We start from the raw sequence: 57,671 nt of genomic DNA on the forward strand, positions 1-57,671 counted from the left end.
GGCTTCGATTGCTGCTCAGGAATGCTACGATGAAGGCATTCATGTAACCTTTTCCCCTATGGTAGATATGGTTAGAGATCCTCGCTGGGGGCGGGTGATGGAATCGCCCGGAGAGGATACATTGTTGGCAAAGAAATATGCCCAGAGCGTAGTTCTGGGAATCCAGGGCAGCAACTTGGAAAGCACAGCCGTGCCAGCCAATAAAATTGCCGCTTGCGTCAAACATTTTGCTGCTTATGGAGCGCCTGTCGCCGGACGTGAATACAATGCCGTGGATCTATCGGAGCATGCATTGCGAGAATATTATTTGCCTGGATATCAAGCTGCAATAGAAGCGGGTGCCAAGCTTGTCATGACGGCTTTTAATACGTTGAATGGTATCCCTGCGACTGGAAACGAGTGGCTTAACCGTGATGTACTAAGACAGGAAATGAATTTTGACGGTGTATTGATCTCGGATTACGCCGCTATTGAAGAGTTAATCATGCATGGTTATGCCGAAGACGAGGCTTCCGCCGCTAGGCTGGCATTGTTGGCAGGTGTAGATGTGGATATGAAGACGGCAGTGTACGCTAATCAATTGAAAGATGTAATATCTGATAATAGCTATATGCTGGAGCTTCTGAATGAAGCTGTATATCGTGTCTTAAAGCTGAAAAATGATTTGGGGCTGTTCGAGGACCCATACCGCGGATTACAGGAAATCGTTAAACGTTCAACAAGCAGTATTCTGTCAGACGAACATAAACAAGCGGCACTGTCCTTGGCAGAAGAATCCGTTGTGCTGCTGAAAAATGAAAATAATGTATTGCCGTTGTCAAAGGAAACGAAGGTAGCTTTAATGGGTCCCTATGCAGAAGAAAATTCTACCTTGGGCATGTGGGCGATTAAGGGAGAGCAGACAGACACTATAAATTTGAAAACAGGGTTGTTACAGCTTGTTGGCTCCGACAATCTCTCGGTATGCAGAGGAAGTTATCTGCTACCTCCTGATGCAAGGGAAACGTTCGATAAATATGCGGACAAGCTGGCTGTTGAAACAGGTTCCGAGGAAGTTCTACTGCAAGAAGCCATTAGGAATGCAAATGAAGCAGAAGTCATAGTCCTTGCCTTGGGAGAAAGTATTTATCAGAGCGGAGAAGGTGGATCACGAACGAATCCGACGCTTCCAGAGCCGCAATTGAGACTACTTCATGAATTAAGCTTATTGGGCAAAAGGATTGTTCTGATCGTATATAGTGGAAGACCTTTGATCCTTACCGATGTTGCTGGAAAAGTGGACGCCATTGTTCAGGCCTGGTATCCGGGAACGATGGGCGGAGAAGCGCTGGCCAATATACTGTATGGGGAAGTAAATCCGTCTGGGAAATTAGCGATGACCTTTCCACGTAGCGTCGGACAAATTCCGGTATACTACAATGAGCTGAATACAGGAAGACCGAATTTAAAGGAAAATGGCTCTTATCGCTTTGCGTCCCGATATATAGATGAAGTGAACGAACCCTTGTATCCGTTTGGCTATGGCCTATCCTATACCTCATTTGAATACAGTCTGTTAACCGTCAGCCAAAAGGAAATGAAAACAAATGAGTCAGTGGATATCCGTATTTCTGTATCCAATACTGGAACGTATGCTGGGAAAGAAACGATTCAATTATATATTCGCGATAAATTTGCAAGTGTTGCAAGACCCGTTAAAGAATTAAAAGACTTTAAAAAAGTATTTTTACAAAGCGGCGAGACTACAATTGTGGAATTTTCAGTGGATGAGGACATGCTTAAATTTTATGGACGTGAAATGGAGTATAAGAGTGAGCCAGGCGAATTTGAGGTTTATATCGGTTCAAGCTCACAAGACATTTTGCTAAGCTTTAGTTTTACTTTGTTACCGGAGGATAAACATGAATAAAAGCGACGCTTATCATCTTAAATATCATATTATTCCTCCTTACGGGCTATTAAATGATCCTAATGGACTTGCCTTTTTCAATCAACAATATCATGTCTTCTATCAGTGGAACCCCCAAGGAACCGAACATCGAAATAAATGCTGGGGCCATGTTGTTTCGAGCGATCTGGTGCATTGGCAAAGAAAAGGTGTAGCACTGGAGCCTTCGGAATGGTATGACAAGGATGGCATTTATTCTGGAGGCGCTATAGTTCATGATGAAAAGCTGTATCTGTTTTACACAGGAAATGTAATCAGAAATGATGGAGTCAAGGAAAGCTATCAATGCGCAGCCATTTCGGAGGATGGGGAGCATTTTCAGAAAATGGGCCCTTTGTTCGAACATCCCAAAGGCTATACCAGACATGTCCGAGATCCGAAAGTATGGAGAGATCGGAACGGGAGCTGGTGGCTGATCTTGGGCGCTCAAAGAGAGGACCTGACTGGAGAAACGCTTATCTACAAATCTGCAGATTTGTCTGATTGGGAATACCAAGGATCATTTTTGGATCATGATCATGAGTTCGGATATATGTGGGAATGTCCTGATCTACTTCAATTTGCGGAAAATGATATTTTTGTCTTCTCTCCTCAGGGTTTACCGGAAGCAGGCGAATATTATAGAAACCCTAACCAATCGGGATATATTGTTGGGAAATTCATGGATACAGGAAAATTTAGCGGGAATCTTGCCCATTTCAAAGAGCTTGATCGGGGGTTTGATTTCTACGCGCCACAATCATTTAAGGTGAATGATAGAACCATTATGTTCGGATGGATGAGTGCCATGAATGAAGAAGCAGAGAGGGCTGTTCCAACCATTCAGGAAGGCTGGATTCATGCGCTGACCCTTCCTAGAGAAATAGTGTTGTCTAACGGTGTGCTATACCAGAAACCATTATCGGAATTACAGTTGTTAAGATTGGATGGTGTGCATTCTAAGGAGAACATTCACAAAAATGGGGTTTGGATGCTGCCTTCCTTGCAGGTGGAATGTATTGTTCATTTTTCGAAGCTTACAGAGAACTTCAAAATGATAGTGAGAAATGCTGTGGAAATTGACTATGATTCAGAAGAAAACAGTTTAACCGTATGGAGAACCAACTGGTTGACGAACCAGAGGGAGTACAGAAAAGCAACATTAGCCAATCAACTTGTAGACATGCAAATATTTATAGAAAGCTCAAGTCTGGAGATTTTTGTGAACGAAGGCGAGGAAGTATTTTCTCTGCGTTATTTCTTGGAAGATACGGAACAGCGCAGTGTGATGCTTGATGCAGGAGATAATGAAGGAGAAATTGAGATTTATCAGCTGCAGGAATGTGGAGCCATAATCAATCATTAAAACGATATTTTTTATCTTTCACCTGCAGAGCTACAAACAGGCAAGGAAAGGCTGTTCATTCTCCGTTTGCGAGAAGAACTGCCTTTTTTTGTCTTAGTCGGCTGAAGAGATTTCAGCTTGTGTAGGCATTTTACTATCGGTATAGTATGAGTATTAGAGTATATGACTGAATATAAATTACTGTTGATTACTCATAGCTGGTTGATGAGGTGTCGTATGAAAAAAATTTATGAACATATTGAAATAGACAGAAGAAAAATGATTAACCTCTTTATGTTTCAATCGACAGATACAGAAAGAGTCATCCCCATGCATTTTCACAGCAATATGGAATTAATCTATTGTACAAGTGGAAGCCTCAAAGTGTGGCATGAAGGAAAGATAACCATTTTGAAGGAAAAGGATGCACTTTTTATTAATAGCAATGTACCGCACTCCACCCAAAGTATTACGGAAAACCAAGTTGTTGTATTGCAATTTCCAGCTACCTTTTTTGCCAATGAACAAGTATTCATCCAATTAAACACGCAAGAGAGACAAGTTGAACATACTATACTTTCTAAATTAAGAGAGTTATTTATGGATATATATAACCTGCATATTTCCAAAGGGAAATATGACTATATTTTAGAGCAAAGCCGAATTATTGAGCTTAAGTATTTGCTCGTTAATCATTTTAGTCAGACAGCAGACATACAGCCAGAGGTATTTAGCGAAAAGCAGCGAAAGATAAAGACGATCATGGATTTTATTAAAGAGCATTACGCCGAAAATATTAGTCTGGCGAAAACAGCCCGAATCTGCGGCTATTCAGAGGCGTATTTGTCGAGAATGTTTCATGAATATACAGGTCAGACGTTTACGGAGTACAAGCAAATTCTTTGTCTGGAAAAAGCAATCGATTTATTGGAAACAACGAATAAGTCACTTACAGAAATTTCTTACGAGGCGGGCTTTCCCAACGAAAAATCGTTTAGAAAAGCTTTTAAGGAAGTTATGGGTAAAACCCCTTATGAATATAAAAAATCAAAATTTGATCTGAGTGTGTAAACGACACAAGCGTAATCCTTTTATGGATGATTTCAACAGACTAGAAAATGGGGGCTGTCCCTGAGTCATTTTATGACCTTTGGGACAGCCCCTTGTTTATTTGTATGCAAGTGCACAGAGAGGATCAGCCTAACGATTATCCACCGTCTCTGGATACATATCATGGTTCATCATACGATGCTCTGCGATTTGCTCATATTTCGTTCCCGGCTTGCCGTAGTTAGTGTACGGGTCGATCGAGATGCCGCCGCGTGGCGTGAACTTGCCCCATACTTCAATGTAGCGAGGGTCCATCAGCTTAATCAAGTCATTCATGATGATATTGACACAGTCTTCATGGAAATCACCGTGGTTGCGGAAGCTGAACAGGTACAGCTTAAGGGACTTGCTTTCAACCATTTTAATATCAGGAATGTAGCTGATGTAGATGGTTGCAAAATCAGGTTGTCCTGTGATCGGGCACAGGCTGGTGAACTCTGGACAATTGAATTTTACAAAATAATCGCGGTACGGGTGTTTATTATCAAAGCTTTCGAGAATGGCGGGATCATAGGCAAAAGTGTATTGTGTGCCTTGATTGCCAAGTAGGGTAACGTCGGTCAGTTCTTCAGGTTTTCTTCCGGTCATGTTGAGTGAGGCTCCTTAAAGTTGGTTTAGTTTGGTAAAAGGGAGAGGGAGTTATGGTGGGGAGGTTCGGTTAGGCGACGCTTCGCGAAGGATTTGAGCTTCCGATCGCTAACGCTTCTCCAGCTTCAAATCCTCCGCTCCGCTGCTGACCGCCGTCAACACCATAAAGTCCCTACCCGTTTACATGTGGGTTGGGCAGAAATGGAATTTCGCTCCTTATATTTAAGGAGCGATATTTTATTGTGAAACCCCGTCCTCGCGGACGAGCGTTTCTCTCTTTTTATATGGCTTTGGGTGTCGAGGGTGCACTTCGACTAATTTGGTGTATCTTGTGTATCACATACAGCTCATACGGAATATATTACATATACGCGTTATACGCCGCGTTTGTTGCCCCATACGAGGGTGTGGAGCTGTGGGAGTACTCTTACATCGTTTAGTCGGGAATCGTCCATGACACGGTCGATAAGCCATTCATAACGATGGAGCAGGGACTCCGCAATCTGTCCGGTGTTCTCCGTGTTCACATCTGGATTACCCGTCTGGAGGAACAACGGTATATGTGGATAGCGCTCGTGAATGGTGCGGGCATAGGCGAGATCGGTGTCATTGAAGATGACAACCTTCAGGCTGCATGCTCCAGCCATCCTTTGGTTTGATAGACGGGTTACGATATCATCCAGCACCTCCCAGTTGGTCGTCATGCCAGAGCTGGGCGGCTTCGGGGATAAGGTCACTTCATCGATATCGTACAGCCATTCCTGCCAACGGGAGCCTTGTGTTTCGACAGCGGTGGCAATGCCTTGACTGCGTAGCAGGGTAATCAGCGCCCCAAGCTGTGGCAGCAGGGCAGGATTGCCTCCGGAAAGGGTCACATGCGAGAACCGTTCGCCGCCGATGGACTTTAGTTCCTGCCAAATATCTGTGGCACTCAGACGTCGAATTTGATCCTTGGCGCTGCCGTCCCAGGTAAAGGCGGAGTCGCACCATGAGCAATGGTAGTCGCAGCCTGCGGTACGAACAAACATCGTTTTACGACCAATGACCATACCTTCGCCCTGAACGGTGGGACCAAACACCTCAAGTACAGGAATAGGGGCTGCTTTAGCCCTATCGAGAGTTGTCGTAGGTTGGTGAGTAGTTACGGTATTAGCATTTACGGTATTACTCATCGAACATCCACTCCCGTCGGAACTCGGCGTAGCTGGTAGGTGTCTCGAACAACCTTACAAATTCGGTACGTCCACCTTCAACACGATTGCAGTATGCATCCGAGGTCAAGGCAGACTCCATTTGTTCAAAGATCCAGACGACCATATTTTCCGCCGTTGTATTCATTGGAGGAAGCGTCTCATTCAAGTAACGGTGATCCAGAAAAGGCTCAATTCGCTCTTTCCAGATTGTTTTGATATCACCAAAATCCAGCGTTAGACCTGTTTCTCCCGGTATTCCGCTTATGCCAAATACGACGATATAAGTATGTCCGTGCAGATTTTTGCATTTGCCTTCGTAACAGTGCAAATGGTGTGCTGCATCGAACGTAAATTGTTTGCTAACAAGTACACGCTTGCGGTGATAACGCAGCTGAGAACGCTCAATGTCTGTCCCGAACTGCTGGAGCTTGTCGACAATGCGAAAGGTACCTGGCTCACGCATGACCTTCAACTCCTTGGGAGGAAGCTCCGCGCACTGCGAGATACTGCTCGAGTCCGGCACGACGGAGATTGCAAGCAGGACATTCGCCACAGCCATCGCCAATGATGCCGTTATAGCACGTTAGTGTACGGGTTCTTACAAATTCAAAAGCTTTCAGCTCATCGGCCATTTGCCAGGTTTCGGCCTTGTTCAACCACATGAGCGGGGTATGAATCACAAAGGGATAGTCCATCGAAAGGTTCAGTGTGACGTTCAGCGATTTAATAAAGGAATCCCGGCAATCGGGATAGCCGCTGAAATCTGTCTCGCAAACGCCTGTAATGATATGGCGCGCTCCTTTTTGCTTGGCGAGAACTGCTGCGAAGCTCAGGAACAATAGATTACGACCGTCAACAAATGTGCTAGGCAGTTCGCCTTCCTCTTGAGTAATGTCAATGTCGGTGCGTGTGAGGGCATTCGGGGCAAGTTGGTTGAGCAGGCTCATATCCAGTACCGTTTGCGGAACACCCAGCTCGCTGGCGATTCCGGCGGCAACTTCGATTTCCTGCTTGTGGCGTTGACCGTAATCGAACGTCACAGTTTCTACTTCGGCAAAATGTTTTTTTGCCCAAAATAAACAGGTTGTACTGTCTTGGCCGCCGCTGAATACGACGACTGCTTTTTCGTTTGTAAACATAAAAAAACCTCTCGATCTTCTTGGAATGGTGTAAGACACAGCGTCTTGTCACGTGGAAGAAAGAGAGTTCTTGAACCGGCTTCAACAAAAAACAGGCCTTGCCCCGCAAGTTCATTTTCAAATGCGGAGGACAAAGCATCGTTAGTTTTTTATAGAGGGAGTTCGCGAACCTCTCCCATGCGTTATGCATGGATTTTCTTCATTAGCATCTGCCACGAGGACAGACAGCTTCATTAATAGCATTGCCATTATAGCATGGCAGGACTATTTGATAAACACTCCACCAAACGGAATGATTTCCCTTAAAAGTCGTTTGATCACGCCATCGTCGTTCATATCCTGCTGAAGCCGCCGATGATGCTCACCGGCATGAAATAATACAGTACCATGTCCAGTCATTTTAAAATGATAGTTCATATGCTGGCTGGCCAGATGGTTACCGTATACGGTTAACTCCAGCTTGGCATTTTCTGGATAGGCTATGACGCTGCTCGCATCGACATAGATCGGCTCTGAGGGATGAAGTTGTTCTTGACATACCAATCCCTGTGTCAAAATACCAATGTAACCTATACCGTCAAATTTCATTTTAATGACATCACGGCTAAACAACATGTTTTTCATGCTTAGTAGCTTGGTACGCATTTGGATGCCGGCGCTGTACCAGAACAGGTTGCGGAAATCGTATAGCAGATCGTCGCTTCCTTCAAGCTTGATCATCTTCAGACTAAAGCCAGGAGGAAGTGCGGCAATTAGTCGGCAAGCCCCTGTGAAATCGGCCTGAATCAGTTTGTGCTTGCGGTACATGCCTTTAATATTCATCAGCTTATCACTACGGCCTGCACTGGGGCCGCGATACGCGATAATTTGCTGCGGATGCAGAACGTGCAGCTTTTCCCCTTCAGTCAGGTCGAGCGTTACGACTGAACCGACGCTTTCATCATGGTGTTGTCCTGCTTGTATGTCCATTCAGACCTTTCATCCTTTCAGGCAGTTAGTATCTTCCCGAACGTCGACGCATCCCGTAACGCAACAGTCGGATACCGATAAAATAACCGGCCAGCAGAATGATAGCCGTGATGATGAGCATTTTATTTCGGTGTGAAGCCTGATCGCGCTGGGTTTGAAGATTTTTTAATTCTGTAACAGTGTCGTTCAGTTTGCGGTTTTGCTCCAGCAGTTGGGCGTTCTGCTTCTGATAGGTTTCAATGCTGGTGCGGGCCTTTTCCAGATCTTCCTGTGTTTGTCGGTAGCTTTCCTTGAGTTGGTACACATCGCCGGGCAACCGCGAAAACTGCTCAAAGCCTTGATATACATCATCCCAATAAGCAGCATGAACTTCGGGTACACGAGTTACCCCAAAAATAAACAAAAGTGCTATAGCAGCGCAGACAATGCGGCGGTACAAAGCCAAGCGACAAGTTGCTCGTGCCAAGAGATGTCCCCCTTTTGATAAACCAAGATGTTAGATGTTACAGATCATTACCCATAACACATGGTTACGTACAATATAATGATTTGGATGCAGGTTTTAGAATATACAGACGACAAATACGGGAAAAGATGATCAAAAAAACTCGATATATTAGTTTAAGTGTACCTTAAAACGGGTATATCAAGGAAGCGGCAACATTCCGGCAGTTTTCCCAACAAACGAGTAAAGAACAACCCGCACCTGATCAGGGCTTGAAGAGGAATATATGAGCTGAAATATATTAAAAATAGATATAGAAGGAGATTTTGAAAGATGAACGACAGAGAGCAAAACTATACCATTTTAAAAATTACTGTTAATGGAAAGCCATTATCAAAGGAGCTCATCGTGGACAGCACTACTTTTGCTCCTATATCCGATGTTTGCACAAAGACGAATGTTTCTTTAACGGAAACTTCAATTTCATAAGTTTAAATATATGAAGTAGACTATCATGTAGCCCGGCATACGCCGGGCTATTTTTGCGTATTTATGCAATTGGAAAGGATTAAATTGTTATTTCGCGAATTAGGTCCCCTTTCATAAAGATTACCATGTATAATTTTCACAATCAAACATATGTTCCCTGACAATATAGTGTCAGATAACACTGTTAATTTAGAGTTACATGTTCTTTTAGGGGGAATTTACCAGTGGTGAAGTCAATGCTCAATGTAACGTACACATGGGACAGAGAGTCTATATCGGCGAATGGGTCCAAACAAGTAAATCTACTGATAGAATGGGGCTATGGAGCTATACGTAAAAGAAAAGGGAACCTAATACCGAAGGCAGCGGGATGTGACCTTCAACTTCAGTTCAATCCAGAAAACGGGGTAAATCTATTAAAAGTTGAAGGGGTGAGACTCGGGTTTAAAGAATCAGAAAACGGTGATTGCATGTTTGTTCACTGTGGTGATGTATGGCGGGGCAAATATAGACAAGCTATTTTGACGTTTTCTATCCCTGCTCACGCGTCCGGAAGACATACGATTGGAATGATCGAGTGGAGCTGGCGCAAGCCATCGCAGGAAAAGCGAACGCTGATCCGGACGGACCAGCTCTATATCCATTACACGCATCATCTTGGTTTGCTGAGCATGCCATCCAACCCGAAGGTGGAAAAATACATAAAGCTGAATGAGACGTCCCCAATTGTGAAAAAGGCATTGCGTATGTACGAGAAAGGGGAGCCTGAGCGAGGAGCGTTCATCCTTACGAGACAAGCAGATGAATTGCTTATATGTGCAGCCAGAAGCGAAGACATGGACTATCTGGAGGAAGCCGAGTTACTTTTGTCCCTACGCAATAAATGGAGTGGGCCTTTTGTATCGTTTAAAGCGTATAGCTCTAAGGTCTTTTTTAATAAGGAAATATCGATAGGAGATGTTCATTTTACGGAGAATGATAGGCTGAGATAGATAATTATGCTAGTTTATTTGAGCAAATTAGTGAGTCTAATTTACTATCTTTTTGTAAAGGAGAGACTTCCTTGACTGATCGGTTGATACGTTTAATGCGGATTATTACTATTGTTCAGGCAAATCCGGGGATATTGGCAAGAGAGCTTGCCGAACGTTGTGAAACATCAGAACGTACCATATACCGAGATATGGAGGCGCTAAGCGCTATGCATATTCCGATCGCGAATATGGGGCATGGCAAGGGGTACATTTTTATTAGCAATTTTGCTTTGTATCCTCTGAATTGGACAGAAGAAGAGGCAGAGGCTTTTACCAAGCTGGGAGAGATGATGGAAACGATAAAGCCTCTTTTACCGCCAGCTTTTGAAAGTGCTTATGAGAAAGTGATGGCCTCTAGTCAGAAAAAAAAGATGGACCAGACGAGCTTCGCGCAGGAAATGAAAAATATCATCCGGCTCGGCTCGACACTTGATCGGGAAAACCAGCCCTATCTGCTCAGGCTGATTGTTTTGGCGAGTCTTACGCAGCAGACAATTGAAGCGGAATACAGCTCGCCTCAAAATGAAGATGTATCATTGGTGCAAGTAGATCCTTATTGTTTGGTTCCTCAAGACCGGCGGTTCTATATGCTTGGTTTTTGTCATAAGCAATCCGCCATGAGAACCTTTCGGATCAGCCGCTTTCGGAATATGAGGATTTTGCCGTATACGTTTCAAAAAAATACATCTGAAATGGAAATGTTTTTTAAAGGTACCTGGTCGGTGACCAAAGGAAATCAAAATATTCGGTTTGTGGTACGTTTTTCTGCCGATTCTGTATATCGGGTCAAAGAAGAGGAACTGTTCATCAAGCCTCTTCTCAAGGATTTGCCGGATGGAAGTTTGTTGTTTGAGGTGACGGTCAATCATGACCGTGAATTTCTGGATTGGCTCACATCCTATGGAGCTGAAGCCGAGATTCTGGAACCTTTACGGTACCGCAAACGTATGCAAGAAATGCTGCGAACCTGGGGGGCGTTTTACTTCGATAAGAAGGCTGGAAATCAAGAATAACAGGGGGGAAGATCCCCCGGGACGGGCCGGGGAGCTATCTGCTTAACGGTCCTTAAACAGGTTGGCGAGATTGCCGAAGGGACTGTACTGCTCCTGTTCTTCTTCTGGCGAAGAGTAGACGAGCTTTGAGCCGCGACTTTCTTCATCATCGGCAGCATTATGAACTAATGTAAGACGATCAAAATGGTGCATGAAAACCTGAGCAGTATTCACGGCATCATCCAGTGCTCGATGCTGTTGACCGTCAAACTCAATGTTGCACAATTCCAACGCCTGAGACAGGCTCAACTGACGATACTTTCCATTGGAACTAAACAGACGGGAAATTTGCTTCTGTATATCATTTGTATTATGAATCCAACCGAGATCTACATGATGAGTACGACAATGGGATACCAGCTTCTGACGGTCATCCGGGCCCCATGCGCATAAATAATAGGTCGAATCCGTGCCTAGCCAGGCAATAAATTGCTTCACAGCTTCAGGAAAGAGTGGAGCGGCATCAATGTCTCGTTGAGTAATACCCGTAAATTGAACAGTATCTGTAGAGATTACAGGCCGATTTGATGGTCTCACAAAACTGTGAAACGTATCCGCCACGAATAGACCATCTTCTCCATGAATAACTTTGACGGCACCGATATCAATGATTTCGGAGGAATATCTGGCGTTACGGCTAACGGTAAATTCAAGATCATAAATAATGTATTGCATTTAAAGGACTCCTTCCACACACATAACTGATCCCGATGGATACCGGGACAAATGTTCTCTGCCCGAATAACTCTTCTCCATCATACCTCTCGGTTCACAACTTGTCAGCGGTTAAAAGGCTTGCTTTCAAAAAAAATATGCGATGTCCAAATGGGCTTGGACTATCGCATATCTAAAAACTCCTAACATATAGCAGCATCCGAAAACACCTGGATTCCGAACGCTGCTGTTGCTAGCTATTGAATTAGGCCGGGAGGTCTAACTTTTGCCCCGGATAAATGCGGTGAGGATTCTTCAACTTATTCAACTGCTGAAGCTGTTGCCAGGTAGTGCCGTGTTTGCGGGAAATGTCATACAGTGTATCCCCAGATTTCACAACATACACATGGCTATTTGCAGCTTGTGCAGTGGTCGATACCTGCTGTGGCTTGCTAGTTTGAGACTTTGCAGGTGCCGGTTTCACAGGTGCTGGTTTCGCAGCCGCTATGGAATCGGATTGCGGTATCTCCTGCAGAGGTGCTGGCGTCGTGGTCGGAGCAGACGGCACAGCTTGTGTGGCAGGGAGAGAAGTTTTTCCGTCTGCCTTGGCTTCTTGAATACGGCCGGCCGCTTGTGCTTGCAGGCTAGCAGAGCCCACTTTTTGCATATAGCGGATTAACGCTTCATCCAGCGATCCGAACATACCTGCCTGTGGGTATTTAGCGAACATCGTATATTGGTCACCGCCTACAGCAGTAAAATCATTGGTAGCCAGTGTGTATGTTGCCTCAGGATCAAGGGCCTTTCCACCAATCAGGATGGAGTGAACACGGCTGCCTTTGGCTGCTGAGGTGTCTATTTTGAACGAGATGCCGGATACTTGTGGGAAGCCCCCGCTCGGTTCCGGGTATGAGGCTGCGCCATTTTCCAGTGCGGCCTGAAGGTCAGAGCCTTTCACTTTCAGGGTAACGATTTGGTTGCCGAAAGGCAGTACGGTGATGATGTCTCCCTTGGTAACCGTGCCTGCTTTGATGGAAGCACGGATGCCGCCACCGTTTGTTAAAGCCACGTCTGCTCCCGAAACGTCACGCATAGCATCGGTGAGCAGGTCGCCGAGATTGGTTTCACCCGCACGTACCTTTTCGCGCGCTCCTTCCAGATCTACACTTGTTTGTGCTACAACCTCTTTAAGAATAGGTTCTTGTTCTTTCTGAATGGAGGTGATTAATGCAGCAATTTCAGCGTTGGGCTGAACGTCAGCAGCTTGAGTCGAATCGATCAGCTTCGCTTGCTTTTGGACAACCTTACCGCCGTCTACCCATAGATCCACTACACCCAGATACTTGGTGTATTCACCTGCACTAGCGATCAACGTGCCATTGTCACCGAACAAGCCTTTTTCCAGCACGGTATGGCTGTGTCCGTCGATGAAAATATCAATGCCAGGCACTTCCTTCACGACCTTGAGGCTGGTGTCTTTGCTGGACGCATCTTGTCCTAGGTGACCCAGAGCAACAACAACATCCACTTTGCTGCGGATTTCGTCTACGGCCGCTTTGGCTTCAGCCGCAGGGTCGGTGAATTGAATGCCTTCCACATTTTTAGGATTGGTTTTATATGCCGTTTCAGGCGTAGTTAGGCCGATAATACCGATTTTAACGCCATCCACTTCTTTAATAGTATACGGTTGGAACAAACGTGTTCCGTCCGTTTGCTTAATGTTGGCGCTCAGTACAGGGAACTGAATCTCTTTACTCAGCTCAACCAGATGCTTCCAGCCGTAATTAAACTCATGGTTACCGGGAACCATTGCATCATAGCGCAGCTTATTAATTACTTTTACGATACTTTCACCATTGACCAAAGTAGCGAAGGTCGTTCCATGAACGGTATCCCCATCATCCAGCAGTAATGTATTAGGATTGGCGGCGCGATATTGATCGATAATGCCCGCCAGCTTGGCGAAGCCCATTTCCTTGTCGTTGGCGACCACGTGGGCATGGGTATCATTCGTATGTAGGATGGTGATGTGTTTACCGCTGACTGGAGACGGTGTTGTTCCCGTTCCTGCTGTTCCCGCATTAGCAACTGGGTCCGCTGCTGCTGTGCCGAGACAACCAAGTAGAAGCACGGCGGTCGTCAAGATCGACGAGAGTTTTTTCCATGAGTTCATGTTGTTCCTTCAACCTCCCATAAAATGAATGAATTAGAGAAACCGCTTACGTCCACATTTTATCAGATGATTGTAAAAATAACTCTTATTTTATATCAAAGCACTACATTTTTTTGAGATATCGGTTGTTAAATCCACTGTCTAGTTACCTATATTATAGAGGCAGTAATAGACAATCATCTCATAGAATAGGAACTATTGTTCTGTTTTGTGATCAAAAAAAAGGGCAGTCTCTTTGGGCAGCCCGATCCGGGGTAAATAGTGATCCAATGTTTCGTCAGCGAGCGGCGGATTCCCTTCACTCAGCAACAGCACAGCAAAGCGATTAGCCTGTTGTTCAAATTTTCCTGGAGAAAAGTAGGAATGTTCCTCCATAAAAAAGCGGCTAATGCCTTTATGCAGTCGGTCATGTCCCAATTCATGCGCACAGACGAACCGTTCCCATTCTGGTGTAAGGCCGTTGTGAATGACGATAAATCTTCTGCGCAGCTTGTGATAATACAACCCTTTGGTTGTGGAACCCAGATCGCAATATCGGATATGGATGCCTAGGGCTTTCGCAATATCGAAGGGGCAATTGGTACGGTATTTTCGGACAAGTTTGTGAATGAGTTCGTTCATGCGTTCACCTGCTATCCCTGATCTTTGCTCGCCCCGGGATCTGCGGGCTTTTTATGTTTGTTCATTTGCTTGGCTTCCCAGAACAGGCCTGTCAGTACGTCCTTGATCCGTTGACGGTCTTTTTCATCGAGCGGAATGCCATCAAACATTAATTCGTCGTCTTCCTCCAGCATTTTTTTAAAATCCCGGCGGTCTTTGGAGTTTGCCCATTCTGGTACAGTAGAACGATAAAGCTCATGCGGATTTTGCTCTATAGAATCATCATCTGCCCAATATCCGGCGGCCTTCATCATTTCGGTATAGGATACGCTGAGCGCGTCCGCTATTTTGCGGAGGGTGGAGGGTTTGGGAACTCCACGCAGTCCATTTTCGATGCGGGAAATTTGTGAATTACTAATACCTGCGGCATCTGCCAATTGGTTGATGCTCAATTGCTTGTGCTCACGCTGCTGTTTTAGGTAGGTTCCGAATGCTGGCTGTTCCACAATGGAGCTCCTTTCTGCAATAGAATCATAGATTCAGCTCTATTATACCATTAGGTAAATAGTAAAAGCACGTAATATGCCAAAAGGCATAGAAAAGTAGAGCGAATATCCTGTTTTTGGGGCTATATTGCTTTTTTTCACGATGGATACCTATCCTAAATAATGTTATGTTATACTCAAGATACGAACAAAAGGGGAACAAAATGTAAACAAGTACGTTTTTTATTTAAAAATACATCATTGTCAAAAGGCATAATATAAGGAGTGTTGCTTTTCATGAGAAATAACTTACCCGAATTAGACCGTCGCAAAACGCAGAATGCATTGGAGGGTGTATTTGAGAAATACCGGATTTATAAAACAATAACCTTTATGGATCGGGAAAGCTTTATTACTGCTGGCTATACGGACCGCCCGAACGGACCCACGAATGTGACAAGCGATCCAACGGCCCGGACTGCTGTATATAATGTAGATGCTCCTGCAGCCCGCTTGGCCTATTGCCAAATGGTGGATGCTGTAGTGAGCCGCTTGAATGAACGTGAACAGCTACTCATCCGTGAACGTTATTTAAAAGATGACGATGTGTTCGATTACAAGGTTTATAATTATGTGTTGGACCCACCAGTCAGCAAGGATACGTATACGAAGCTTCGCACGCGTGCTTTTTATAAAATGGCGCTAGCGCTGGCAGACCAAGGCGTTTTGAATCTGGCAAGCTTGCAGAAGGGCGCGGATCGAAGACTGGGTTCGGTAAATGCATAGGGATCACAGTCTGTGGCTCTATTAACTTAGACAGCAAGGAGTATGAACCATAAAGGTGAATAAGAAGCATAGGTCTCAATTAAAATGGGAACGGAGGACGGATGTAGTGAGAAGTGAACCAGAAATGATGAATATGCTTGTAAAGTTTGCTATGAACGATAAAAGAATACGATTGGTCACGATGGAAGGATCACGTACAAACTTCAATGTTCCTCCTGATTCATTTCAAGATTATGATATTTCTTACTTTGTAACAGATATGGATTCTTTCAAGGAAAGTGATCAATGGCTGAACGTGTTTGGGGATAGGCTTATGATGCAAAAACCCGAGGATATGGAGCTTTTTCCATCAGAACTAGGTAACTGGTTTTCATATATCATTCTTTTTGAGGATGGAAACAAATTAGATCTGACACTGATCCCTATAAACGAGGTAGAGGATTATTTTACGAATAGCGATGGTTTAGTTGAGGTTCTGCTCGACAAGGATGTGCTGATCCAAGAGGAAGTGATCGCAAACGATCATCAATATTGGATTAAAAAGCCCACTGCAAGGGAATTTGATGATTGCTGTAATGAATTTTGGATGGTTTCAACTTATATCGTAAAAGGATTGGCGAGAAAAGAAATCCTGTTTGCTATTGACCATTTGAACGAGATTGCACGACCTAATTTGTTGCGAATGATGGCTTGGAAGATTGGATCAGAGCAAGGGTACACCTTTAGTGTAGGAAAAAACTATAAATTTATAAATCAGTATCTTCCTAATGAAGATTGGAAAAGCCTACTATCGACTTACTCAGAGAACGGCTATCAAGAAATGTGGCAGTCTTTACTTACTTGTTATTCATTGTTTAGAACATACGCTAAGGCTGTGGCAAGCAGTTTGAAATATGAGTATCCAGAATACGATGAAGCCATTACTAGGTACACTGTAAATATTTATAATTCATTGAATTGAACGATATAATAACCGCCTTTTTAAAGGGCGGTTATTTTTTTGTGTACAGCATCAATAATCAGATTAAACGCATTTTTAAACACAGGAACAAACGTTCGCAAAATGTCGCCTAACTTCATCCCTAGTCTCTACTTTTATCGTCCAGTTCTCCGGCAACGCATTCGTTATAAGGGTGTAAGATTATATCATCGGGAATCAAGACAAGAGGACATACCGAAGACACACACAGTCAAACGTTAGCCGGCCAATAGGGCCGGTTTTTTCATGCGGTGATCGTCTCTGTCACTTCCCGGGAATTCGTTGATAGAAAGGAGGAGTCGTGTTGCCTAAGCAAGGGATGCTGCAATGTATGAGTACAAGACTGCGCCGGATGAGAACATGGAAGTGGAAAAAAGCCTGGCTAAACAGTCACAACATGCGAGCGCAGGATACGCAAGGGTGGCATGCCACAGGATGAGACAAGCCTTTAAGCAAAAGCTCATTGACATTATTCCAGCACTGCAAGGGCGTGTATACGATGTTCAGCCCCCATCACAGACGGCAGAGGAGCCGTATGCAGTTATGGCGCTAGGCGAGGAAATCTGGAAGTCTTCCTGGGCCGGTTACCGGCAGGTTGTCCGCATCAAGCTGTACGCAGGACAAGCGGGGCTGGCGCAGGCCGATGTATGGGCGAATGCCTTGATTGCCGGACTGCACCGGGCATCGGTGACAGGCAAAGGTGAGGACACGTCGGCTTTTACCGCACACTATTTGGGCGTGCGGGATGCTGAAAAGCTGGACACGGTTACGGGCAAGGCCTATAGAACGCTGCGTTTTGGCGTGTATGTGCCTGAAACGGAAGGCGGTTCGGCTACTCCAGCACCTGGTGCAGCACAGCCAGAAGAATGGCTGGCAGCGCTGGTCCGCTGGACGCAGAAGCAACTGGGCGAATCGTGGTCGGTATACGCCGACGCATGGCCTGCACAGCCGGGAAGCCACGCGGTATTATGGCGGCTGAGCGGCTGCGAAACCCGGATGGCGGGAGCTTCCATGTATGAGCTCCGCAAACGGTTCATCGGGCATATCACCGCCCCGGATACCACCGAAGAGAATCGCGCAGCTTCCGCGCTGGTCGAAGGCTTTGCCGCTCAAATCCAGCTTCCTCTGGAGCAGGACAAGGGCCGTTATATGTCTACGGCTGAAGCATCAGCCGATTTGCAGGCAGATGCCATTTTAGACGGTCAGCTTCGGCTGACGCTGGTACAGCGGCGTATGCGTCCGGCTGAGGAAGCGGCATTGATTCGCAGAGTGGAAATTCATCCTATTTTGAAATGAGGTGGTCCGAGTGACCTTGGAAAACCAAGAAAAGGCCCCGGTACATGACGGGCAGGAAGCGAGTGGCCCACGCTACACGCTGGAGGAACTAAAGGAGCACGCAGAATCATTGTTTTCTGTGAAAGAAGAAGTGCTGGCAGGCGCCTTTTTTGGCGCACAAGACAAGCTGTTTACGGTAGCAGAAGCACACACTAAAATCGAACAATTTATGAAAGCGAAGGTGGATTAATTATGGCAGGCGGAACATGGGAAAACACGAATAAACCGGTATTGCCGGGTTTGTATATGAATTTTCAGGCAGCAGCAGCTTCAGCGATTCAAGGTGGATCACGTGGTACGGTCGTTGTACCCGTCAAGGCAAATTGGGGCCCTGTACGTGAGTTTGTAGAGGTTGGCAGTGAAACGGCTATTAGCCAAATCTTCTCCGGCGACAGTGAGAACGGTGCGACAGCATATTCCACATTGTATCTGGCTTTGCTGGGAGGTCCGAAAAAACTGCTCGCTTACCGGTTGGCAGATGACACGGCTGCTGAAGCGTCTGTAACGCTGAAAAGCGGTGGCGAGACCCCGACCGACGTGCTGCGTTTGAAGGCTTTGTACACAGGAAGCCGCGGTAATGGTTTTGCCGTAACGGTACAGCCGACTTTGGGTGACGAGCAAGCTCGTGAGGTGCGCCTCTATGAAGGAACCAAACTGCTGGGTACGTACAAAGGCAGCGACGGTACGGCTGCTTCGATTGCCAAAGCGCTGAACGAAAACAGCGAAAACGTATGGGTAAAAGCTGAGGTTGTCGGCGAAGGCGGCATTCCAGCGGATGTCAGCGGCGTACATCTGACAGGTGGCAATAGCGGCAATAGCAAGCTGGTTAATGCCGATTACATTGCGATGCAGGAAGCACTTGAGGGACAGGAATTTAATGTGCTGGCCCTGGATTATGCAGCCGATCTGGCATTGCTGCAAAGCTTTGCTGCCTGGATCAAACGTGTGCGGAGCGAAGGCAAAGGCGTCATCGCTGTATTCGGCGGTTCTGCGGCAGACGATGTGTCCAAAACAGCTGTCAGCTTGGCCTCTGCACGTTCCCTGGCGCTGAACCATGAAGGCATCGTGAATGTGGGTACAGGTGTACGCCTGGCAGGTACGGACTACAGCTCCGCCCAAACGGCTGCCTATGTAGCCGGGCTGATTGCAGGCCAACGTTTGAACCAATCCGCAACGTACGCGGTTACGCCTTTTGAGGATGTAACCCGCCGCTGGACACGTTCCGAGCAGGAACAGGCTGTCCGTAACGGGGTGTTCCTCCTGTTCTTCGACGGCCGTCAGGTCAAAGCGCTGCGTGGAATCAACAGCTTGGTGAACCCGTCTGCCGGACAAAACAACGCATGGAAGAAAATCCGTTCCCTCCGTGTTATGGATGCCATTAACGCTGACTTGCAGCGTGCAGCCGAAGAGACTTACATTGGCAAAATCAACAACACGGTGGAAGGTCGTCTGGCACTCATCGGTGCGATCAAAGAATACCTGGCACAGCTGTCGCTGAGCAACGTGATCGAGGCAGATGGCTACGATGTCATTCTCGACCCAGCCTACTACGGTGATGCGCCAGTCATCAAACCGGAGCCGGATCAAGTGTTCCTGCAATGGAACGTGAAGCTCACCGACGTGATGGAGCAACTGTTCGGCACATTTTACGTGCAATAAATAAGCATTTTACGGGTATAAGCATTTCGCATGCAATCAGCAGAAATAAAGTAGCTTTTTAACAACGAGGATTTTGTGAAATCCCGAACTATATTATGAATTATTTTGAGGAGGAAAAGAAATGTTGGATGCTTCAAGAGTTATTTTAGGTACGTTTGGTCAGGCGTATATTGATGGGGTATGGCAGACACATATTAACAAGCTGGAAGCTAGCGTGGAAATTGATAAAAGAGAACTGAATTTGGTAGGTAATACGTGGAAAGTCCATAAAAATGGAGCTAAAAAAGGTACTGGGACGATGAGTGGTTACAAAGTAACTTCTGATATGATTCGTCGCGGTTTTGAAAAATTCGATATTATTTCCAAGCTGGACGATCCCGAATCTTTTGGACATGAACGCGTTCGTTTGATTCGCTGCATGCCGGATAAAATTCAATTGGCCAACTGGACTGCAGGGGAAGAAGTGCCAGAAGAAACGACTTTTACCTTCGAAGGCTATGAGTTGCTTGATCCGATTGTAGCAAACTAAATTGGTGAACGGGGAATGAGATACTATCAGGTGTCTCGTTCCCCAAATGCATATAAGAATTTGTGAAATTCTGAAATAAACAATAAGGGAGAATGACTTATGAGCTTGAATGAGAATATGACAGAAGAACAAATTTTGGACAGTTTGTTTGAAGCCGCTGAAAAACTACCGGAAGAAACGGTTCGTATCAAGCGCCTCGATATGAAAATTGTGCTGCACGGCCTGACCTCCAGTAAGGTGGACAGCATTCGTGAGCGTTGCACGATTCGTCGAACCGTGAAGGGTGCCGTAGATGAAAAAGTAGATACCGAAACGTTCAACGCCTTGTTGATTTCGGAAGCTACCGGAAAGCTGGAAGTGAAGGGCCTGTCCCTCAACGGTTGGGGCGATCCCCGGATTACAAGCCGCTTGAAGCTGTCCGGTGGCGAACAATCTGTTCGCCGTATGCTGTTAGCGGGTGAACTGGATGCAGTAGGGGATAAGGTATTGGAACTGTCCGGATTTGGAGTTGAGATTGCTGATCTAAAAAACTAATCAGCTCCGGGGGAATGACGACGATGCTGTACCACTTGTGGGTCCGGCACCACCTCCGTCCCGGAGACTTTTGGCGGCTTCCCCGCGGTGAGCGCATGCTGCTGCTGGCGTTTGCTGAAGAAGAACTAGATGCTCTAGCAGATAATATGTAGTAGTTAAAGGAGGTGTAGGTGTGGATGATATCTTGGATATAAGAAGTTTAAGTAGAGTTAATAAAGAATTAAAAGCTATGGATCGATACTTTGAGAGTATCCAGAAGAGGGCAAGAAATTTTGGGCTTAATAGTTTTCAAAGACAAAAGATAGTTATTGACCAAACTACGGAGTCAGTTAAGCGACTTTCTAATGCGTTAAGTAATTTAACTTCACGTTTATATAAAATAAATCGCCTGACCCGAAATTTATCTGGAATTAAGATTGCTGTTAAATGTTCCTGTTCTAAGGATTGCTCGAAATGTAAGATGACAACTTGCGCTAAGAATGGCGGTTCCTATTGGTTTAATCATTCCTTGATCGAACAGCAAAACAAAATTAGTATCCAACAAAAAAATCAGAAAAGTGGAAAAAATAATAATGTTGCAATCCCTAACATACCTTTAGGGTCTAAAATATCCAGCAATCTTGGTAAGTCTCAAATTTCTCAAAGTTCAGCGAGTAAAAATAATGAAAAACAGAAGATTGTTATAAAAAAACCTGTTATGGATCTTATGAACTTCTTTAAGTTTTTTAATAAGCCGAAAGACTTTGTAGAATCACTAAATAAAACTGTTAAAGCCTACAGGGCCATTACTCTGTCACAAGTTGCTGCAATGCCTACATGGTTAAAGAATACTAAAACTTGGATCGACGATGTAGCAAATCAAATTAAAACATCTACTGTATACACGCAAGCAGCTTCTATATTTTCCAGTACTCCTTCTTGGCTGAAAACAGGATTAAAAGGTGCAGCGAAATATGGAGGAAAAGCTATTGGGTTTGCTGATTTAGGCTTTGATATAAGTGAGATTCTAAATGCTAAGGGAGAAGAAAAATATAAACTGATTGGGAAATTGGTTGCAGGAAAAACCGGAAATATTTTAGGGAAATCCTTTGGTATGCAAGTCGGTTCAAAAGTTCCCTATGCTGGAGTTGTGTTAGCTCCTGTCCTTGGTTATATATTTGGAGAAATAGGTGAAAAATTGTTTGAGCCGTTAGGGGAGAAAGGAATGGAGAAAGTTTGGTATGCCAAAACGCATCTTAAAGGCTGGACAAAATCTTTAAAGGAAAGTATCGATCAGACTACACAAGACTTCAAACAAGGTATGATTGGTTTTAATAATGAAGTAGCTATAAAAGTGAACAACATAAAGGCTGCTACTCCTACTACAATTGATCATTGGAGTAAACAACTCGAAAGTTTCATCGGTAATCAGACGGGGAATCTGATGGGGGGAGTTGACAACTTGACCGAGAAAATATCAAGAAAAGTACCTGCTTCTAATAAAATACTGAATAACGTGAGAGAGCCTCTTAAAAATAAGATTAATGTTACAGGGAATTATCTGAAAAATAGTATTCCAGGTCTCAGTGAAGGGGTCAAGGAGAAAATCAACAATATTAGTGAAGGGACTAAAAATTTCTCTAATAAATTGAATAACTTTGTTCAGAAAAATGCTGACCCTTTTAAAGAAAAAGTTAAAAAAGCAACATCAAAAACAAGCGATTTTCTTCAAATGATCTTGGATTCTCCAGAGAAATTGAACTGGGAGCTTATTCAGAGCACAGAGAAAACTGCTGCTAAAAAAAGTACTCCGAATAAATATTCTCGGACTTTAGTTGCAAGTTCTAGAACATATCGTGCAAATGATAGACACAGAACAGCAGCAGTTCATTCAGTAAAGAATACAAATAGAAATAAAGCAAACATGCAAGTGAATATGCCAACAGGAGCAATTCAGGTGGCTGTTGGTGAACGTGTTAATTTTGATGCTTTGGCTTCAGAAGTAGGCAAACGCTTCGTAGCAGGATTCCGTCAAGCTATGGATAATAACAAGACAGCGAGAGCCCTAGTGTGAGTAGGAGGTGAATAGTATGGAGTTTAGTTTGACGGATGGTAAGGGGAAAAAGTTTCAGTTTCCAGTAAATCCTGAGGAAGTAACGATTTCACGACAAAAAGGATTTGATACAACGACGATCTTGTCCTACGGGGAGTTTGATTTTCCGCAAGGAGAGAAGGTGAAGGAAATCTCCTTCTCTTCTTTTTTTCCGAAAGAATACAATCCAGCGTATTGCACATATGAAGATATCCCTGATCCGCAGGAGGCCATGAACACGTTGAATGGCTTTTTGTTATCCAAGAGCCCGCTACGCTTTATCATTACGGAGACAGCTGTGAATGTGCCGGTAATTGTGGCTTCTCATAATTCAACCTTTCGGGGCGGGGAATATGGGGATGTGAATTTTGATTTGTCACTGCGAACCTGGAGTGAAATGAAAGTAGTCAAAAAAGCCGGCACCAGCTTGAAGTCTGCGACAGTCAACAAAAAGCCTCGCACGGATATGAAAGAAAAAAAGAAAACTTACACGGTTAAATCGGGAGATTCCTTGTCCAAAATTGCCAAGGTGGAGCTGGGAGACAGCTCCCAATGGAGTCGTATTTATCAGCTTAACAAAAAGATCATCGGGAAAAATCCGAATGCGATTAAACCGGGGCAAAAGCTGGTGCTATCATGAGCTATAAAGTCATTTTACAGCATAAATATGATCTGTCGCCGCTTGTGGAGAACATTAATTTGAGAGATTCACTAGAGCAAATCGCCTATCAGGGGACGGTCAATTTGGTCGTTACGTCCGATATGCCTACTATTTCTCCAGGGATGTCAATCCGGGTTAGCGGGATTCCTTATGGTAAAAAAGACTACGTTCCTCTGTTGTCCCCAGCGGTGATCTGGGAAGTGGAAACGTCGAACAACGGACTCAAGCGTATGACGCTGACGCTATATGACCGTACGGTATATTTGGACAAGTCGGAGGATGAATATTTACTTCCTGCCAAGCAGACGGCTACTCAGCGTTTTCAGAAGTATGCGAGGGACTGGAAACTGAAAATCGCTTCTTTGCCGGACACAAAAAAGCAGCTCGGGCGCGCTGTATACCGAACACAGTCCATTTACTCCATGATGCTGGGCGATCTGCGGGAGACAGCCAAGGCGGGAGGGGAGCTATATCATCCACGTATGATTTCTTCCGGCTTAGAGCTTTACGAACTGGGCACGAACAAAGATGTGTACGTCTTGGAGAGAGTGACCGATACGACACAATCCCGAACGTTGGAAGGCGCAGCCACGAGAGTAAAGGTGTTGGCTACGGCGGCCAGTGAAACAGGGAAAGAGGTTCCTTCCAAGGTGATGGCACTTGAGGAAAAGGACATTGCCAAATATGGAACACTTCAGGTGATCGTACAGGATGATGAGGTGAAATCGGGTGCGGCGGCACGTGAGTTGGCCAAAAGTAAGCTGAGAGGCATACAACAAACGATATCGGTAAATGCGCCAGATATGAACACGATTCGAGCAGGAGACGCGGTAATATTAGGGACCATGAAGCTGCTAGTAATTTCAGTAAGCAGGGAATTGGGCAACCCTGGCAGTATGTCGCTGGAGCTCGGAACGTATGACGATGTAAAAAGGAGGTTTTACCTTGAATAAAGACCCCTACGGGCATTTAGCCACTGCGCTGCAATCTTCATTTCATAAACATACCAAGCAAGCGTTGAGTGGAGTAGGTGCAGTATTAGGTACCATCACCTCCACAGGACTCAAGTTGGACGATTTTAAACATGAGCTTCAGGATTATCTAGTCGCCGAGCTGCCGGGACTGCTATCTGTACCACGCCATATGTACAAAGGTACCTCAACCTCGGTGGAATCAGAAAATTGGGAAGGCAAAGAGCTGAAAACTTCCTTTTATATCGGGGAAGATGAGCTGGAGGATGTAAATCTGAGTCTGAACAAAGGACTTAAGCCTGGGGATCGTGTACTGGCGGTGCGGGTGAATAGTGGCAACGATGTGGTGGTCGTGTGCAAGGTGGTGAATGGACGTGGCTAATTTGTTTCCAGAAACAGACGATATGATTTGGACAGACACAGATGTGACCGATCCAGATGTGCTGGAGGATAATCGTGCGGTATTTGGGCGAAGCTGGAGGTTTGATTTTGAAGCCGGCGAGTTTGTTATGAGCCCTAGCCGTAAAATCGTGACTACAGGCGAGAAAGAAGCCTGGGTACAGTGGTGTGAAAAAGCGATTCGCACTCCTCGCTACCGTCATGTGATCTATTCACCTGACTATGGAAGTGAGCTGGAGGAGCTGATTGGCAGCAGCTATGGGCACGCTGTGCAGGAAAGTGAAATTAAACGCATGGTCACAGAGGCGTTGCTAGCAGATGCACGTACGGCTAGTGTGGATCAATTCACGTTTCGCTGGGAAGGCGAGGCATGCTATTTTAGCTGCCAGATTACGAACGTGCGGGATGAAACGGAAATTGTGGAAAGTGTGGTGATCTAATGGCAGACTTGCCGGAATATTTGGTAGACCAGACGGAAGAAGAAATTTTAAATCGGATGCTGGAAAAAGTGCCCTCGGACATCGATAAGTCTGAGGGCTCTTTTATTTGGGATGCGCAGGCGCCGGTGGCATTTATGCTCTCTGAAGCCGCAATCTGGGCGCAGGAGCTGCTGCGTCGGGGGTTTGCCAGCACAGCAGCCAGCGATAACCCAGATTTTCGCTCGCCGGAGCTGGATTTGCGGACAGCAGAACATGGAGTGACACGGCGGGAAGCCGTTGCTGCTTCAGGTAAGGTCAGGTTCACAGGCACAGCGGGAACAACTGTCCCAGCGGGAACGTTGGTGGCGACTCCGGCAGATGATGTATCCGGGGAAGCCTCCATTGAGTATGCGACCACGGCATCGGTCACGCTGGATGAACAGGGTACAGGAGAAGCAGTCATTCGGGCGGTTAATCCCGGACGCCGCGGCAATGTTCCAGCAGGCGTCATCCAGGTGATGGCTACTCCGATTAGCGGGGTTTCCTCTGTGATCAATACGGAGGAAACCAAAAGCGGCACAGACGTTGAGAGCGACCAACTGTTGCTGGAGCGTTTTTATGCCAAGGTGCGGAATCAGGGCACAAGCGGTAACAAGGCACAGTATACCCAGTGGGCGAATGAGATAGCTGGCGTTGGTGGCGTGGAGGTTGTTCCGCTGTGGAAAGGGCCAGGAACAGTGGGGTTATATGTGCTGGATACGGATAAACGAGCAGCCAGCCCGGATATCGTGGCTGCAGTGCAGAAGTATATTGATCCGACCCAGGATGGGCAAGGCGAAGGGCTAGCACCAGCGGGCCCCGTGGTGACGGTTATGCCAGCGGCTGAAGTGGAAATAAACATTTCGGTCAAGGTACAGCGCACCAAAGAGAAGCCGTCCACACTGGATGAAATCAAAAAACTGATTGAAAACGGTGTGCGGACGTATTTGAAGCAGCTTGCTTTTTACAAGGCAGACCCGTTGGTACGATATACCCGGATTTCTGCTGTGCTGCTGGACATTCCGATTATTATTGATTTCTCTGAACTGAAAATTAATGGACAGAGCAATCAGAATATTGAGATTGGATCAGGTCAGGTGGCCGTGCTGGGGACGGTGAGCGTCAGTGAGTAACGATGAGACAAACAGTTTTGAAGATTTATTGAATAACACAGACCAGGGAAAACGCGCAAACCGTAGTGGCACTTTTGTTAACAGGGTAGCAATAGCGGGAGATACAGTGGATCAAATGAGCAGCGAGCGGGGACGCGAGCTGCTTTCCTATTTGCCAGCCTATTATGAAACCTCACGTGTGATGCGTTCTGATATGGATGCTAAAGGAAGCGAATTGGACGCTTTGTATCTGGCAATGGACGCAACGGTGGGACAGTTTTTCGTACGTACTGCCACCTGGGGGTTGGAACGCTGGGAAATGGAGCTGGGGATCGAAACCGACCTGGCGAAGCCATTGGATCAACGGCGTGCCGTGGTGGAATCGAAGCTGCGAGGGGCAGGAACTTTTTCCGGCCGGCTTGTTAAAAATGTAGCTGAAGCGTATGACGGAGGCACGGTAGAGGTTACTTTTCATCCTGCCGAATGGGGATTTACGGTCAAATTTATAGATACCATTGGGATTCCTCCCAACGTGGAGGACCTGAAAGCAGCCATTGAGGAGATCAAGCCCGCTCACATGGCAGTGGAGTATAAATTACGTTACCTGACCATTGCCGAAGTGGAGTCTATGACCCTCTATGAAAATGAACATACAACACAGGATAGATATTTAGGAGGTGGCGCATAACATGGCAAGCGAAAAAACACCGAATCTTGGTTTAAATCAAATTGACCGCACATCGCCCAAAACGACGTATTTTGATTTGGAAAAGTATTTGGATCAAAACTGGCGATCAGTTGATGAATTTGCAGGTGAGGTGAATGACGGTGTAAATGAGATTAAGAAGCGCCTGGATACGACGGAACGTAAGGCGGTAACTTTGGAACCCGGTGTACAGATTGTTCATGCGGAAAAGGCCGCGCCATTTTCGTTGACGGGGCTGAGCGGGCGTACGTTGGTGAATTTGTTGGGAAGATGGGGGAATTTGAGTAGCTTAATGGGGGTAACACCGTATCAAGCCGATATAGCACTAGATAATTTGAATAAAGGAACAATGCCCAATTCGTTAAAGGTAACAATCAAGCCTGGATATACCGTTGGAGTGGGATTTTATAGTAATTTTAAATTTTTATCTGGGAAATATTATGTTGCAATTGTAAGAGCGAAAGTGGGTAACGCTACAGATGCAGGAATCTCGGCTCCGAATGCTCTAGTAGAATCGAAAGTTATAGTTAAGGATAAAACTAAATTTGCTACGGCTTGGTTTAGGCTGGCTCCTACCAGCGATATTATTACTAATATAGATTTGGTGACACAGGGTACTGTAGGACAGTATTCTTATTTTGAGGCTGCACGTATCTATGAGATTTCTGCAGCAGAATACACAGCGTTGGCAACAATGACCGACGAACAAATTGACACCAAATATCCTTATGTGGATAGTGTAATGCCTGTACGCAATCCATATGCCATACGGTACGGAGAAAATTTGATTCCCCCGTTTTACGAGTGGACGCTAGGCGAGAGAGCTAAGGTGATAAATCCATATAAGTTGGAAACAGTGGCTACCGTATCTGTGGATCAATCTAATGTGTATGTGCCTGTGGTTCCGGGAACAACTTACACCCTGACTGTTAAAGTTAACGGGCGTGTAACTGTGGTTGAGACAGACGATACAGGTCTTGAAACCACTGTATACAGCACAACAGATAATGAAAATAGAATTGTCACAGTAACGTTTACGACCAAGACGACAACTAAAAGGGTACGAATTTACGCTACAAACACAGGGGCAGGTACGTACACACTCGAAAACCCTATGCTCAATATCGGTAGCATGGCCAAACCATTCAAACCGTGCGAGCATTCCATGCTGGCATTGCAAACAGACCTGTACGCCGATCCAGTTACAGGAGGTAATGCGGACACGGTATTTGAGCAAGATGGGCAATACTTCAAGGCTAAGAAATGGAAAGGGATAACGTTGGATGGTAGTAGAGCATGGGTACTTGGAGACGCTGCCGCTACTGCTGGAGTCAGACAGGTTAAAGTGGTAGCGTTGGCGGCTGGTGCTGTGGCTGCAAGCGGCACCGGCACGAAGTTTGATGGTAAGGTATTACCACAAGGGAGTACAGGCAACACAGCCGACACAAACGCCGTCACCGCAGCGGGTGACATTTACATCGGTGTTAGCATGGCAGACAGTGGATGGGCCGACAGCTACAGTCCAGCACAAGACGACATCAAAGCTTATTTTTACGGGTGGAAGGTGTATGACGCTGGCACATTCACGCCAACACAAGCCCAAGCCGCTACAACGGCGACATGGAACGGAACGGGTGCTAAATATTATGTTCCGCGTGTTGGTTCTGCAAACCCTGTAGCGTCGGTACCTGTGACATCATACGCAGGGTACACACCGTACCAACTTGTATACCAACTTGCAACGCCTACAGTAGAGCCTGTCGCATCTGAGGGCCAACTTTCCTTTGTGGAGGGTGATAATCAGGTTGAAGTAGGTACAGGAATTGTATTGCGCGAGGTTGTTAAACTGGATGATAGGGATCCCGTAAGTGTGTATATAAATTCAATTAATTCAGGCACGAGGTTTCAATACCCTTCGGGTAAAATACTTAGTATATATAAAAACGGTGCGGAGGATTTTTCGTGGTATAAAGGGACTTACGTCTATAGTGGTGAGTTCTATGCTTATGGGCAAATAGCAAGATCAAACTTTGACCAAACATCCACTTACAGTGCCACATACTTGATGCTGGACAAGCCTCCTGTAGTATCTTTTATAGGCAGCTATGCTGCAAACGAAAAAACATTGCTTCTGGACTTGATAGACAACATACGGCAAAATACGGCGCGTGTGTCGGTGTTGGAGAGTAAGAAAGCGGATAAGGACAGTCCAGCGTGGATTACGCCGACGCTACTTAGCGGTGCTACTCCAGAAACAGATGCTAATAAACCGCAGTACACAAAAATGTCAGACGGCATGGTACTTTTTAGGGGAGCGATAAAGGTTCCGATTAGCGGAGATGTTCTTCTCTTTAATCTACCACCGGAGTTTAGGCCGTCGGCTCCGTATACTGTAATCTCGTGTTGGGTTAGTAGTTCCACGCATGGGCAAGAGGCAGAGGGGATTGTCATAAGGTCAGATGGTAGTGTAAGAGGTAATCTGAAGTATGTTTACGATAACTGGATTAGGCTAGACAGCATTCGGTTTCCAACGAATTAAGGAGGTCTGACAAATGAGAGCAGTACCTAAAGTAAATGCAAACGGTCTCTATCTAGAGGACGAGCTGGTGGACGATACCTTTTCAGGTATCGTCCCTTTTTATTCTCTATCTTCGCCTACGCTATCTGATACAAACCAGCAACTAGACACCCATCGGCTTGCTGACAGTAGCACTAGTACCATAGATGCAACCAATTCAGAAAGCATCCCCGCTGGTTATACAGTAGGGATTCCAGTGCCACCTGGTTTATACCATCCTCGTTTTGACATCCAAGGTTGGCTGACCCATGAAGCGGAATATAATCAAAAGCTGATAGAAGCACAAAAAGCCTTTGAACAGTTGAACAACGAATCCCAAGCTTTATTTCAGAAGCTGCATGATGAATGGCGAAATAAGCCGGAAAACGAACGCGGGGATGAACCTGTATATTTTGCTCAGACATTTACGGCTCCAGAACGAAAAGACCCGGCGACGTTCTGGAGTGAAGGGTTGAGTGATGAAGCAATTAAGGAACTGACACAAAAAGCAGGGCAACAGCCCAGCGAGACAGATCAATTGAAGCAACGTATTGCAGATCTCGAAGTGACGCTGACCCAGCTCATGCTTGGTAACACAGGGAAATGACGTGTACTGAGAATTATATGTAATAGAAAAATTTATAAAAAGAGGTGAAGTCATAACCATGGCAACTTTAACAGAGGCTCAAATACGTATTTGTGCTCATGCTTGCATCACTCGCTATGAGCGCGGAGAAGGCGATATAGCAACGATCATGGGAAGCTACGCTTTAAATGAAGAACAGCGTGAACAAGTAATGAAGATTATTTTATTCAAGCGTTCTGATCTAGTAGCGGGCAACGTAGAAACTTCGTCATCAACCGATGCTCCGAATGAACAGAAAGAAACGGTTAAATGGTATAACTCTATTTTTCGTAAGAAAACAGTATAGAGAACAAAATAAAATTCATTGTTTTTATGCCCTTGGATCAACCAAGGGCATTCACTTTACACCTAGGTTCAAAAGGGGGAACAAACATGCATGAAAAGATCGATCAGATTTGGCTGGGGTTTTCCACGGGGACCTTGATCGGTTATTTTTTCGGGGGGTGGACTACAATGTTGACGTTGCTGTGGTGGATGGTCGTGATCGACTTTTTCACCGGATGGGCAGCGGCCTGGATTAATGGGGAGCTGAAAAGCCGCCAAGGGTATTACGGTATTTTTCGCAAGGTTACCGTGTTTTTGCTCATTACGGTAGCCCATCTGATCGACGGTATTCTCGGGGATGCACATTACTTCCGGGATGCCGTCGTTTTCTTTTATTTGGCGAACGAGCTGTTGTCCATTATAGAAAATGTGGGCAGAATGGGAGTGCCGATGCCGGATATTTTGCGGAATGCGGTAGCCATTTTTGAGTCCAAATCGAGTGGGAAAAAAATAAAGCCAACCGACCCTTCCGACAAAGAAAATAAAGCTTCATAAAGTGCTGACCGTCGCCATTACAAAAAAGGAAGACTACCTTTTCGCCTTTTTTCGGCGTAAAAGTGGAAAAGCCCAGACCGTTTCCATGGTCCAAGCATATACAACAGAGACAGAGTGCTACAACATTATGAATGACAAGGAGGGAGCGCCTTATGCAAAATCGCAGCCCTAATGCTGCCGAAGGCATTGACGTATCCCGATATCAGGGAACGATTGATTGGAAACGTGTGCGAGCCGATGGTAAATCGTTTGCATTTATTAAAGCAAGTCAAGGACAGCGTTACGTTGATCCGACGTTTATTACGAATGCAAAAGGGATCAAGGCAGCCGGGCTTCTGCTGGGAGCTTACCATTTTGTAGATGCGACCAGTGTAAACGCAGCCAAAGCGGAAGCCAGACATTTCGCCGAGGTGCTGGATCAGGTGGGTGGTGCGAAAGCGCTGGACTTGCCAGCGGTGATGGATTATGAAAATAATCCGGGAAAGCTTAATTCGGCCGCGATTCATGAGGTAGCGCTGGCATTTTTGACGGAATTTGAACGAGTAAGCGGCCGCAAGCCGATGGTATATACAGGCAATGCTTTTGCTGCCCATTTTAAAGCCCTACTGGGTAGTTATAAGCTGTGGATTGCACGTTATAGTACACGGGTGCCTAGTGATACAACAGCATGGAGGCGCTGGGACTTCTGGCAATACAGTGACAGTGGACGGGTTGATGGCATTCAAGGGCCTGTTGATCTGAATGTATATGCCGGAACAGAGGCTGAGCTACGCCAAGCATTTGCAGGAGAAGAGGGGGAAGAGCCAATGACAGCAGAGGAAAAAGCGGCATTTAAGGCCCTGCAGCAGCAGGTCACCACCCTTGAAAATAGTAGAGATGTGCTCAAGCAAACATTAAATGAACAGAGTGCTTACATTAAAAAGGTGGATCAGCGAGTAGCTGAACTGGAGGCGCGTCAGGCTATGCCTGTACCGGCCTGGGCCAAGGAAGCGATGGTTGCTGCCGTTGCAGTTAATCCGGCAAGCCCGATTGTGGATGCGAAGCTGCCAAGCAGTTATGATTTTTATCGCTTACTGGTCGTGCTGAACCGTCTGGGTGCGTTTAAAACAACCAAGTAATCTTCGAAGGACCTCATCACTGCCCAGCCCACTTTTAAATAAAATGAGTAAAACAGCTACGTTCGAAGCCTAAATAAACAGGCGGTTAAATGCGGCCGCCTGCCCTTATGCTAAGTGATGTTCTTCATGACCTCCAAATATACTGAATCCCGAAAAAGGGTAACTGCAAAATGTACCTTTATTCGAAAAGCAACTCAATATCCTCCTGACTAATCTGAGCAGTTTCAAAGTCCGAAGGTGTGAAATGAACATTCTGCTGACGAACCGTAAAATCAATGATTTGAATTATAGCTTGGACATACATATTCGGAATGAGGACGATTGCTTTTGAAATGACCTGCCAATTGGAAGAGCAAGAAGAACGCGTTGAGCTTTTGGTAATTCTGACACGCTGTCACTGCAGCATGTTTACCAGCCAGATCGAGCTGTAACAGCCCCTGTATGTTTGTTTATTTCAGAACATACCTGGAAATTAGGATATAAAGGATGGGAATTGTATTGTAAAGGGGAAATGTATACACATAAAGTGCCTGGCGATCATTTTTCCATCGTAAAAGGTACTCAAGCCGTATCTGTAGGTTTGGTGCTGAATACATTTTTGAGGTAAGAACATGCTCCTGCTTGGAGGTTGAGGACCACAAGCAGGAGCTTTTATTTGATATGAACGTGTGAGTTGATTTGTAACATTAATTAACATGATGTATAAAAACATATGGTAATGTATGAAAAACCCCCTTGTCTGCTTCCAGATTTTATAGTAAAGTATCCAATAATCAACTTTGTATGAAACTAATATTCACTATCTGTGAGTATTTATCACACATTCTCCATGACCTAACACAATCCTCTTCCCTTTTATGACATTACGTCTATTCCATTACCCTACTGCACCTCTAACACCACTAGATTATGAATGCTGTCTGTGCCTGTATTCTTCAATAAAAGCCTGTCTAGAACCTTCATACCTTCCCTACTACTACACCAATTTGATGAACTCGGAACTTGGGGCTACAGCTTGAGGACAAGCTTGTCATGCCAATCCAAAGAATTGGTATTTATCCGGTATCAACGAATTAACAATATATAAGGTGTGAAAGGGGTTCGCTGCATGAGCAAAAAGTACGTAAAACACAAAATCTGGACCGTATTGCTGGTACTTGCGCTAGGAACTGTTTTGGTGCTTTCCGGTTGTGGGGGATCAGGTGAAGGAGCAAAACCAGAAGCAGGACAACCTCCAGGTGGAGCGGGAGAAGGCGCGCAGGACACGTTGATTTATGGGCGTGGCGGGGATTCCGTGGCGCTAGATCCTGCCATTGTGACTGAAAGTGAGTCGTTAAAAATCGGAATGCAGGTGTTTGATACACTACTGGAATACAAGGAAAGTACCACGGAGATTCAGCCAGGGCTCGCAGAGAGCTGGGAAGTATCACCGGACGGACTTGTCTATACGTTCAAGCTGCGTCAGGGCGTAAAATTCCATGACGGAAGTGACTTTAACGCAGAAGCGGTTGTGTTTAACTTTGACCGCTGGGTTGATCCGAAAAGTCCATACAAATTTGAGGGTGACTCGTTTGACTATTATGATTCTATGTTCGGGCCCGATGGAAGTAGAGTGATTAAGGAGGTTAAAGCGGTGGATGCGAATACCGTTCAGTTTACACTGAACAAGCCGCAGGCTCCTTTTTTACAAAATATCGCTATGCCATCCTTTAGTATTGCAAGTCCCAAGGCTATTAAGGAGAAAAAGGCTGATTTTAAGAGTAATCCGGTCGGCACAGGGCCGTTTGTATTTAAGGAATGGAAACGAAACGATACGATCACATTAGAAAAGAATCCAACTTATTGGAAAGAAGGACAGCCAAAGCTGGCTAAGGTCATCGTTCGTTCTATCCCAGACAACACTGCGCGATTTAATGCTCTGCAAAACGGAGAAATTGACCTGATGGAAGATTTGAATCCAGATGATGCGAAGCAGTTGGAAGGTAACAGCGAGTTGGTAAAAATCGAACGTCCCTCCTTTAATGTGGCATACATTGGATTTAATTTAAAGAAAAAGACATTTAATAATCCCAAGGTGCGGCAGGCGCTGAATCACGCAGTGAACAAACAGGCCATTATTGATGCATTGTTTGCGGGGGAGGCCAAGCCTGCGGTCAATCCGATGCCACCTACGTTATGGGGATACGACGAAAGCATTCAGGACTACACTTATGATCTGAAAAAGGCTAAATTTTTGCTAGCGGAAGCGGGTTTCCCTAACGGACTTCCAGAGCCGCTAACCTTCTATGCAATGCCTGTATCTCGTCCATACATGCCTGACGGCAAAAAGGTAGCAGAGGCCATTCAAGCTGATTTTGAAAAAATAGGAGTCAAAGTCAACATCCAATCTCCAGAATGGGCTACGTATCTGGATGATCTTAAAGCTGGAGAGAAGGATGATCTGTACATGTTGGGATGGAATGGGGACAATGGCGACCCGGATAATTTCCTTTACACATTGCTGGACAAGGATACGATCCCAGGCAATAACCGCAGTTTTTATGTGAATGAGGAACTTCACAAAATACTGGTGAAGGCGCAGGTTGAGGTTGATCAAGATAAGCGTGCGGAATTGTATAAACAAGCACAAGTCATTATTAAACAGGATGCACCTTGGATTCCCTTGGTTCATAGCACACCGTTGATGGCAGGCAAAGCCAATCTTAAGGGTTTTGTACCTTCTCCGGCAGGTATTGAAGCGTACAGTAATATTTATTTTGAATAGCCTAAACGCAAGCAGGCGGTGAATAGCATATGAACTCATATATTGTAAAAAGGCTGGCCATATTGATTCCCGTATTGCTGGGGATGACGCTTATCGTGTTTTCGATTATTCATGCTATTCCCGGTGATCCGGCAGAAACGATACTCGGGGACAAGGCCACGGAACAGTCCAAACAGGCGCTGCGTGAGCAATTAGGGCTGGATAAGCCGTGGCTACAGCAATATGGGACCTATCTAAGTGAACTGGCACGAGGGGACTTGGGCGATTCCATTCGCACCCGGCAGCCGATTGCCCGGGAAATGGTCCCTTATCTGGCGGCTACGCTGGAGTTGACGGTAGCAAGCATGTTTTTTGCCGTTGTCGTGGGTATGAATGCAGGCATCGTGAGTGCCTGGAAGCGAAATTCCTGGTTTGACTATGTCAGCATGGTCATTGCCCTGGTCGGAGTATCGATGCCGATTTTTTGGTTAGGCTTGATGGAGCAATGGATCTTTGCTAATAAGCTGCATTGGCTCCCTTCCATCGGACGCATGAATTCCCGTGATCCGGTGGAAGCTGTGACACATCTAGCCGTGATTGATGCGTTCATAGGTGGACGCATGGATCAGGTGTGGACCGTCATCAAGCATTTGATCCTGCCCAGTATCGCACTGGGGACGATTCCAATGGCGGTCATAGCGCGTATTACCCGTTCCAGCATGCTGGAGGTTATGGATGCGGACTATATCCGCACGGCTCGGGCGAAGGGGCTGGCATCTTTTCAAGTCGTGTACAAACATGCGCTTAAAAATGCTGCGATCCCTGTGCTTACTGTCATCGGTCTTCAGACTGGATCGTTACTGGGAGGCGCCGTACTGACAGAGACTATATTTGCCTGGCCTGGCATCGGACGGTACATTTTTGAAGCGATCAGCTCGCGTGACTATCCGGTTATCCAAAGCGGAATTTTAATCATTGCGTTCCTGTTCGTCATCATTAATCTGATTGTCGATTTGCTGTACGCTGTTCTCGACCGGCGTATTCGTTATCAGTAATCAAGTCGTCAATTGGTCAGAGGGGAGGTTGTCCGATGTCACAATTTTCAATGCAACCCAATAACATACCGACAACACGCAGTCCATTGGCATATTCGCCTGTCGTGTCAGGCCCTTGGAGAGATGCGTGGAGAGCTTTTCGCCACAACAAGATGGCATTCGTCGGTCTGAGCATTATTATCTTCTTTGTCATCATTGCTTTGATCGCGCCCTGGATCGCTCCTTTTGACTATAAAGAGCAAAATTTGGTGAGCCGCTTGCAGCCTCCTTCCGCAGAGCATTGGTTCGGTACCGATGATCTTGGTCGAGATTTATTGACCCGTACGCTGTATGGCGCCAGAATCTCGTTGTGGGTCGGTTTCTTGTCCGTTATTGGTTCAATGATTGTAGGAACGGCCTTAGGATTAATTGCCGGATTTTATGGAAAATGGGCTGATATGATCATTTCGCGCCTATTCGATATCTTGCTGGCATTTCCGGGTATTTTGCTGGCAATTGCTATTGTGGCCATTCTGGGGCCTTCGTTGGAAAATGCGTTATACGCCATTGCCATTGTCAATGTACCAACGTATGGGCGATTGGTTCGCTCCAAGGTGCTGAGTGTTAAAACGGAGGAGTATATTACTTCTGCGCGGGCGCTTGGGGCTAATAATCGGCGCATCATACTCCGTTATATTCTGCCTAATAGCCTGACACCGATCATCGTACAGGGAACATTGGGGATTGGAACGGCCATCATTGAAGCAGCAGCGCTCGGATTTCTCGGTTTGGGTGCACAACCTCCTGAGCCTGAGTGGGGCAAAATGTTGTCCGATTCGCGGCAATATATCCAAAATGCGCCGTGGACAGTTATTTTCCCAGGCATATCTATCATGCTGACCGTATTGGGCTTTAATCTGATGGGGGATGGCCTGCGGGATGTTTTGGACCCAAGAGCAAAGCGTTAGAGCAAAAGTGGTGAGGTATATAAAGTTGAGTAAAGAGGTGTTCTCTGGCCTGAATCAAATGGCTGGGGGACACCTTTTTACATGAGCATTTTGCATAATTCCGTTTTTGAAAATTAGGCATCAGTATCTTAAGCCTGAGCGAACAGCATTTTAGCTCGGTTTCTCCTTGAATTCCAAAAATGGACAGACCTGCATAATTTCTGTTGAATCAAAAATTTAAGCGGTAGCTTTCTTTAATGGACGGGCCATGGCTAACGCAGAAGCAAGCAACACAATGGCATTTAGGTATTGGTGAGTGGTCACCTTTTGAATCCCCCAGATGTGCATGGCATCTGCGGTCAAATAGGTTTTCATCCGAGAATTACAACGTTCCACGCTCGTTCTTTCGTTGTATAGTTCTTTCCAACGTTGCGTATCTCGGTGCGGACTTGAATAGCGGCGTACATCCCTTTTTATATCTACCTTGACGACCATCCCATAGTGGGAGGATGAAGGACTTACCTAAAAGCCCACCATCGCTTACTCAATCCGCCTGCGGAATCGCTGGTAGAGGAGAGCCGTACCCGACTGGAGACGCTACTAACCTTCTCCCCGCTGCTTCGCAGCGTATGGGAATGGAAGGAAGCAATGATCCTATAGTCTAATCTTCAGTCAAACGACCATTATGCCAAAGTTGTTGATAATACGGATGTGTTTTTTGTAATGCTTCATGTGTGCCTTGACCTGACAGGCGTCCTTCTTCAAAGACAAGGATTTGGTCTGCACTTGTAATCGTGGATAATCGATGGGCGATGATGATCGTCATCCGGTTTTTCGTTAACGCTTGAAGGGCAAGCTGCACTTCACGCTCTGATTCGTTATCTAAGTTCGATGTCGCCTCATCAAGTAATAAGATTCTCGGATTTCGTAAAATCGCACGAGCAATCGCAATACGCTGTTTTTGACCACCTGAAAGCTTAATACCTCCTTCACCAACCTCTGTATCGAGGCGTTTGTCCAGCTGCATGACAAAATCATAGGCATAGGCTGCTTTTAATGCGGCAAGTACCTCTTGTTCGCTTGCTCCATTCGTCCCGTACATGACGTTGTCACGAATCGTTCCATTTAATAACGGTGCATTTTGACTTACATAGCCAAACAGCCCACGCCACTCTGTTAAGTTAAATTGCTCAATGTTTTCGTTACCATACAGTATCGCACCTGATGTCACGTCATAAAATCGTTCAATAAGGGAGAACATCGTCGTTTTCCCACCACCACTTCGGCTGACAAAGGCGGTCGTTTCATTCGGTTCTAACGTAAATGTCATGTCATTTAATACATACTTTTCATTATATTTAAACGATACGTTTTGGAAGTGGATAGGTAGTGGTGTAGCAGATACTGGTTTCCCGTCTTGTACTTCACGCTTCACATTGAGTGCTTCAACAATACGATCTGTCGCACCAAGTGTTTTTTGTAAATTGGTAAAGAACGTCGCCATTTGTGTAAATGGCATAATAATTTGCACTAAATAAATCATAATGGCAACAAGCTCGCCTGAAGTGATTGCTCCTGTTGCTACCTGTGAGCCGCCATAGCCGAAAATCGCAATCAATACGACCATCATGAGTAGCGTCATCAGTGGCGAAAGAATCGCAACAATCTTCGCTTCCTTTAAACCGTACTTGTACAGCTGCTGAATTTGCCTTTTACCGCCTGTTAGCTCCTGCTGCTCCGTTTGCGACGCTTTCACAAGACGAATATTCGATAAAATACGTCCTAATCGTCCGCCAAAGCCTGCTAGCTCATCCTGATTTTCTACTGAGATGGCATACATTTTTTCGCCTAATGGATACGTCACAAAAATTGTTAGTGGCACAGCAATCAGGAGTAGCAATGTCATTTTCCAGTCAATCCATAGTAAAACAACAACGGCACCGAGGATCGCAAATAGTCCTGACACAAAGGACACGAGCTGCTCGGTCACAAACTCCTTCACGACATTTGTATCCTGCGTAATGCGGCTCATCGTTTCGCCTGATTCATGCGCATCATAATACGATAAACGTAAATGTAGCATATGTTCCCATACTTCTGTCCTTAAATTCGCGACAACCTTTTCACCTAAACGGCGCATCAGATAAAACGCAATGGCACTTAACATCGCTTGCACAATTAAAATCGCAATGACTGGCAAGAGTGATGTTATGGCAAAACCCGCATCTGAAATTTGATTAATGAGCTTCATCGTTAACAGGGGGACAGCAAGCCCAGCTGCAACCTCCACTAAACTAATGAAAAATAAAAAGACTAATTGCCCCTTCGCCATTTGACTGCGATTCATCAATGCCCAAAGCTGTGAGACCTTTCCTTGCATTACGCTTCACTGCTTTCTTTTGTCATGACCTTTTCAAAACGGAAAAACTCATAATCTGCATCAGATTCAGGCTCTTCTCCTTCAATACTCGGTCCTGGATTGCCTCGGTGATAAAACTCCACAATTTTAAAGCCACATTTATTCACATAAAAATGGATGTTCCGCTTTTCAAAATACGGTGTATGTAACTCCCAAACCTTCGTCTTTGGGAACGCTGCTTCTATCGCTTCCCATGCCTTTGTACCAAGACCTTTGCCGTGTGCATTAGCCTTTGTATACAAGAAGTCCACTTCGTTTCGCTGTGTATCGGGATTAATTTTTAATACGATGCCACCGATTCTTTCGCCATTTAGTACAATTTGACGCACAACTGAATCTTTTGCAGTAAGTGAATGCTCGAAATCCTCATCGGATGGGATTGGTCCCATTTCTGTTGGATCCTCTGCTTCTTGAAAACTATCTTGTAACCCTTTCATAAATGCCTCTTGTAATTCTCCCTTAAATATTGCTAGCTCTTCCTGCGGTACAGGGGCTATCGTAATTTGTTCATTTTGTTTTGTCATCTCTAAAACACCTTTCTCTTAAACTGATTAAAATATTCGTCCGATTGTTAAAAATAGTAGACTCCAAAGTAAAGCACTCACCCCAGCATATAGCATGTACGATTTTAGAGGCATATATAAAAACCGCTGCGTACCCGTAGTTTTCAATTAATTAATCAATATACCCCATGGCATTCTTCCTCATCAACCTAAGTGCGTTCAACACCTTAGTAATTGCTTGTCTCATTTATGTTTTCGTGTTATGTTCGCAAGGAATAGTGTAAGGTATGGAGTAACTCTAGAGTAAAGAAAGAAGTGAAAAGAGATGAAAAATACATTCGAAAAAACATATTTGACAGGCGAATTTGCCAAGTTGCTTGAAATCAATAAAGATACATTGCTTTATTACGATAAAATCGATTTATTTAAGCCTGCAGGCACCTTTGATAATGGCTATCGCTACTACACATTTGAGCAGTTCGATCAATTTGTAGCGATTCAATCGCTTCGTGCAGTTGAGGTACCGATTAAAGAACTCAAAACGTATTTTGACGCGCCTAACGTACAAGCGTTACAACAATTAGCAATGGAACAGCAAGAAAAAGTGGCAATGGAAATTCAAAAGTTACAAGATATTCAGTTTTTCCTAGAACGAACGGTTGCCCTGACAAAAGAGATGGAAGAAGTATCATTTGGAGAAGTATTGATGAAGCAATTACCAGCCGAACCTGTTGTGTATAGCGACGAGAAAATAGATTGGTCGTCGTTATCAATGGAGGAACTTTACGAGCAAACTACGCCATTTTTAAAAAAGCATGGGATTAAAAGTACAGCCGCATACGGTACTGTGTATACAAAAGAAGATTTTTTAAATAAGAAGTTTGAAGGCGTAAGCTACCTATGTCGCCTAGATGACCCGTCAGCAAGAATGAAACCAGCTGGACACTACGCGGTCATTTATCATCAAGGACCTTATGATGAAATCTCACAGACTGAGACTTATAATACGCTACTCGCTTATTTAGAACAGGAGCAGTTAGCGTTAGATGGTGATATTTATGAGGAATATTTACTGCACTCGATTGCAGCAAAAGAGGAAAAAGATTATATTACAAAAATTAGTGTGAAAGTAAAAACGCGTGAGGCGAGTTATCAACCTCTTTAAAGCTTGTTATACTTTACGTCTATCTTGCTAGATAGGCGTTTTTAATTTTTCAAAATCTCTCTCAACAACAAGCCTGATAATTAGGTACATAGTTAAAATGATAGCATTAGGGGGCAATTCAACAGGTCTTAGTTAATAAATAATCTTCAACAATCGGGCGCGTTTATGAAGTAATGCCGTAGAAAATAATCAAACTCAAAACCATTAAATATAAAGTCTAGTTTTATTTTATTATACTATTTACCCTATATTAAGTTTTTTTGGACTTGTTTTTTTATTACTCATCGTCTGACCACTGGCTTGGCTTGATAGGCGATAATGCGCTAGGTGGGGATAGTTTGACGCTTACATATAAATGAAACTCATGTGAGCTTTCCTGAGGCGTGAAAAAAATGTATAATCACTCCAATTGAGTACGTAGGGAGTGAGCTTTATGACATGGCAGGATAAGAGAGAGCATCGACAATTTGCGGAGCAGACACGAAGCGACGCTTCACGGGCAGCATATGAACGGGATTACTCCCGATTGATCCATTCACCGACTTTCCGTCGATTGCAGGGGAAATCACAAGTATTTGGCGCAGGCACAGGCGATTATTATCGCACACGGCTGACACATTCTTTGGAGGTAGCGCAAATTGCGCGTGAGGCAGCACGAAGCTTGCTGCGCCGTCATCCAGAGGTAGAGTTGGAACAGGCTGATAACGCAGGACTGATTATTGACCCTGAGGTGGTGGAGTGTGCATCGATAGCACATGACTTTGGCCATCCACCGTTCGGACATAAGGGAGAAGAGGTGCTGGACGGGATCTTGGATCAACTGATTGAGACGAAGGTAGAAAAGATATCATCCGCCGGAGGCTTCACGCCAGAGTCCAAGCGTGGACAGGAGGCCTATGCGCGTGAGCGACGAATTTATGAGCATTTTGAAGGGAACGCACACAATTTCCGGCTGATTATGTTTTTGGAGAAGCGTGAGAATGTGGATGGCTTGAATTTGTCGGACGCTGTGCTGCTCGGGATCAACAAATACCCGTACCCAGGAATTCTGAACAAAAAAGGGTTGTACCTGCATGAGTGGGAATATATACGTTCTATTCGCGAGGATTGGGGCATCCCTGACGGGAAAAAAACGCTGGAGGCCCAGCTCATGGATCTCTGCGACGATATTGCTTATTCCGCGCATGATCTGGAGGATGGGATTAAGGCAGGGAAAATTGAGGTACACGAGCATTTCTTATATGATCCATATTTGATTCGTCTGATTACGGAGAAAATCACCACGTTGGAGGATAGCTTCTGGCAAGGCTGGCAGCTGGCTGAGATTGAGCAGAAGGTTGCGGCAGTGCTGAGCGAATTTTTGAAGGTGTGGAATGGCAAGATGCCGATGTGTGAACACGATTATTCTCGCACCCGCCGTGAAGTGAAGGCATACTGGGTTAGCCTGTTTGTCAGCAGCTTAGGTGTAATTGATGATGGAAACTGGAAAAAGGTAACCTTCGTACGGGATGGAAGCGAAGATTTGGATATGCTGCGCACGGTGAGTGTATTGAAAAGCTTTGCTTGGGTCACCATGATCCGCGATCTGCGCGTACAGCGTCTGCAAAAACGCAGTGAATGGATGCTCAGACGGTTATGGTTGGCTTTTCTGGACCCTGAGACATCCAAGTCCATTATTCCAAGCGACTGGCTCCAGCGCTATGAGCGCGACCAGGCCAAGGCGAAACCGATCTGGACTTGGGAGCATATGGTCATTGACTATATTGCAGGCATGACCGATGCTTTTGCTGAAAAAATTTATAATGAGTTATATGGCCTGAAGGTAGGTTCTATCTATGACCTGGACTAACGTTTTAATTTAACCCTATATAGTAGAAGAAACTTGTTTAGAACGGATAGAAGGGAGAGAAAAAGGCGCATATGCAACCTCAGTCTTTAGCTACTAACTCGTTGAATCTCGGTGTGCTTGATATGGTACCGCTGCTGTCCGGCAATCGCCCGGAGCAAGCAGTTCAATGGGCGGTAAAGCTGGCGAAACAGGCGGAAGCATGGGGATATACACGCTACTGGACCTCCGAGCATCATGACATGGAGGGGCTGGCTTCTTCCAGTCCAGAAGTGCTGTTGTCTCATATCGGGGCGGTGACGACGACCATCCAACTGGGTGCGGGTGCTATTTTGCTCCCGCATTATAGTCCAGTCAAGGTCGCCGAATGGTTCCATCTGCTGGCAGCTCTCTATCCGGGCAGAGTCGAATTGGGCCTGGGGAGGGCCCCTGGTGGGGGACCTCATGCTTCGATGGCACTAAGCGGCAATTTTCTTCAACATGTGACCGAGCTGCCACAGAAGATGGAAGCTCTATTGGCATTGTTGGAAGGCTCATATGAATATGAACAGACCCCCGTGTTTGCCCGTCCAATGCCAGAACAGCCGCCAGCGCTGTGGATGCTGGGTACCAATCGAAAAAGTGCCGAATATGCTGCGCAGTATTCAACGGGCTATGTATTCGGCCAATTTATGAGTGAACAACATACGGAAGAAATGCTAAGTATTTACCGCTCCAGCTTTCAGCCGTCCACACGGATGGACAAACCACGTACTATGGTTGCTGTAGGAGCAGTATGTGCCTCGACAGATGAGTTGGCGCAGCAATGGGCTGCTCAGATTTCATTAGGCGATCCGGCGATACGGGCCAGTTGGCTGGTAGGAACACCATCGCTTATTGCCGAACGGTTGCGTAGCTTGCAGGTCAAATATGATAATGATGAGTTTCTGTTGGTCACGCCCATTCCCGATTATGAGCAGCGGCTTCATTCCTACCAACTGATAGCGGAGACAGTGAATTGTAGTCTTGATTCCAAATGAAAAAATGAAAAGAGATCTGACATGAATAAACACAAAATTAATACAGATGAAATGAAACCAAGCTACATATATACCTATGCGTGTCATGAAACCGAGCGTGAGTTGTGTCTTTTGGAACTAAAATGCTTGTTCGGTCAGCAGCCTGTGCATAGTTCCATGCTGTTGTCCCATCTTCGGCTGGAGCCGGGGACCAGTCCGTTTATCCATCTTCGTCTGGATATCGTCACCGATGCGGACACGCTGGAAGAGCTATGCGAAGCGGCCTCCAGGTTACAGCTTGAGGAAGGAAAGACCTTTAAGGTGCTGTGCCTTAAAGAAGGGGACAATGAGGCTGACTATGACGAGCGGCGCGGGATAGAACGCCGGATTGGCGCACGTATTCAGGGGCAGGCGCAAATGAAGACACCGGATGTAATCCTAGGAGTCATACGAGTAGGAGAGCGATGGCTAATGGGCATATGCGAGTATAGCGACAGATCGTGGCAGGAACGTCGTCAGAAGCCGCAAAACTATTCTACTGGCCTACCCGTTCTGGTAGCTAGAGCACTTGTGAATTTGGCAGCAAATGATCAATTTGCATCTAAGGGAAAGTCAGACTCCTTGAAACTGCTGGACCCGTGTTGTGGTATGGGCAATGTGATGATTGAGGCATTGAGTATGGACAAGAATATTCGCGGCTGTGATATCAATCCGTTGGCGGTACGTGGAGCACGAGTAAATTTACGTCATTATGGGTATGAAGAAGATCTGGTGAAACTGGGGGATATGAATATGCTCGCAGGCACATACGATGCGGCTATCTTGGACATGCCCTATAACCTGTGCTCCGTGCTCCCTGCTGAAGAACAAAAAAAGATGCTGCGCAGTCTGAGACGCCTGGCCGCGCGGGCAGTGATCGTGAGCACGGAGCCGATGGCAACATTGCTATCCGAGTCAGGTTGGACCATTACGGAGCAATGCCGTATATATAAGACAGGTATGAGTCGGGAAATCTGGATCTGTAAGTAGCTTGTTAATACTGGGTTTTGTAGTTAACCAAATTCAGCGGCAGCTCCTGACCAGTAGCATAGGCTTTCAAATTAGTAAGAAAAATATCTACCGCTCGTTCAGCATATCGGTCTGTATCCCCTGCAATATGTGGCGTAATCAGGACATGCTCCAGGCCCCATAATGGATGTGACGCAGGTAGCGGTTCTTCCTCGAATACATCCAGTCCGGCAAAGGCAATATGTTTTTGTTCCAGAGAACGTGCCAGCGCATCTGTATGAACAGTCTTGCCGCGACCGACATTAATGAAGAAGGCTCCTTTACGCATCGCTGCAAATGCTTTTTCGTCAAAAAAGTGATGGGTCTCTTCAGTGAATGGCAAAATATTAACCACAATATCCGCAACGCCCAATGCCTCATGTAATTGTTCGTTTGTGTACATGTGTTCTACATGGGGAGCTTCCTTGCCGGAACGGCGAACCCCGATCACCCGCATGCCAAAGGCTTCTGCAATCCGAGCGGTTTCACGGCCAATTTCGCCAACACCTGTAATCAACAACGTTTTGCCACGTAATTCCGTCAGTTGACCTTCCGGTGGCTGCCATGTTTTCTGACGCTGCAAGAGAGCCGCTTGCTGTAAATAACGAGTATGTGATAGCAGCATTCCAAAGATCTGCTCTGTGATTGGAATCGCGTGCACACCACTCGTATTCGTGAGTGCTATGTTGCGCTTTTCTAGTTCGGTAAGCGGGAGCTTGTCAATCCCAGCCGACCAGGTTTGTATCCACTTCAGCTTGCTGTCTGGATGTAATGCCTCCTCGGCAATATGCTTGGACCAGCCTAGAATAACCTCGGCCTCACGGATTTGTTCAGACTCCAATTCCTGGGCTTTGCCAATAATCAACTCGTAGCCCGGAGCCGCTGCACGAACCTGTTTTTTTTGATCTTCCGTCAGTTGATGTAAACTTAAAATGCTTCCCATGATTCATAGCCTCCTCGATGTTTGATTCCTTGGAGTTTCCAATATATTCTGGCGAACCATCCCTTCAAGGATAACAGATTGCCGGAAAATTTGCATAATAAGGGTAGAAACAAGCTCGCGGTGTCATTATATATAACAACAAGTGGCTTTACCCTGATCAGGGACCAACCAAACAGCTACTTTTTTGGGATAGGTACAGGATATTTAAAGAAAGGAGAAGAGGTTGATGAAAGATGAATCACAAAGGCTCTTTACAGCGATCGCTCTCCCGGACGAGCACAAGAAAAAGTTACGTCATTGGGTGGAGCAGGATTTGAATCATTTGTCTTTTCGCAAATGGAGTGACTTCAGAGATTATCACGTGACACTTCAGTTTCTGGGTGATGTGGAGACCTCGGTTATTCCAAAACTTGAGCAGGCTTTAGTTCATGCTGCAGCTGAGCATCGCCCGTTCACGCTTGGCATGGGTGAAGCGGGCTTTTTTGGACGTGAAGACTTTCCGCGTGTACTGTGGAGGGGGGTGACCGGACAGCGAGAGTCGCTGGATCAGTTGCACCAGTCGATACTTCGAGCTACCGAGCCGCTGGGTTTTAAACCCGAGGAACGACCTTATCGACCCCATATCACCGTAGCACGTTCGTATACAGGAGGGGAGCCTGTTTCAGCGTCTGTGTGGCAGTCAAATGACCGAAGCGGCGAGCCTTGGGAAGTGGGGGAATTTGTGTTATATGCAACACGAATGGGGCAAAAACCAATGTACCAAATAATTCAAACATTCCCATTAATGAGGTGAAACCCTTGATCTATCAGCAAATTTAGTGATATAGTGTTTCAGCGTTATTCAAAAAGCGCATTTTGGGTTACATATCTGAGGAATGTGCTTAAAGTTAACGGGAGGAACATTATGGAAATCGTTAAAGAACATCGTTGGTTTGCACCTCTTTTGAGTGTGCTGCTTGTTTGTATATTGGGGATAGGCCTCTACGCTGAGGTTCAGCAAACACAGAATAATCATAAAAATGCACCTATGCAATCTCTGAGCTGGTCAGGGAACACTTCGATTCCTACATATGGCGACAGGATGGGGACCCATAACGGGTCAAACAGGACAAGCCCCATCTTTGTCGCTGCTCATGGGCAGCCAAGCTGGAAAGAAATCATGCCGACTCCGTTACCCGCTTCCCAGATGAAGCAGGTGGAACAAGCTCGGAATAACGCTGTTACAGGCAAGAAAAAGCCTGAGGTCCAGCATAGCAAGTCCGCAATCCTAACCCCTCCTACAACCATCTACTTTACGAAGACAAAAATGCTCACTCAGGATGACAAGGCGTTGTCTACCTGGAGCTATCCTGTCTCCGCTAAAGAACTGCTCCTGCTGCAAAAAATAGTGATGGCAGAAGCAGAAGGCGAACCGTACGAAGGCAAAGTGGCAGTTGCCAACGTTGTCTTAAACCGGCTGCGGTCAGCCTCATTTCCCGATACGATTCAGGCAGTGATTTATCAAAAAGCGCAATTTAGTCCGGTTGCGAACGGGCGTCTTCGTCGTGTTCATCCTAACCAGGACTGCATCCGTGCAGTTACGGCTGCTTTGAATGGTCATAAAGCCGTGCCTGATAACACCTGTTTTTTCCTTTCGCTTACGTTGGCCCAGGACCTTACGGTTCATCATTCGCGTACCAAGGTGAAGACAATTGGTCATCATACCTTTTATAAATGAGCATTTTGTATAAATCCCATGAGCGACAAATAACAGCCCTTTCTAAACAACAGGGTTCAGCTTTGTGAGCGTATTTTGTGTGCGCAGGTGAAGCCAGTATGCAAAAGAGGTATAATTGGTAAAGGAAAGTAACCTAAATAATGAAAGTGATAAAGGAGGCGTAAATGTTATGAAAATCACATATTATGGACATTCAGTTGTGTTGGTTGAGGCAGAGGGGAAACGGATTATTATCGATCCTTTTTTGACGGGGAATCCTAAAGCAACCATACAGGCCGAAGATATTCAGGTGGATGCAGTGCTGTTGACACACGGTCACGCCGATCATTTTGGGGATGCAGTTGAAATTGCCAAGCGCAATGATTGCCCCGTGATCGCGGTGGCGGAACTGGCTGAATATTGTTCATCCTTGGGGACCAAAGCTCACGGTATGAACCTGGGTGGTGGTCACCAATTTGACGGTTTTCATGTGAAGTTTACGCTGGCGTTCCACAGCTCCTCTTTGACAGTGAACGGACAAGCCATCTACATGGGAGAGCCAGCGGGGATTTTATTGACCATGGGAGGTAAAACATTTTTCCATGCAGGGGATACTGGCTTGTTTGGCGATATGCGTCTCATTGGAGAAACCAACTCCATCGATGCCGCAGTATTGCCGATCGGAGATGGTTATACAATGGGACCGGAGGATGCCTTGCTGGCAGCGAAATGGCTGCGGGCAAGCCGCGTGATACCGGTGCATTACAATACTTTTCCCGGTATAGAGCAGGACGGAGATGGCTTCTGTGACCGTCTTCATAAAGAAGGTATTGAAGGGAAAGCATTGAAGCCCGGCGAAAGTCTCGAATTTTAATACGCTTTATCAATTTGCGGGAATATACATGATGGTCCGTATGTACATCAGAATTCCTTTGTCAGCCTTTTCTATTCTTTAAGGGATAGAAAAGGCTGACTTTTTTAATGAATATTTATACATAAAAATGATATATTCTTGCATTGATACGTTGAAGCTGTAATGTAAAAGATTTATTATCACAATCATAAAAACTTTGAATTGCTAACACAATAGGTCAATGATAAAATGATAGAACTAATTAGATTCATCAGTGGAATCGACGTGTTTTTCAAGTCAAGCCATTGCATAATTATTGAAAAACATACGCATTCGGCGGACCGTACCGCCTTGAATACGTTTTATGTTTTTGTCCCCCATTCCTCGTAGTTGTTCTTTGATTTACCTCTTGTTGCCACTGTCTTCTATTCGGCCGCCTGTATTTCAGGCCAGCATGACTTTATAACAGAAAGGTTGCGTTCCATGAGACAGACAGGTTTACCACCCAAACAGGGACTATATGATCCCCAATTCGAAAAAGACGCCTGCGGCATGGGCTTTGTTGCCCACATCAAGGGAAAACCATCGCACGATATTGTAAGTCAGGCTTTGACCATGCTCGTAAACATGGAGCATCGGGGCGGTCAGGGAAGTGAACCAAACTCCGGTGACGGAGCAGGGATCATGATTCAGGTTCCTCATTTGTTTTTCCAAGAGGAAGCAGAGCGATTGGGCTTCAAATTGCCAAAGGCCGGACATTATGGCGTAGGCATGCTTTTTGTATCCAATGATTCAAAAGTTCGTGAGATGCATGAGCAGAAGCTCAGAGAAATCATTATGGACGAAGGTCAAAACTGTTTGGGCTTTCGCGATGTTCCAACTTATGACGAAATGCTGGGTAAATCGGCAAAAGCAGCTAAACCAGGTGTGCGTCAGGTATTCATCGGCCGCAGTAGCGATTTGAAGGAAGAGCTGGACTTTGAACGGAAACTGTATGTCATTCGTAAACGTGCAGAGCTTGCTATTCGCTATAACCAAGAGGATATGAATGGTGAGTCGTTCTATATTCCAAGTTTGTCATGTCGCAAGGTTGTATACAAAGGAATGTTGACAACCGAGCAGGTAGGCAAATTTTATCTGGATTTGCAGGATGAGCGAGTGACATCGGCGATTGCGCTGGTCCATTCCCGTTTTAGCACAAATACGTTCCCGAGCTGGGATCGTGCGCATCCTTATCGTTTTATGATTCACAATGGTGAAATTAATACCATGCGTGGCAACGTAAACTGGATGCATGCGCGTCAGGCACAGTTTGAAAGTGAAGCGTTTGGTAACGATATCAAGAAGGTAAAACCTGTCATCAACCCAGATGGCTCGGATACAGCCATGTTTGATAATACGCTGGAGTTTCTGTATCTGAGTGGCCGTTCGCTTCCTCATGTAGCCATGATGATGGTGCCTGAGCCTTGGAACAAGCATGAAACCATGGATCCGAAGAAGCGGGCATTTTATGAATATCACAGCACCATGATGGAACCGTGGGACGGACCTGCTGCGATGGCGTTTACAGACGGTATCCAAATCGGGGCGATTCTTGACCGCAACGGCCTGCGTCCTGCACGTTACTATGTGACCAAGGACGATCTGATCGCACTGTCATCTGAGGCGGGTGTATTGGATATTGCTCCTGAAAATGTGCTTTATAAGGATCGTCTCCGTCCAGGGCGTATGCTACTGGTGGATACCCAAGAAGGCCGCATCGTTTCTGATGAAGAGTTAAAGGAGCGTATCGCATCCGAAGAACCCTATCAGCAGTGGCTGGATGAGCATTTGATTGATCTGGATGATCTACCTGAAGCACTGGAGCAGCCAGAGCCGAAGCATGAAAATGTAAATCAGTTGCAACTCGCTTTTGGGTATACGTTTGAAGAACTGCGCAAACTTTTGGAGCCGATGGCACTTACAGGTGCGGAACCGATTGGCTCAATGGGGTATGATGCTCCACTGGCGGTATTGTCTGACCGTCCGCAACGTTTGTACAATTACTTTAAACAAATGTTTGCTCAGGTTACCAACCCGCCAATTGACGCCATTCGCGAAGAGATAGTGACGTCAACTGCAACGACGATTGGACCAGAGCGCAATTTACTGCACCCAGAACCGGAAAGCTGTCGTCAGATTCGGTTGGATTCACCGGTGTTGTCTAATGAAGAATTTGCCAAAATTCGTCACGTACACCGTCCAGGCTTCAAATCCATGACCATTCCGATCTTCTTTGAAGCAAAAGAAGGTGCTGAGGGCTTATACAAGGCGCTGGAAGGACTGTTTGAGGCAGCTGACCGTGTCATTGACAAAGGTCATAATATTCTGATTCTGTCTGACCGTGGAGTGGATGCGGAAAATGCAGCCATTCCGGCGTTGCTAGCTGTATCCAGCTTGCATCACCATCTGATTAAGCAGGGTACACGCACACGTGTGAGCATTTTGCTGGAATCCGGAGAGCCAAGAGATATTCACCATTATGCGGTGCTTCTGGGCTACGGTGTGAGTGCGGTTAATCCGTATCTGGCGTTTGAAACGCTGGATGTCATGATTCAACAAGGCTTGCTGCGCGGCATCTCGCACGAAAAGGCAGTTAAAAATTATATTAAAGCGGCAACCAAGGGCGTCGTTAAAATACTGTCCAAAATGGGTATTTCCACGATTCAGTCGTACCGTGGAGCGCAAATTTTCGAGGCTGTAGGTTTGAAGCAGGAGTTTGTTGATCGTTATTTCACCTGGACACCTTCCCGCATTGGCGGTATTGGTCTGGAGGAAGTGACGATGGAAGCGCTGGCCCACCATAACCGTGCTTTCACGGATAAGGACGGCAATGATAAGGTGCTCGATTCGGGCGGTGAATACCAATGGCGCAACGATGGAGAAGAGCATTTGTTTAACCCGCAAACGGTGCATTTGCTCCAGCAATCGGTTCGCTCGGGAGACTACGAGCTTTACAAGAAGTACACCAAGCTGGTACAGGGTGAATCTGAACAACATTTGACGATTCGTTCCATGCTTCAGTTGAAGCCTGCTGGTGAGCCTGTGCCGCTGGATGAAGTGGAATCTGCTGCATCGATTATGCGTCGCTTTAAAACAGGAGCTATGTCTTTCGGCTCCATTAGCCAGGAAGCGCATGAAGATTTGGCGATTGCAATGAATCGAATCGGTGGCAAAAGCAACACGGGCGAGGGCGGGGAGAACCCTGCGCGTTTTACCCCGGATGCTAATGGCGATTCACGTCGCAGTTCGATCAAGCAGGTGGCATCTGGCCGATTTGGTGTAACGTCGAACTACTTGGTGAATGCCGACGAAATTCAGATTAAAATGGCACAAGGCGCGAAGCCGGGTGAAGGTGGGCAACTGCCAGGACGCAAGGTGTATCCTTGGGTCGCCGAGGTACGCGGTTCCACGCCAGGAGTAGGCCTGATTTCGCCACCACCGCATCACGATATTTATTCTATCGAGGATTTGGCAGAGCTCATCTACGATCTCAAAAACGCCAATCCACGTGCTGACATTAACGTAAAGCTGGTATCGGAGGTAGGCGTGGGCACGATTGCTACAGGGGTAGCCAAAGGCCGTGCTGACATTATTCTGGTCAGCGGTTATGACGGTGGTACAGGCGCTTCCCCGCAAGGCTCCATCCGCCATGCGGGTATGCCTTGGGAGCTAGGGCTGGCTGAGACGCATCAGACGCTCATGCTGAACAACCTGCGCGACCGCGTGGTGCTGGAGACAGACGGCAAAATGCTGTCTGGACGTGATTTGGTAGTAGCTGCCCTGTTGGGTGCGGAAGAATACGGCTTCTCAACAGCGCCGCTCGTAGCGTTGGGCTGTATTATGATGCGGGTATGCCAAATGGACACCTGTCCGGTTGGTGTGGCTACGCAGAATCCGGAGCTGCGCAAAAATTATATGGGTGATCCTGCCCATGTGGTGAATTTTATGCGTTTCATCGCAGAAGATGTCCGTGAAATTATGGCGGAGCTGGGATTCCGCACGATTCAGGAAATGATTGGCCGTACGGATTGTCTGGATACCGTGAACGCCGATTCGCATTGGAAGAAGAAGGGTGTAGACCTGAGCTTGCTGCTGCATGTTCCTGAGTTGGAAGACGGAAGTGTACGTTACCGCGTACAACGTCAAAACCACGGACTGGAAGAAACACTCGATATGCTGAAGCTTGTACCGATGGCTGCGGAGGCACTGGAGAGCGGAACGCCTGTAGAGGGTACCTTGCCTATTACAAACGTGAATCGGGCAGTAGGTACGATTCTGGGCAGCGAGGTCACACGTAAGTATGGGGCGGCAGGTCTGCCTGAGGATACGATTCGCTTTAACTTCATTGGATCGGCAGGTCAGAGCTTTGGAGCGTTTATTCCGAAAGGCATCACGTTGAGCGTGGAAGGCGATAGCAATGATTATGTCGGTAAAGGGTTATCTGGTGGTAAAGTTATTGTAAAGAAATCTCACAAAGCGACCTTTAAGGCAGAAGAGAACATTATCATCGGAAATACAGCCTTGTATGGAGCGACCAGCGGTGAAGCTTATATTAACGGAATCGCAGGCGAGCGCTTTGCTGTTCGGAACTCCGGCGCACGTATTGTTGTTGAGGGCGTTGGTGATCATGGCTGCGAATACATGACGGGCGGACGTGTAGCTGTATTGGGTGGAACCGGACGGAACTTTGGAGCCGGGATGTCCGGAGGTATTGCATACGTCTATGATCCTGAGGGGACGTTCCTGAGCCGTTGTAATCTGGAAATGGTGTTGCTGGAAGATGTGGAAGATCCTGGAGAAACAGCAGATTTGCGCGGCTTGATCCAGCGCCATGTCACTTACACGGGTAGTGAAGCGGGACAACGTATTTTGGATGAATGGCAGACTGCGATTCAGCAATTTGTACGGGTGATTCCAAAGGATTACAAGCGTATGGTTGAACAGATTCAAAAAGAAGAGGCGACTGGTTTGAGCGGGGATGAAGCTCTACTGGCAGCATTTGAAGCCAATATGCGTGAATTGGCGCGTACCGGGGGCTAAAAAGCAGATCGCCAAATTCACTAAAAGGACTTGCTGAACACCGCTGTTATAGTCACGGCGGTACCAGCAAGTCCTTTTTTCAGGCTAACAAAAATGTGATTTATTACCTTGACAAACGTCATAAATTCTGACATTACCCCCAAAATGTTTTCCTGAAACGGTAAATATGTTATAAAAAGTACCAAATTTTTTGGAATGTAACCGTTTACGTAAGAGTTTATGTCTTGTTATTTATTTTTGGATTGGTTATGATTTTTTTAGAGTACGCAAACAAACCTAATATGCCCATCGTCCCTTCAAAACACAGAATAGGGTGACAGGATGAAGTTGAAGAAGTCAGCAGAAGACAAAATGATTTTTTTATACCGTTATGTATCATTATCTTTAACATCACTTGTTTTTCTGTTCGAAACATCTAGATTAATGGTATGGCAGAAGCTATTACTGATTGTTTTTCTATTTTTATCCGTTACAGCATTTACTTGGATTTACCGTAAATACAGACTTCATGATATGGTATTGAAATGCAGTATTGCACTAGAAACCGCAGGGATCATTTTGCTGTTATTCCCGACCGGAGGGATAAATAGCCCGTTCAAATGGTATGTGATTACTCCCATGCTGGTAGCTTGTGCTCATCTATCCATGAGGTACAGCTGGACGCTCCTACTTTCTTATATCGGTTTGGTGCTCACATTTTGTTATATCTTTTTTACACCAGGTCAATATTTTTTGTGGGATCTTATATTGCAGAACATTAATCTGTTTCTGGTATTGATCGTAACCACAATGGCAATGCAGGTTATTCGCGTCATGAAGGACGAACTGAAGGTGGCTAAAGAACAAGCCAATGAGACGATGGATCATATCAAGTCGATTTATCACATCATGGAGACGACCAGCCATAATGAGGCATTAAATCTGGGTCAGGTCATCTCGGATTACACTGTCAAGCTAACCAAGCAGAGCCGTGCATTTTTCTGGCTGGATAGTCAGGAGGAAGATGCACCGGCAAGCAGCCAGACAGGCTGGACGGTAGAAGAAGAGGAGCAGCTATTCGAAGAACTGGAGAATTACCGGGAGGAGTTCAGGGAAGAGCGCGAACCATTTTTCAGACATCTGCCGGAATGGGGCGACTTTCTCATGATCACCGTACCGATGACGACCCGCTTTGTAGCGACGATTGGCCTCAAGCTGGGACCGGATCAGAGTTTGACAGGAAGACGCTGGCTTGTGCAACAACTGATATTCTTAGCTGAGCTGAGTGCTGTGTTTTTGGAACGCTATGAGCTGGAGCGCATTGAGAATCAGTTGATTGTGACGAATGAGCAGAACCGGATTGCAAATGAAATGCATGACAATGTTTCACAAAGTCTTTTTGGTATTGTGTACGCAACCCATTCTCTCCGGCAGACTTGGTGCCATCAGCCTAAGGAGCAGGTGGAGGAGCAAATTGATTTAATTCAGCAATCGGCCAATCAAGCGGTTAGAGAGCTGAAGGGGGCAATTCATAGCCTAAGCTCGAAAAAAAGCGGAGGCTCAACTTGGTTGGGTACGGTGAAAAGTCATCTGCATACACTCTCCAAGCTGAACCATGTACAAATTGATTTTGACATCCACGGTGATCATTATTCACTTCCGTATTTGTACCAAAAGGCTTTGTTCCGCATCATTTCCGAAGCGGCGGGGAACGCAATCCGTCATGGATTGGCCAAGCGAATTGATGTGAAGTTAAAATTGACGCCCCAAGTGATTAGACTGTCTATTCATGACGACGGAGTAGGGTTTGAGACGGCGAGAATGGTAGCAGGAGGTGAGGCGGTCAGTGCAGGCGGGGGCCTGGGCATGATGAATATGGAATATTTAGCTCAATCGATGGGAGGCGAATTTGATATTTCAAGTCGAATCGGAGAGGGAACACAGATTCGATTGTCCATTCCGGTAAATGCTTATGAATGAGGATTTTGCAAAATCCTTGAATACAATGTGTGAACATTCTGCAATACAAAATCTGCGGTAACAATCGGATACATAGGGATTATGCAAATCCTGAACTGTAGACAGGAGGCCGAATCATGAAAATTGTCATTGTCGATGATCATCCTTTAGTACGGAAAGGACTCGCTGCGGTTATATCCATGCAGCCTAACGTTCAGTTCGCGGGAGAGGCCCAGAATCAACAGGAAGCACTTGCAGTGATCGAGGAAACGGATCCAGATTTGGTGCTGCTGGATTTGAAATTAGCTGATGAATCAGGTCTGGATATTATCAAGATAGCGCGCGGACGCGGGTTCAGAAGCAAATTTATTTTGCTGACCTCTTCTGCAACACGTGAAGATTTTCTGAAAGCGGAGGAAGCCTCTGTAGACGGTTATGTGCTTAAGGAGGCTTTGCCTGAGGAATTAATTTACGCGATTCATCTTGTCAACAAAGGACGCAAATATTATGATCCGGCTATTCTCGAAAATAAGCTACGTGAAGATGCGGGCAATCTCACGGACGACCTGACACCAAAGGAAAAAGAAGTGCTGGTCGAGCTGGGGCAAGGGGCTTGCAATCGTGAAATAGCATCCCGTTTATTTATCAGTGAGTTCACCGTCAAAAAGCATGTCAGTCAGATCTTGGCCAAGCTGCGACTGGCAGATCGTACGCAGGCAGCATTATATGCCAATGCGATTGGTCTAGCGAAGTACGAGCCAACCAATATGATGATGCGCTAACCCCATAAGCTACGCAGTAGTTTCATATGCAAGTGGCATAGAGAAATCCTTAAAATCACCAACTTTGGTGGTTTTGAGGATTTTTTCATTTCTATTTACCATAATCGACAAAGTATGGTACAAAAGTATACCATGCCGTGTCCAAAAGTATACATCCCCCTTCCTCTGTAGTGAGGGAGAAAGTGCCGTTCGGTTCCATGTCGTCTATACAACGGATTGTTACAATTAGATCATACTTAAAATAAGAAGAGAAATTGTGTGGGAGGGAGGATTTTTGTGGAGAAAACCATATTGGATTATCTAGTCCTAATCAAAAAAAGATTGTGGCTGATTGCGATTTTTGTCATTCTCTCATGCGTAACGACTTACATTGTGAGCGACAATGTCGTAAAGCCAGTCTACTCCGCTTCAAGCCAACTGCTGGTTAATCATATTTCCGCCAAGCAGGGGAGTAACAATCTGAATGACGTCAACACAAGTCTTAATTTGGTGGAAAGCTACAAGCAAATTCTCACTTCGCCTAAAATTATGGACGCTGTGGTAGCGACTCATCCTGAGTTCAATTTGACGTCGCAAAAGTTGGCAGAGAAGCTGCAGATTAAATCCTCGGATAAAAGTCAGGTGATTGGCTTGACGTTTGAGGCAGGGAATTATCCTCAGGCCGCAGCGGTTGTAAACGCAGTAACCCAGAAATTCGTGCAGACGGTTCCTGGATTGATGGAATTAAATAATGTGAAAATTTTAAATGAAGCGGACCCGCAGGCCAATCCTGACCCGATTAATGGGAATCCGCTCATGAATATTGCGATTAGTTTTCTCGTATCGCTGATGATTGCGCTGGGCACGATTGTGTTCCTGGAAAGCATTAACGGCACGCTACGTACGGAAAAAGAAGCGGATGCAGACATCGGCATTCCTGTAATTGCATCGATTCCCGTCATTCGCAAGAAGGACATCGATGGAGTGGCCGGAAATTCCAAAGAACGGGTAGGGGAGCGTAAATATGCTGCGATTGAATGACATGTTGATTACAGAAAGTAATCCATCATCGTATATCTCGGAATCATTTCGATCCCTCCGTACATACATCCGGCAGCAGGTGATCGGGCAAAAGGACCGTGGGACGGTTCTT

The 57,671-nt window shown here is 45.8% G+C and carries 55 protein-coding genes, 1 pseudogene and 1 riboswitch (2 of these 57 running past the window's edge); of the genes and pseudogenes, 42 read left to right on the forward strand and 14 right to left on the reverse strand.

Annotation, left to right across the window (positions count from 1 at the left end):
• From bglX to PPM_RS05545, 3 genes are all read left to right on the forward strand, one after another.
• Nucleotides 1-1,909, forward strand: the 3' portion of a protein-coding gene (bglX, locus tag PPM_RS05535; protein ID WP_013369754.1) for a beta-glucosidase BglX. The gene continues 350 nt to the left of window position 1, outside the view; only the last 1,909 of its 2,259 coding nucleotides appear in the window; the start codon falls outside the window, past its left edge; the stop codon is at nt 1,907-1,909.
• Complete coding sequence (locus tag PPM_RS05540; RefSeq protein ID WP_013369755.1) at nt 1,902-3,293, forward strand: glycoside hydrolase family 32 protein; 1,392 nt, start codon at nt 1,902-1,904, stop codon at nt 3,291-3,293. Before bglX ends, PPM_RS05540 begins: the two co-directional genes overlap by 8 nt.
• Nucleotides 3,294-3,509: 216 nt before the next feature.
• A complete protein-coding gene (locus PPM_RS05545) occupies nt 3,510-4,343 on the forward strand; it encodes an AraC family transcriptional regulator (RefSeq protein WP_013369756.1) in 834 nt (277 codons plus the stop codon).
• A gap of 129 nt (nt 4,344-4,472) precedes the next feature.
• Here PPM_RS05545 and queF read toward each other — a convergent pair whose 3' ends face one another.
• The 6 genes from queF to PPM_RS05575 form a co-directional block, all read right to left on the reverse strand.
• Nucleotides 4,473-4,970: a preQ(1) synthase gene (gene queF / locus PPM_RS05550; protein ID WP_013369757.1), complete on the reverse strand. Its 498-nt coding sequence runs from the start codon at nt 4,968-4,970 to the stop codon at nt 4,473-4,475.
• A gap of 374 nt (nt 4,971-5,344) precedes the next feature.
• The gene (queE, locus tag PPM_RS05555) at nt 5,345-6,142 is read right to left on the reverse strand and encodes a 7-carboxy-7-deazaguanine synthase QueE (protein WP_013369758.1); all 798 of its coding nucleotides are present in this window, start codon (nt 6,140-6,142) and stop codon (nt 5,345-5,347) included.
• A complete protein-coding gene (gene queD / locus PPM_RS05560; protein WP_013369759.1) occupies nt 6,135-6,626 on the reverse strand; it encodes a 6-carboxytetrahydropterin synthase QueD in 492 nt (163 codons plus the stop codon). The genes queE and queD overlap by 8 nt, the downstream gene beginning before the upstream one ends.
• The gene (gene queC / locus PPM_RS05565; protein ID WP_013369760.1) at nt 6,619-7,302 is read right to left on the reverse strand and encodes a 7-cyano-7-deazaguanine synthase QueC; all 684 of its coding nucleotides are present in this window, start codon (nt 7,300-7,302) and stop codon (nt 6,619-6,621) included. The genes queD and queC overlap by 8 nt, the downstream gene beginning before the upstream one ends.
• 135 nt (nt 7,303-7,437) lie before the next feature.
• Nucleotides 7,438-7,481: riboswitch (PreQ1 riboswitch) on the reverse strand.
• Between the two features lie 85 nt (nt 7,482-7,566).
• Nucleotides 7,567-8,271: an AIM24 family protein gene (locus PPM_RS05570; RefSeq protein WP_013369761.1), complete on the reverse strand. Its 705-nt coding sequence runs from the start codon at nt 8,269-8,271 to the stop codon at nt 7,567-7,569.
• Between the two features lie 25 nt (nt 8,272-8,296).
• On the reverse strand, nt 8,297-8,737 hold the full coding sequence (locus PPM_RS05575) for a hypothetical protein (protein WP_013369762.1): 441 nt from the start codon (nt 8,735-8,737) through the stop codon (nt 8,297-8,299).
• 312 nt (nt 8,738-9,049) lie between these two features.
• Here PPM_RS05575 and PPM_RS29560 point away from each other — a divergent pair, with 312 nt between their 5' ends.
• The 3 genes from PPM_RS29560 to PPM_RS05585 all read left to right on the forward strand — a co-directional run bounded on the left by PPM_RS29560 (nt 9,050) and on the right by PPM_RS05585 (nt 11,252).
• The gene (locus tag PPM_RS29560; RefSeq protein WP_013369763.1) at nt 9,050-9,205 is read left to right on the forward strand and encodes a hypothetical protein; all 156 of its coding nucleotides are present in this window, start codon (nt 9,050-9,052) and stop codon (nt 9,203-9,205) included.
• A 224-nt stretch (nt 9,206-9,429) separates the two neighbouring features.
• Complete coding sequence (locus PPM_RS05580; RefSeq protein ID WP_013369764.1) at nt 9,430-10,197, forward strand: hypothetical protein; 768 nt, start codon at nt 9,430-9,432, stop codon at nt 10,195-10,197.
• A gap of 71 nt (nt 10,198-10,268) precedes the next feature.
• Nucleotides 10,269-11,252, forward strand: a complete 984-nt coding sequence (locus tag PPM_RS05585) for a helix-turn-helix transcriptional regulator (protein WP_013369765.1) — start codon at nt 10,269-10,271, stop codon at nt 11,250-11,252.
• A 42-nt stretch (nt 11,253-11,294) separates the two neighbouring features.
• On the opposite strand, the gene PPM_RS05590 is transcribed toward PPM_RS05585, so the two are convergent.
• The 4 genes from PPM_RS05590 to PPM_RS05605 form a co-directional block, all read right to left on the reverse strand.
• Nucleotides 11,295-11,966, reverse strand: coding sequence for a 3'-5' exonuclease (locus PPM_RS05590; RefSeq protein WP_013369766.1), 672 nt, complete (start codon nt 11,964-11,966; stop codon nt 11,295-11,297).
• A 244-nt stretch (nt 11,967-12,210) separates the two neighbouring features.
• Nucleotides 12,211-14,118 (reverse strand): 5'-nucleotidase C-terminal domain-containing protein, encoded by a 1,908-nt coding sequence (locus PPM_RS05595; RefSeq protein WP_013369767.1) that lies wholly within the window; start codon nt 14,116-14,118, stop codon nt 12,211-12,213.
• 195 nt (nt 14,119-14,313) lie between these two features.
• Nucleotides 14,314-14,739: an ImmA/IrrE family metallo-endopeptidase gene (locus PPM_RS05600; protein ID WP_013369768.1), complete on the reverse strand. Its 426-nt coding sequence runs from the start codon at nt 14,737-14,739 to the stop codon at nt 14,314-14,316.
• An 11-nt stretch (nt 14,740-14,750) separates the two neighbouring features.
• Nucleotides 14,751-15,224, reverse strand: a complete 474-nt coding sequence (locus PPM_RS05605; protein WP_013369769.1) for a helix-turn-helix domain-containing protein — start codon at nt 15,222-15,224, stop codon at nt 14,751-14,753.
• Nucleotides 15,225-15,500: 276 nt separating this feature from the next.
• Here PPM_RS05605 and PPM_RS05610 point away from each other — a divergent pair, with 276 nt between their 5' ends.
• From PPM_RS05610 to nikC, 23 genes are all read left to right on the forward strand, one after another.
• Nucleotides 15,501-15,989 (forward strand): ArpU family phage packaging/lysis transcriptional regulator, encoded by a 489-nt coding sequence (locus tag PPM_RS05610; protein WP_013369770.1) that lies wholly within the window; start codon nt 15,501-15,503, stop codon nt 15,987-15,989.
• A 106-nt stretch (nt 15,990-16,095) separates the two neighbouring features.
• Nucleotides 16,096-16,950: an aminoglycoside 6-adenylyltransferase gene (gene ant(6) / locus PPM_RS05615; RefSeq protein ID WP_013369771.1), complete on the forward strand. Its 855-nt coding sequence runs from the start codon at nt 16,096-16,098 to the stop codon at nt 16,948-16,950.
• 322 nt (nt 16,951-17,272) lie between these two features.
• The gene (locus PPM_RS30385) at nt 17,273-17,407 is read left to right on the forward strand and encodes a hypothetical protein (protein WP_267127955.1); all 135 of its coding nucleotides are present in this window, start codon (nt 17,273-17,275) and stop codon (nt 17,405-17,407) included.
• Nucleotides 17,404-18,264, forward strand: coding sequence for a hypothetical protein (locus tag PPM_RS05620; RefSeq protein WP_013369773.1), 861 nt, complete (start codon nt 17,404-17,406; stop codon nt 18,262-18,264). Before PPM_RS30385 ends, PPM_RS05620 begins: the two co-directional genes overlap by 4 nt.
• A gap of 10 nt (nt 18,265-18,274) precedes the next feature.
• A complete protein-coding gene (locus PPM_RS05625; protein ID WP_013369774.1) occupies nt 18,275-18,493 on the forward strand; it encodes a hypothetical protein in 219 nt (72 codons plus the stop codon).
• Between the two features lie 2 nt (nt 18,494-18,495).
• Nucleotides 18,496-19,962: a phage tail sheath family protein gene (locus PPM_RS05630; RefSeq protein ID WP_013369775.1), complete on the forward strand. Its 1,467-nt coding sequence runs from the start codon at nt 18,496-18,498 to the stop codon at nt 19,960-19,962.
• 121 nt (nt 19,963-20,083) lie between these two features.
• Nucleotides 20,084-20,491 carry a phage tail tube protein gene (locus PPM_RS05635; RefSeq protein WP_013369776.1) on the forward strand — a complete coding sequence of 136 codons (408 nt, stop codon included), beginning with the start codon at nt 20,084-20,086 and terminating at the stop codon, nt 20,489-20,491.
• A gap of 99 nt (nt 20,492-20,590) precedes the next feature.
• Nucleotides 20,591-21,025 carry a phage tail assembly chaperone gene (locus PPM_RS05640; RefSeq protein ID WP_007429164.1) on the forward strand — a complete coding sequence of 145 codons (435 nt, stop codon included), beginning with the start codon at nt 20,591-20,593 and terminating at the stop codon, nt 21,023-21,025.
• Nucleotides 21,026-21,197: 172 nt separating this feature from the next.
• Nucleotides 21,198-23,078 (forward strand): hypothetical protein, encoded by a 1,881-nt coding sequence (locus PPM_RS05645; protein ID WP_013369778.1) that lies wholly within the window; start codon nt 21,198-21,200, stop codon nt 23,076-23,078.
• A 16-nt stretch (nt 23,079-23,094) separates the two neighbouring features.
• Nucleotides 23,095-23,736: a LysM peptidoglycan-binding domain-containing protein gene (locus PPM_RS05650; protein WP_013369779.1), complete on the forward strand. Its 642-nt coding sequence runs from the start codon at nt 23,095-23,097 to the stop codon at nt 23,734-23,736.
• On the forward strand, nt 23,733-24,710 hold the full coding sequence (locus PPM_RS05655) for an XkdQ/YqbQ family protein (protein ID WP_013369780.1): 978 nt from the start codon (nt 23,733-23,735) through the stop codon (nt 24,708-24,710). The genes PPM_RS05650 and PPM_RS05655 overlap by 4 nt, the downstream gene beginning before the upstream one ends.
• Nucleotides 24,703-25,110, forward strand: coding sequence for a hypothetical protein (locus PPM_RS05660; RefSeq protein ID WP_013369781.1), 408 nt, complete (start codon nt 24,703-24,705; stop codon nt 25,108-25,110). Before PPM_RS05655 ends, PPM_RS05660 begins: the two co-directional genes overlap by 8 nt.
• On the forward strand, nt 25,097-25,567 hold the full coding sequence (locus tag PPM_RS05665; protein WP_013369782.1) for a DUF2634 domain-containing protein: 471 nt from the start codon (nt 25,097-25,099) through the stop codon (nt 25,565-25,567). Before PPM_RS05660 ends, PPM_RS05665 begins: the two co-directional genes overlap by 14 nt.
• A complete protein-coding gene (locus tag PPM_RS05670) occupies nt 25,567-26,718 on the forward strand; it encodes a baseplate J/gp47 family protein (protein WP_013369783.1) in 1,152 nt (383 codons plus the stop codon). Before PPM_RS05665 ends, PPM_RS05670 begins: the two co-directional genes overlap by 1 nt.
• A 115-nt stretch (nt 26,719-26,833) precedes the next feature.
• Entirely contained in the window at nt 26,834-27,385 is a 552-nt protein-coding gene (locus tag PPM_RS05675; protein WP_414056450.1) for a YmfQ family protein, read from the forward strand.
• Nucleotide 27,386: 1 nt separating this feature from the next.
• Nucleotides 27,387-29,942, forward strand: coding sequence for a hypothetical protein (locus PPM_RS05680; protein WP_013369785.1), 2,556 nt, complete (start codon nt 27,387-27,389; stop codon nt 29,940-29,942).
• 13 nt (nt 29,943-29,955) lie between these two features.
• Nucleotides 29,956-30,567, forward strand: a complete 612-nt coding sequence (locus tag PPM_RS05685) for a hypothetical protein (protein ID WP_013369786.1) — start codon at nt 29,956-29,958, stop codon at nt 30,565-30,567.
• Between the two features lie 58 nt (nt 30,568-30,625).
• Nucleotides 30,626-30,892, forward strand: a complete 267-nt coding sequence (locus tag PPM_RS05690) for a hypothetical protein (RefSeq protein ID WP_013369787.1) — start codon at nt 30,626-30,628, stop codon at nt 30,890-30,892.
• A gap of 86 nt (nt 30,893-30,978) precedes the next feature.
• A complete protein-coding gene (locus PPM_RS05695; protein ID WP_013369788.1) occupies nt 30,979-31,425 on the forward strand; it encodes a phage holin family protein in 447 nt (148 codons plus the stop codon).
• Nucleotides 31,426-31,577: 152 nt separating this feature from the next.
• On the forward strand, nt 31,578-32,543 hold the full coding sequence (locus PPM_RS05700) for a glycoside hydrolase family 25 protein (RefSeq protein ID WP_013369790.1): 966 nt from the start codon (nt 31,578-31,580) through the stop codon (nt 32,541-32,543).
• 1,108 nt (nt 32,544-33,651) lie between these two features.
• Nucleotides 33,652-35,307, forward strand: a complete 1,656-nt coding sequence (locus PPM_RS05705) for an ABC transporter substrate-binding protein (protein WP_013369794.1) — start codon at nt 33,652-33,654, stop codon at nt 35,305-35,307.
• Nucleotides 35,308-35,336: 29 nt separating this feature from the next.
• Nucleotides 35,337-36,341 (forward strand): ABC transporter permease, encoded by a 1,005-nt coding sequence (locus PPM_RS05710; protein ID WP_013369795.1) that lies wholly within the window; start codon nt 35,337-35,339, stop codon nt 36,339-36,341.
• Nucleotides 36,342-36,376: 35 nt separating this feature from the next.
• Entirely contained in the window at nt 36,377-37,288 is a 912-nt protein-coding gene (gene nikC / locus PPM_RS05715) for a nickel transporter permease (protein ID WP_013369796.1), read from the forward strand.
• Between the two features lie 216 nt (nt 37,289-37,504).
• Here the strand turns inward: nikC and PPM_RS28360 are convergent.
• A pseudogene (locus tag PPM_RS28360) lies at nt 37,505-37,780 on the reverse strand (transposase); the annotation flags it as partial.
• On the opposite strand from PPM_RS28360, the gene PPM_RS29890 reads away from it, so the two are divergent.
• Nucleotides 37,777-37,932 carry a hypothetical protein gene (locus tag PPM_RS29890; protein WP_155617161.1) on the forward strand — a complete coding sequence of 52 codons (156 nt, stop codon included), beginning with the start codon at nt 37,777-37,779 and terminating at the stop codon, nt 37,930-37,932. The pseudogene PPM_RS28360 and the gene PPM_RS29890 overlap by 4 nt on opposite strands.
• On the opposite strand, the gene PPM_RS05720 is transcribed toward PPM_RS29890, so the two are convergent.
• Both PPM_RS05720 and PPM_RS05725 read right to left on the reverse strand, forming a co-directional pair.
• A complete protein-coding gene (locus tag PPM_RS05720) occupies nt 37,929-39,647 on the reverse strand; it encodes an ABC transporter ATP-binding protein (RefSeq protein ID WP_014599531.1) in 1,719 nt (572 codons plus the stop codon). The genes PPM_RS29890 and PPM_RS05720 overlap by 4 nt on opposite strands.
• On the reverse strand, nt 39,647-40,210 hold the full coding sequence (locus PPM_RS05725) for a GNAT family N-acetyltransferase (RefSeq protein ID WP_013369799.1): 564 nt from the start codon (nt 40,208-40,210) through the stop codon (nt 39,647-39,649). The genes PPM_RS05720 and PPM_RS05725 overlap by 1 nt, the downstream gene beginning before the upstream one ends.
• A gap of 304 nt (nt 40,211-40,514) precedes the next feature.
• Between PPM_RS05725 and PPM_RS05730 the strand changes: the two genes are divergently transcribed.
• The 4 genes from PPM_RS05730 (at nt 40,515) to PPM_RS05745 (ending at nt 45,227) form a co-directional block, all read left to right on the forward strand.
• Nucleotides 40,515-41,354 carry a MerR family transcriptional regulator gene (locus tag PPM_RS05730; protein WP_013369800.1) on the forward strand — a complete coding sequence of 280 codons (840 nt, stop codon included), beginning with the start codon at nt 40,515-40,517 and terminating at the stop codon, nt 41,352-41,354.
• Between the two features lie 433 nt (nt 41,355-41,787).
• The gene (locus tag PPM_RS05735) at nt 41,788-43,203 is read left to right on the forward strand and encodes a deoxyguanosinetriphosphate triphosphohydrolase family protein (RefSeq protein ID WP_013369801.1); all 1,416 of its coding nucleotides are present in this window, start codon (nt 41,788-41,790) and stop codon (nt 43,201-43,203) included.
• A gap of 71 nt (nt 43,204-43,274) precedes the next feature.
• Nucleotides 43,275-44,219 carry an MsnO8 family LLM class oxidoreductase gene (locus tag PPM_RS05740; RefSeq protein ID WP_013369802.1) on the forward strand — a complete coding sequence of 315 codons (945 nt, stop codon included), beginning with the start codon at nt 43,275-43,277 and terminating at the stop codon, nt 44,217-44,219.
• A 21-nt stretch (nt 44,220-44,240) separates the two neighbouring features.
• Nucleotides 44,241-45,227 (forward strand): methyltransferase domain-containing protein, encoded by a 987-nt coding sequence (locus tag PPM_RS05745; protein ID WP_013369803.1) that lies wholly within the window; start codon nt 44,241-44,243, stop codon nt 45,225-45,227.
• A 4-nt stretch (nt 45,228-45,231) separates the two neighbouring features.
• On the opposite strand, the gene PPM_RS05750 is transcribed toward PPM_RS05745, so the two are convergent.
• Nucleotides 45,232-46,188, reverse strand: coding sequence for a D-2-hydroxyacid dehydrogenase (locus PPM_RS05750; RefSeq protein ID WP_013369804.1), 957 nt, complete (start codon nt 46,186-46,188; stop codon nt 45,232-45,234).
• A gap of 226 nt (nt 46,189-46,414) precedes the next feature.
• On the opposite strand from PPM_RS05750, the gene thpR reads away from it, so the two are divergent.
• From thpR to PPM_RS05790, 8 genes are all read left to right on the forward strand, one after another.
• Entirely contained in the window at nt 46,415-46,981 is a 567-nt protein-coding gene (gene thpR / locus PPM_RS05755; protein ID WP_013369805.1) for an RNA 2',3'-cyclic phosphodiesterase, read from the forward strand.
• A 111-nt stretch (nt 46,982-47,092) separates the two neighbouring features.
• Nucleotides 47,093-47,905 carry a cell wall hydrolase gene (locus PPM_RS05760; RefSeq protein WP_013369806.1) on the forward strand — a complete coding sequence of 271 codons (813 nt, stop codon included), beginning with the start codon at nt 47,093-47,095 and terminating at the stop codon, nt 47,903-47,905.
• A gap of 169 nt (nt 47,906-48,074) precedes the next feature.
• The gene (locus tag PPM_RS05765) at nt 48,075-48,758 is read left to right on the forward strand and encodes a metal-dependent hydrolase (RefSeq protein WP_013369807.1); all 684 of its coding nucleotides are present in this window, start codon (nt 48,075-48,077) and stop codon (nt 48,756-48,758) included.
• A 462-nt stretch (nt 48,759-49,220) separates the two neighbouring features.
• Nucleotides 49,221-53,819: a glutamate synthase large subunit gene (gene gltB, locus PPM_RS05770; RefSeq protein WP_013369808.1), complete on the forward strand. Its 4,599-nt coding sequence runs from the start codon at nt 49,221-49,223 to the stop codon at nt 53,817-53,819.
• A 321-nt stretch (nt 53,820-54,140) separates the two neighbouring features.
• Nucleotides 54,141-55,778, forward strand: a complete 1,638-nt coding sequence (locus PPM_RS05775; RefSeq protein WP_013369810.1) for a sensor histidine kinase — start codon at nt 54,141-54,143, stop codon at nt 55,776-55,778.
• A gap of 116 nt (nt 55,779-55,894) precedes the next feature.
• Entirely contained in the window at nt 55,895-56,539 is a 645-nt protein-coding gene (locus PPM_RS05780; protein WP_013369811.1) for a response regulator, read from the forward strand.
• Nucleotides 56,540-56,815: 276 nt separating this feature from the next.
• Complete coding sequence (locus PPM_RS05785) at nt 56,816-57,559, forward strand: YveK family protein (protein WP_013369812.1); 744 nt, start codon at nt 56,816-56,818, stop codon at nt 57,557-57,559.
• A protein-coding gene (locus PPM_RS05790) for a CpsD/CapB family tyrosine-protein kinase (RefSeq protein WP_013369813.1) crosses the window boundary here: on the forward strand, nt 57,543-57,671 show its beginning. 510 nt of this gene lie beyond the right edge of the window; 129 of the gene's 639 nt are visible here — the first part of the coding sequence; its start codon is at nt 57,543-57,545; its stop codon lies beyond the right edge, outside the window. Before PPM_RS05785 ends, PPM_RS05790 begins: the two co-directional genes overlap by 17 nt.

The sequence above is a fragment of the Paenibacillus polymyxa M1 genome (assembly GCF_000237325.1).
GTDB lineage: Bacteria > Bacillota > Bacilli > Paenibacillales > Paenibacillaceae > Paenibacillus > Paenibacillus polymyxa_C.

Excerpts from the sequence above, each read along its gene's own strand:
- PPM_RS05720 (WP_014599531.1), bottom strand. The coding sequence starts at position 39,647 with ATGCAAGGAAAGGTCTCACAGCTTTGGGCATTGATGAATCGCAGTCAA.
- PPM_RS05750 (WP_013369804.1), bottom strand. The coding sequence starts at position 46,188 with ATGGGAAGCATTTTAAGTTTACATCAACTGACGGAAGATCAAAAAAAA.
- PPM_RS05710 (WP_013369795.1), top strand. The coding sequence starts at position 35,337 with ATGAACTCATATATTGTAAAAAGGCTGGCCATATTGATTCCCGTATTG.
- PPM_RS05650 (WP_013369779.1), top strand. The coding sequence starts at position 23,095 with ATGGAGTTTAGTTTGACGGATGGTAAGGGGAAAAAGTTTCAGTTTCCA.
- PPM_RS05760 (WP_013369806.1), top strand. The coding sequence starts at position 47,093 with ATGGAAATCGTTAAAGAACATCGTTGGTTTGCACCTCTTTTGAGTGTG.
- PPM_RS05545 (WP_013369756.1), top strand. The coding sequence starts at position 3,510 with ATGAAAAAAATTTATGAACATATTGAAATAGACAGAAGAAAAATGATT.
- PPM_RS05665 (WP_013369782.1), top strand. The coding sequence starts at position 25,097 with ATGGACGTGGCTAATTTGTTTCCAGAAACAGACGATATGATTTGGACA.
- PPM_RS05640 (WP_007429164.1), top strand. The coding sequence starts at position 20,591 with ATGAGCTTGAATGAGAATATGACAGAAGAACAAATTTTGGACAGTTTG.
- nikC (WP_013369796.1), top strand. The coding sequence starts at position 36,377 with ATGTCACAATTTTCAATGCAACCCAATAACATACCGACAACACGCAGT.
- PPM_RS05680 (WP_013369785.1), top strand. The coding sequence starts at position 27,387 with ATGGCAAGCGAAAAAACACCGAATCTTGGTTTAAATCAAATTGACCGC.
- PPM_RS05775 (WP_013369810.1), top strand. The coding sequence starts at position 54,141 with ATGAAGTTGAAGAAGTCAGCAGAAGACAAAATGATTTTTTTATACCGT.
- thpR (WP_013369805.1), top strand. The coding sequence starts at position 46,415 with ATGAAAGATGAATCACAAAGGCTCTTTACAGCGATCGCTCTCCCGGAC.
- gltB (WP_013369808.1), top strand. The coding sequence starts at position 49,221 with ATGAGACAGACAGGTTTACCACCCAAACAGGGACTATATGATCCCCAA.
- PPM_RS05700 (WP_013369790.1), top strand. The coding sequence starts at position 31,578 with ATGCAAAATCGCAGCCCTAATGCTGCCGAAGGCATTGACGTATCCCGA.
- PPM_RS05620 (WP_013369773.1), top strand. The coding sequence starts at position 17,404 with ATGAGACAAGCCTTTAAGCAAAAGCTCATTGACATTATTCCAGCACTG.
- queF (WP_013369757.1), bottom strand. The coding sequence starts at position 4,970 with ATGACCGGAAGAAAACCTGAAGAACTGACCGACGTTACCCTACTTGGC.
- PPM_RS05600 (WP_013369768.1), bottom strand. The coding sequence starts at position 14,739 with ATGAACGAACTCATTCACAAACTTGTCCGAAAATACCGTACCAATTGC.
- PPM_RS05695 (WP_013369788.1), top strand. The coding sequence starts at position 30,979 with ATGCATGAAAAGATCGATCAGATTTGGCTGGGGTTTTCCACGGGGACC.
- PPM_RS05635 (WP_013369776.1), top strand. The coding sequence starts at position 20,084 with ATGTTGGATGCTTCAAGAGTTATTTTAGGTACGTTTGGTCAGGCGTAT.
- PPM_RS05690 (WP_013369787.1), top strand. The coding sequence starts at position 30,626 with ATGGCAACTTTAACAGAGGCTCAAATACGTATTTGTGCTCATGCTTGC.
- queD (WP_013369759.1), bottom strand. The coding sequence starts at position 6,626 with ATGCGTGAGCCAGGTACCTTTCGCATTGTCGACAAGCTCCAGCAGTTC.
- PPM_RS05570 (WP_013369761.1), bottom strand. The coding sequence starts at position 8,271 with ATGGACATACAAGCAGGACAACACCATGATGAAAGCGTCGGTTCAGTC.
- PPM_RS05705 (WP_013369794.1), top strand. The coding sequence starts at position 33,652 with ATGAGCAAAAAGTACGTAAAACACAAAATCTGGACCGTATTGCTGGTA.
- PPM_RS05745 (WP_013369803.1), top strand. The coding sequence starts at position 44,241 with ATGAATAAACACAAAATTAATACAGATGAAATGAAACCAAGCTACATA.
- PPM_RS05735 (WP_013369801.1), top strand. The coding sequence starts at position 41,788 with ATGACATGGCAGGATAAGAGAGAGCATCGACAATTTGCGGAGCAGACA.
- PPM_RS05540 (WP_013369755.1), top strand. The coding sequence starts at position 1,902 with ATGAATAAAAGCGACGCTTATCATCTTAAATATCATATTATTCCTCCT.
- PPM_RS05765 (WP_013369807.1), top strand. The coding sequence starts at position 48,075 with ATGAAAATCACATATTATGGACATTCAGTTGTGTTGGTTGAGGCAGAG.
- PPM_RS05670 (WP_013369783.1), top strand. The coding sequence starts at position 25,567 with ATGGCAGACTTGCCGGAATATTTGGTAGACCAGACGGAAGAAGAAATT.
- PPM_RS05590 (WP_013369766.1), bottom strand. The coding sequence starts at position 11,966 with ATGCAATACATTATTTATGATCTTGAATTTACCGTTAGCCGTAACGCC.
- PPM_RS05595 (WP_013369767.1), bottom strand. The coding sequence starts at position 14,118 with ATGAACTCATGGAAAAAACTCTCGTCGATCTTGACGACCGCCGTGCTT.
- PPM_RS05685 (WP_013369786.1), top strand. The coding sequence starts at position 29,956 with ATGAGAGCAGTACCTAAAGTAAATGCAAACGGTCTCTATCTAGAGGAC.
- PPM_RS05730 (WP_013369800.1), top strand. The coding sequence starts at position 40,515 with ATGAAAAATACATTCGAAAAAACATATTTGACAGGCGAATTTGCCAAG.
- PPM_RS05610 (WP_013369770.1), top strand. The coding sequence starts at position 15,501 with ATGAGAAATAACTTACCCGAATTAGACCGTCGCAAAACGCAGAATGCA.
- PPM_RS05655 (WP_013369780.1), top strand. The coding sequence starts at position 23,733 with ATGAGCTATAAAGTCATTTTACAGCATAAATATGATCTGTCGCCGCTT.
- PPM_RS05725 (WP_013369799.1), bottom strand. The coding sequence starts at position 40,210 with ATGACAAAACAAAATGAACAAATTACGATAGCCCCTGTACCGCAGGAA.
- PPM_RS29890 (WP_155617161.1), top strand. The coding sequence starts at position 37,777 with ATGAAGGACTTACCTAAAAGCCCACCATCGCTTACTCAATCCGCCTGC.
- queE (WP_013369758.1), bottom strand. The coding sequence starts at position 6,142 with ATGAGTAATACCGTAAATGCTAATACCGTAACTACTCACCAACCTACG.
- PPM_RS05675 (WP_414056450.1), top strand. The coding sequence starts at position 26,834 with ATGAGCAGCGAGCGGGGACGCGAGCTGCTTTCCTATTTGCCAGCCTAT.
- PPM_RS05740 (WP_013369802.1), top strand. The coding sequence starts at position 43,275 with ATGCAACCTCAGTCTTTAGCTACTAACTCGTTGAATCTCGGTGTGCTT.
- PPM_RS05780 (WP_013369811.1), top strand. The coding sequence starts at position 55,895 with ATGAAAATTGTCATTGTCGATGATCATCCTTTAGTACGGAAAGGACTC.
- queC (WP_013369760.1), bottom strand. The coding sequence starts at position 7,302 with ATGTTTACAAACGAAAAAGCAGTCGTCGTATTCAGCGGCGGCCAAGAC.
- PPM_RS05630 (WP_013369775.1), top strand. The coding sequence starts at position 18,496 with ATGGCAGGCGGAACATGGGAAAACACGAATAAACCGGTATTGCCGGGT.
- PPM_RS29560 (WP_013369763.1), top strand. The coding sequence starts at position 9,050 with ATGAACGACAGAGAGCAAAACTATACCATTTTAAAAATTACTGTTAAT.